The sequence below is a fragment of the Mesorhizobium sp. WSM3879 genome (assembly GCF_002294915.1).
Taxonomy (GTDB): Bacteria; Pseudomonadota; Alphaproteobacteria; order Rhizobiales; family Rhizobiaceae; genus Mesorhizobium.
The window spans coordinates 55,386-111,665 of sequence record NZ_NSFZ01000009.1 but is presented as its reverse complement, the minus strand read 5'-3'; the positions used below and the strand labels follow the sequence as shown (position 1 = coordinate 111,665).

At 63.4% G+C, this 56,280-nt stretch carries 56 protein-coding genes and 1 pseudogene (2 of these 57 running past the window's edge); 25 read left to right on the top strand and 32 right to left on the bottom strand.

Features of this window, described 5'->3' with window-relative positions; translation table 11 throughout:
- A protein-coding gene (locus tag CK218_RS20685) for a GGDEF domain-containing phosphodiesterase (protein WP_245435118.1) crosses the window boundary here: on the top strand, positions 1 to 1,226 show its 3' portion. It extends 724 nt beyond the left edge of the window; only the last 1,226 of its 1,950 coding nucleotides appear in the window; the start codon falls outside the window, past its left edge; the stop codon is at positions 1,224 to 1,226.
- 72 nt (positions 1,227 to 1,298) lie between these two features.
- Here the strand turns inward: CK218_RS20685 and CK218_RS20680 are convergent, their stop codons facing one another.
- The 3 genes from CK218_RS20680 to CK218_RS20670 form a co-directional block, all read right to left on the bottom strand.
- Positions 1,299 to 2,114, bottom strand: a complete 816-nt coding sequence (locus CK218_RS20680; RefSeq protein WP_095828719.1) for an oxidoreductase — start codon at positions 2,112 to 2,114, stop codon at positions 1,299 to 1,301.
- 78 nt (positions 2,115 to 2,192) lie between these two features.
- A complete protein-coding gene (gene fabF / locus CK218_RS20675; RefSeq protein WP_095828718.1) occupies positions 2,193 to 3,467 on the bottom strand; it encodes a beta-ketoacyl-ACP synthase II in 1,275 nt (424 codons plus the stop codon).
- A gap of 39 nt (positions 3,468 to 3,506) precedes the next feature.
- Complete coding sequence (locus CK218_RS20670) at positions 3,507 to 4,085, bottom strand: TetR/AcrR family transcriptional regulator (protein WP_095828717.1); 579 nt, start codon at positions 4,083 to 4,085, stop codon at positions 3,507 to 3,509.
- A gap of 194 nt (positions 4,086 to 4,279) precedes the next feature.
- Between CK218_RS20670 and CK218_RS30280 the strand changes: the two genes are divergently transcribed.
- Positions 4,280 to 4,528 carry a hypothetical protein gene (locus tag CK218_RS30280; protein WP_143749668.1) on the top strand — a complete coding sequence of 83 codons (249 nt, stop codon included), beginning with the start codon at positions 4,280 to 4,282 and terminating at the stop codon, positions 4,526 to 4,528.
- Here CK218_RS30280 and CK218_RS20665 read toward each other — a convergent pair.
- A complete protein-coding gene (locus tag CK218_RS20665; RefSeq protein ID WP_095828805.1) occupies positions 4,509 to 5,240 on the bottom strand; it encodes a GntR family transcriptional regulator in 732 nt (243 codons plus the stop codon). The genes CK218_RS30280 and CK218_RS20665 overlap by 20 nt on opposite strands.
- A 186-nt stretch (positions 5,241 to 5,426) precedes the next feature.
- Here CK218_RS20665 and CK218_RS20660 point away from each other — a divergent pair, with 186 nt between their 5' ends.
- Together CK218_RS20660 and CK218_RS20655 are read left to right on the top strand one after the other, a co-directional pair.
- A complete protein-coding gene (locus tag CK218_RS20660) occupies positions 5,427 to 6,440 on the top strand; it encodes an SIS domain-containing protein (protein WP_095828716.1) in 1,014 nt (337 codons plus the stop codon).
- 45 nt (positions 6,441 to 6,485) lie between these two features.
- Positions 6,486 to 7,301, top strand: coding sequence for a PfkB family carbohydrate kinase (locus tag CK218_RS20655; protein ID WP_095828715.1), 816 nt, complete (start codon positions 6,486 to 6,488; stop codon positions 7,299 to 7,301).
- Between the two features lie 3 nt (positions 7,302 to 7,304).
- Here CK218_RS20655 and CK218_RS20650 read toward each other — a convergent pair whose 3' ends face one another.
- The 4 genes from CK218_RS20650 to CK218_RS20635 all read right to left on the bottom strand — a co-directional run bounded on the left by CK218_RS20650 (position 7,305) and on the right by CK218_RS20635 (position 11,493).
- Positions 7,305 to 8,276 carry an amino acid ABC transporter permease gene (locus CK218_RS20650; protein ID WP_066993007.1) on the bottom strand — a complete coding sequence of 324 codons (972 nt, stop codon included), beginning with the start codon at positions 8,274 to 8,276 and terminating at the stop codon, positions 7,305 to 7,307.
- Positions 8,277 to 8,294: 18 nt separating this feature from the next.
- Positions 8,295 to 9,575, bottom strand: a complete 1,281-nt coding sequence (locus tag CK218_RS20645; protein WP_095828804.1) for an FAD-binding oxidoreductase — start codon at positions 9,573 to 9,575, stop codon at positions 8,295 to 8,297.
- 49 nt (positions 9,576 to 9,624) lie between these two features.
- Positions 9,625 to 10,452: a transporter substrate-binding domain-containing protein gene (locus CK218_RS20640; RefSeq protein WP_245435115.1), complete on the bottom strand. Its 828-nt coding sequence runs from the start codon at positions 10,450 to 10,452 to the stop codon at positions 9,625 to 9,627.
- 147 nt (positions 10,453 to 10,599) lie between these two features.
- Positions 10,600 to 11,493, bottom strand: coding sequence for a LysR family transcriptional regulator (locus tag CK218_RS20635; RefSeq protein ID WP_095828713.1), 894 nt, complete (start codon positions 11,491 to 11,493; stop codon positions 10,600 to 10,602).
- Positions 11,494 to 11,641: 148 nt separating this feature from the next.
- On the opposite strand from CK218_RS20635, the gene CK218_RS20630 reads away from it, so the two are divergent.
- Genes CK218_RS20630 through CK218_RS20610 form a run of 5 tightly spaced genes read left to right on the top strand, consistent with a single transcriptional unit; the run spans position 11,642 to position 15,965 of the window.
- On the top strand, positions 11,642 to 12,832 hold the full coding sequence (locus tag CK218_RS20630) for an MFS transporter (protein WP_179294555.1): 1,191 nt from the start codon (positions 11,642 to 11,644) through the stop codon (positions 12,830 to 12,832).
- Positions 12,829 to 13,299 (top strand): cyclophilin-like fold protein, encoded by a 471-nt coding sequence (locus CK218_RS20625; protein WP_095828712.1) that lies wholly within the window; start codon positions 12,829 to 12,831, stop codon positions 13,297 to 13,299. The genes CK218_RS20630 and CK218_RS20625 overlap by 4 nt, the downstream gene beginning before the upstream one ends.
- Positions 13,300 to 13,318: 19 nt before the next feature.
- Complete coding sequence (locus CK218_RS20620) at positions 13,319 to 13,714, top strand: cupin domain-containing protein (protein ID WP_095783361.1); 396 nt, start codon at positions 13,319 to 13,321, stop codon at positions 13,712 to 13,714.
- Positions 13,715 to 13,742: 28 nt separating this feature from the next.
- Positions 13,743 to 14,759, top strand: a complete 1,017-nt coding sequence (locus CK218_RS20615) for a zinc-dependent alcohol dehydrogenase family protein (RefSeq protein ID WP_095783362.1) — start codon at positions 13,743 to 13,745, stop codon at positions 14,757 to 14,759.
- A 9-nt stretch (positions 14,760 to 14,768) separates the two neighbouring features.
- Positions 14,769 to 15,965 carry an arabinose transporter gene (locus CK218_RS20610; RefSeq protein ID WP_095828711.1) on the top strand — a complete coding sequence of 399 codons (1,197 nt, stop codon included), beginning with the start codon at positions 14,769 to 14,771 and terminating at the stop codon, positions 15,963 to 15,965.
- Between the two features lie 61 nt (positions 15,966 to 16,026).
- Here CK218_RS20610 and CK218_RS20605 read toward each other — a convergent pair whose 3' ends face one another.
- Entirely contained in the window at positions 16,027 to 16,545 is a 519-nt protein-coding gene (locus CK218_RS20605) for a hypothetical protein (protein WP_143749667.1), read from the bottom strand.
- 219 nt (positions 16,546 to 16,764) lie between these two features.
- Here CK218_RS20605 and CK218_RS20600 point away from each other — a divergent pair, with 219 nt between their 5' ends.
- Positions 16,765 to 17,367 (top strand): cupin, encoded by a 603-nt coding sequence (locus tag CK218_RS20600; RefSeq protein WP_095783468.1) that lies wholly within the window; start codon positions 16,765 to 16,767, stop codon positions 17,365 to 17,367.
- 92 nt (positions 17,368 to 17,459) lie between these two features.
- Here CK218_RS20600 and CK218_RS20595 read toward each other — a convergent pair whose 3' ends face one another.
- Positions 17,460 to 17,819, bottom strand: a complete 360-nt coding sequence (locus tag CK218_RS20595; RefSeq protein WP_066993034.1) for a hypothetical protein — start codon at positions 17,817 to 17,819, stop codon at positions 17,460 to 17,462.
- Positions 17,820 to 17,968: 149 nt separating this feature from the next.
- On the opposite strand from CK218_RS20595, the gene CK218_RS20590 reads away from it, so the two are divergent.
- Positions 17,969 to 18,259, top strand: a complete 291-nt coding sequence (locus CK218_RS20590; RefSeq protein ID WP_095828709.1) for a DUF982 domain-containing protein — start codon at positions 17,969 to 17,971, stop codon at positions 18,257 to 18,259.
- A gap of 18 nt (positions 18,260 to 18,277) precedes the next feature.
- Here CK218_RS20590 and CK218_RS20585 read toward each other — a convergent pair whose 3' ends face one another.
- From CK218_RS20585 to CK218_RS20565, 6 genes are all read right to left on the bottom strand, one after another.
- Entirely contained in the window at positions 18,278 to 18,847 is a 570-nt protein-coding gene (locus CK218_RS20585; protein WP_066993040.1) for a DNA-3-methyladenine glycosylase, read from the bottom strand.
- The gene (locus CK218_RS20580) at positions 18,837 to 19,202 is read right to left on the bottom strand and encodes a hypothetical protein (RefSeq protein ID WP_095828708.1); all 366 of its coding nucleotides are present in this window, start codon (positions 19,200 to 19,202) and stop codon (positions 18,837 to 18,839) included. Before CK218_RS20580 ends, CK218_RS20585 begins: the two co-directional genes overlap by 11 nt.
- On the bottom strand, positions 19,153 to 19,515 hold the full coding sequence (locus tag CK218_RS20575; RefSeq protein ID WP_095778924.1) for a VanZ family protein: 363 nt from the start codon (positions 19,513 to 19,515) through the stop codon (positions 19,153 to 19,155). Before CK218_RS20575 ends, CK218_RS20580 begins: the two co-directional genes overlap by 50 nt.
- Positions 19,516 to 19,706: 191 nt before the next feature.
- Positions 19,707 to 20,855, bottom strand: coding sequence for an amidohydrolase (locus tag CK218_RS20570; protein WP_095828707.1), 1,149 nt, complete (start codon positions 20,853 to 20,855; stop codon positions 19,707 to 19,709).
- A 109-nt stretch (positions 20,856 to 20,964) separates the two neighbouring features.
- A complete protein-coding gene (locus CK218_RS30275) occupies positions 20,965 to 21,267 on the bottom strand; it encodes a hypothetical protein (protein WP_143749666.1) in 303 nt (100 codons plus the stop codon).
- A gap of 6 nt (positions 21,268 to 21,273) precedes the next feature.
- The gene (locus CK218_RS20565) at positions 21,274 to 22,155 is read right to left on the bottom strand and encodes a DDE-type integrase/transposase/recombinase (RefSeq protein WP_210201074.1); all 882 of its coding nucleotides are present in this window, start codon (positions 22,153 to 22,155) and stop codon (positions 21,274 to 21,276) included.
- Between the two features lie 121 nt (positions 22,156 to 22,276).
- Here CK218_RS20565 and CK218_RS20560 point away from each other — a divergent pair, with 121 nt between their 5' ends.
- Positions 22,277 to 23,320, top strand: a complete 1,044-nt coding sequence (locus tag CK218_RS20560; RefSeq protein ID WP_095828705.1) for a P63C domain-containing protein — start codon at positions 22,277 to 22,279, stop codon at positions 23,318 to 23,320.
- Here the strand turns inward: CK218_RS20560 and CK218_RS20555 are convergent.
- On the bottom strand, positions 23,298 to 23,543 hold the full coding sequence (locus CK218_RS20555; RefSeq protein WP_095828704.1) for an RNA-binding protein: 246 nt from the start codon (positions 23,541 to 23,543) through the stop codon (positions 23,298 to 23,300). The two genes, CK218_RS20560 and CK218_RS20555, sit on opposite strands and share 23 nt — an antisense overlap.
- Positions 23,544 to 23,954: 411 nt before the next feature.
- Here CK218_RS20555 and CK218_RS20545 point away from each other — a divergent pair.
- The 5 genes and pseudogenes from CK218_RS20545 to CK218_RS20525 all read left to right on the top strand — a co-directional run bounded on the left by CK218_RS20545 (position 23,955) and on the right by CK218_RS20525 (position 29,375).
- Positions 23,955 to 24,859: pseudogene (locus tag CK218_RS20545) on the top strand (alpha/beta hydrolase).
- 224 nt (positions 24,860 to 25,083) lie between these two features.
- Positions 25,084 to 26,403 carry an aspartate aminotransferase family protein gene (locus tag CK218_RS20540; protein ID WP_095828702.1) on the top strand — a complete coding sequence of 440 codons (1,320 nt, stop codon included), beginning with the start codon at positions 25,084 to 25,086 and terminating at the stop codon, positions 26,401 to 26,403.
- A gap of 24 nt (positions 26,404 to 26,427) precedes the next feature.
- A complete protein-coding gene (locus tag CK218_RS20535; RefSeq protein WP_095828701.1) occupies positions 26,428 to 27,579 on the top strand; it encodes an FAD-binding oxidoreductase in 1,152 nt (383 codons plus the stop codon).
- Between the two features lie 135 nt (positions 27,580 to 27,714).
- Positions 27,715 to 28,284 (top strand): EF-hand domain-containing protein, encoded by a 570-nt coding sequence (locus CK218_RS20530; RefSeq protein WP_245435131.1) that lies wholly within the window; start codon positions 27,715 to 27,717, stop codon positions 28,282 to 28,284.
- Positions 28,285 to 28,421: 137 nt separating this feature from the next.
- Positions 28,422 to 29,375: an EamA family transporter gene (locus tag CK218_RS20525; protein ID WP_095828699.1), complete on the top strand. Its 954-nt coding sequence runs from the start codon at positions 28,422 to 28,424 to the stop codon at positions 29,373 to 29,375.
- Between the two features lie 437 nt (positions 29,376 to 29,812).
- Here the strand turns inward: CK218_RS20525 and CK218_RS20520 are convergent, their stop codons facing one another.
- A complete protein-coding gene (locus tag CK218_RS20520; RefSeq protein WP_095828698.1) occupies positions 29,813 to 30,724 on the bottom strand; it encodes a LysR substrate-binding domain-containing protein in 912 nt (303 codons plus the stop codon).
- A 397-nt stretch (positions 30,725 to 31,121) separates the two neighbouring features.
- Between CK218_RS20520 and CK218_RS20515 the strand changes: the two genes are divergently transcribed.
- The 4 genes from CK218_RS20515 (at position 31,122) to CK218_RS20500 (ending at position 35,563) form a co-directional block, all read left to right on the top strand.
- A complete protein-coding gene (locus CK218_RS20515; protein ID WP_095828697.1) occupies positions 31,122 to 31,889 on the top strand; it encodes an SDR family NAD(P)-dependent oxidoreductase in 768 nt (255 codons plus the stop codon).
- Positions 31,890 to 31,897: 8 nt separating this feature from the next.
- Positions 31,898 to 32,662 (top strand): glucose 1-dehydrogenase, encoded by a 765-nt coding sequence (locus CK218_RS20510; protein WP_095828696.1) that lies wholly within the window; start codon positions 31,898 to 31,900, stop codon positions 32,660 to 32,662.
- 236 nt (positions 32,663 to 32,898) lie between these two features.
- Positions 32,899 to 34,452, top strand: a complete 1,554-nt coding sequence (locus tag CK218_RS20505; protein ID WP_095828695.1) for a trimethylamine methyltransferase family protein — start codon at positions 32,899 to 32,901, stop codon at positions 34,450 to 34,452.
- An 82-nt stretch (positions 34,453 to 34,534) separates the two neighbouring features.
- Entirely contained in the window at positions 34,535 to 35,563 is a 1,029-nt protein-coding gene (locus CK218_RS20500; protein WP_179294554.1) for a GlxA family transcriptional regulator, read from the top strand.
- A 43-nt stretch (positions 35,564 to 35,606) separates the two neighbouring features.
- Here the strand turns inward: CK218_RS20500 and CK218_RS20495 are convergent, their stop codons facing one another.
- The 7 genes from CK218_RS20495 to CK218_RS20465 all read right to left on the bottom strand — a co-directional run bounded on the left by CK218_RS20495 (position 35,607) and on the right by CK218_RS20465 (position 43,589).
- Positions 35,607 to 36,602 (bottom strand): 4-hydroxyproline epimerase, encoded by a 996-nt coding sequence (locus tag CK218_RS20495; protein WP_095828802.1) that lies wholly within the window; start codon positions 36,600 to 36,602, stop codon positions 35,607 to 35,609.
- Between the two features lie 68 nt (positions 36,603 to 36,670).
- Positions 36,671 to 38,002: an FAD-binding oxidoreductase gene (locus CK218_RS20490; RefSeq protein ID WP_095828693.1), complete on the bottom strand. Its 1,332-nt coding sequence runs from the start codon at positions 38,000 to 38,002 to the stop codon at positions 36,671 to 36,673.
- Positions 37,999 to 39,516 (bottom strand): aldehyde dehydrogenase, encoded by a 1,518-nt coding sequence (locus CK218_RS20485; protein ID WP_095778908.1) that lies wholly within the window; start codon positions 39,514 to 39,516, stop codon positions 37,999 to 38,001. Before CK218_RS20485 ends, CK218_RS20490 begins: the two co-directional genes overlap by 4 nt.
- Entirely contained in the window at positions 39,501 to 40,421 is a 921-nt protein-coding gene (locus CK218_RS20480; RefSeq protein WP_066993091.1) for a dihydrodipicolinate synthase family protein, read from the bottom strand. The genes CK218_RS20485 and CK218_RS20480 overlap by 16 nt, the downstream gene beginning before the upstream one ends.
- 109 nt (positions 40,422 to 40,530) lie before the next feature.
- On the bottom strand, positions 40,531 to 41,571 hold the full coding sequence (locus CK218_RS20475; RefSeq protein ID WP_095828801.1) for a betaine/proline/choline family ABC transporter ATP-binding protein: 1,041 nt from the start codon (positions 41,569 to 41,571) through the stop codon (positions 40,531 to 40,533).
- Positions 41,564 to 42,451: a proline/glycine betaine ABC transporter permease gene (locus CK218_RS20470; RefSeq protein ID WP_095783385.1), complete on the bottom strand. Its 888-nt coding sequence runs from the start codon at positions 42,449 to 42,451 to the stop codon at positions 41,564 to 41,566. Before CK218_RS20470 ends, CK218_RS20475 begins: the two co-directional genes overlap by 8 nt.
- A 145-nt stretch (positions 42,452 to 42,596) precedes the next feature.
- Positions 42,597 to 43,589, bottom strand: a complete 993-nt coding sequence (locus CK218_RS20465) for a glycine betaine ABC transporter substrate-binding protein (RefSeq protein WP_095828692.1) — start codon at positions 43,587 to 43,589, stop codon at positions 42,597 to 42,599.
- 598 nt (positions 43,590 to 44,187) lie between these two features.
- Here CK218_RS20465 and CK218_RS20460 point away from each other — a divergent pair.
- Complete coding sequence (locus CK218_RS20460) at positions 44,188 to 44,604, top strand: LysR substrate-binding domain-containing protein (RefSeq protein WP_095828691.1); 417 nt, start codon at positions 44,188 to 44,190, stop codon at positions 44,602 to 44,604.
- Positions 44,605 to 44,651: 47 nt separating this feature from the next.
- Here CK218_RS20460 and CK218_RS20455 read toward each other — a convergent pair whose 3' ends face one another.
- Positions 44,652 to 45,653, bottom strand: a complete 1,002-nt coding sequence (locus CK218_RS20455) for a helix-turn-helix domain-containing protein (RefSeq protein ID WP_143749663.1) — start codon at positions 45,651 to 45,653, stop codon at positions 44,652 to 44,654.
- Positions 45,654 to 45,788: 135 nt separating this feature from the next.
- Between CK218_RS20455 and CK218_RS20450 the strand changes: the two genes are divergently transcribed.
- Entirely contained in the window at positions 45,789 to 47,786 is a 1,998-nt protein-coding gene (locus CK218_RS20450; protein WP_095828800.1) for an FAD-dependent oxidoreductase, read from the top strand.
- Positions 47,787 to 47,900: 114 nt separating this feature from the next.
- A complete protein-coding gene (locus tag CK218_RS20445) occupies positions 47,901 to 49,553 on the top strand; it encodes an ABC transporter substrate-binding protein (RefSeq protein WP_095828689.1) in 1,653 nt (550 codons plus the stop codon).
- A 125-nt stretch (positions 49,554 to 49,678) separates the two neighbouring features.
- On the opposite strand, the gene CK218_RS20440 is transcribed toward CK218_RS20445, so the two are convergent.
- The gene (locus CK218_RS20440) at positions 49,679 to 50,365 is read right to left on the bottom strand and encodes a GntR family transcriptional regulator (RefSeq protein ID WP_066993109.1); all 687 of its coding nucleotides are present in this window, start codon (positions 50,363 to 50,365) and stop codon (positions 49,679 to 49,681) included.
- A 201-nt stretch (positions 50,366 to 50,566) separates the two neighbouring features.
- Here CK218_RS20440 and CK218_RS20435 point away from each other — a divergent pair, with 201 nt between their 5' ends.
- The gene (locus CK218_RS20435) at positions 50,567 to 51,547 is read left to right on the top strand and encodes a GlxA family transcriptional regulator (protein WP_095828688.1); all 981 of its coding nucleotides are present in this window, start codon (positions 50,567 to 50,569) and stop codon (positions 51,545 to 51,547) included.
- Between the two features lie 36 nt (positions 51,548 to 51,583).
- On the opposite strand, the gene CK218_RS20430 is transcribed toward CK218_RS20435, so the two are convergent.
- From CK218_RS20430 to CK218_RS20410, 5 genes are all read right to left on the bottom strand, one after another.
- Positions 51,584 to 52,738, bottom strand: coding sequence for an ABC transporter ATP-binding protein (locus tag CK218_RS20430; protein WP_095778901.1), 1,155 nt, complete (start codon positions 52,736 to 52,738; stop codon positions 51,584 to 51,586).
- On the bottom strand, positions 52,731 to 53,873 hold the full coding sequence (locus CK218_RS20425; protein ID WP_066993114.1) for an extracellular solute-binding protein: 1,143 nt from the start codon (positions 53,871 to 53,873) through the stop codon (positions 52,731 to 52,733). Before CK218_RS20425 ends, CK218_RS20430 begins: the two co-directional genes overlap by 8 nt.
- The gene (locus CK218_RS20420) at positions 53,870 to 54,712 is read right to left on the bottom strand and encodes an ABC transporter permease (RefSeq protein WP_095783389.1); all 843 of its coding nucleotides are present in this window, start codon (positions 54,710 to 54,712) and stop codon (positions 53,870 to 53,872) included. Before CK218_RS20420 ends, CK218_RS20425 begins: the two co-directional genes overlap by 4 nt.
- Positions 54,713 to 54,725: 13 nt before the next feature.
- Positions 54,726 to 55,604, bottom strand: a complete 879-nt coding sequence (locus tag CK218_RS20415; protein WP_095801460.1) for an ABC transporter permease — start codon at positions 55,602 to 55,604, stop codon at positions 54,726 to 54,728.
- A 264-nt stretch (positions 55,605 to 55,868) separates the two neighbouring features.
- A protein-coding gene (locus tag CK218_RS20410) for a hypothetical protein (RefSeq protein WP_066993122.1) crosses the window boundary here: on the bottom strand, positions 55,869 to 56,280 show its 3' portion. The gene runs 20 nt beyond the window's last position; only the last 412 of its 432 coding nucleotides appear in the window; the start codon falls outside the window, past its right edge — the gene reads right to left on this strand; its stop codon occupies positions 55,869 to 55,871.

Below are 56,280 nucleotides of genomic sequence, written 5' to 3'. Positions count from 1 at the left end.
TCGACGGCTTCAAATCCGTCAATGACACCTATGGTCACAATATCGGCGACGACCTGCTGGTCCGGGTCGCGCGCAGGATAGAGAACCACGCGCCGCCGGGGGCAACGATCGCGCGCATCGGCGGCGACGAGTTCGTGCTGCTCTTTCCCGCCGCAAGCTCGCAGCACTCGATAGACGAGCTTGCGTCCTTGATCATCGCGGCCATCGCCAATCCGGATCCGGCATTGAAATCGGTGCGTGTCGGCGCCTCGATCGGTATCTACGTATCGGAGACACCGCGACTGACGGAGATGCTGCTGCGCGCCGACTTCGCGCTTTACGCGGCCAAGCGCAGCGGCAGGAACGAATACTGCCTCTTCGATGCCGAGCTCGATCAAGGGCTCGAACGCAAGCACTGCATCGAGCGCGACCTGCGCGCAGCCATCGAGAGAGGCACGCTTTGCTCCTGGTTCCAGCCCATCGTTCGGCTGGACACGCAAGCGGTCGCCGGCTTCGAAGCGCTGCTGCGGTGGCAGCACCCGGTTCACGGCGCCATTCCCCCGCCGGAGATCGTGACAGCGGCACGCGAAACCGGTCTGCTTTCCTTGCTGACGGAGAAGGTCTTTCTCAATTGCTGCTCCATGATCGAGGAACTGGCGAGGAAAGGGCGCCAGGATGTGCGCGTTGCGATGAATCTGTCGCCGCGTGAACTCGAGGCAGGCAATGTCGACGATATGATGCTGGACATCCTGAAGACGAGGAATGTCCCCGCGGCCATGCTCGAGATAGAGATCACCGAAGAGGCGCCCGTGGATCGCGCCCGGGTCGACGAAAAGCTGGAACGCCTGGCGGACGCGGGCATATCGATCGTGCTGGACGATTTCGGCACCGGCTTTTCGACCCTGGTTTCGCTGAAGGACAGTCGGATCCGCAAGATCAAGATCGACAAGGACTTCGTTCGCGATCTGGCCAAGTCCGTGGAAGATCAGGCGCTGGTCAAGGCGGTCATTGATCTCGGACGAACGCTTGGCATAGAGGTCATGGCGGAGGGGGTCGAAACGGACGCCGATCGCCTGATCCTGCGCTCGCTCGATTGCATGATCGGGCAGGGCTTCCTCTTCTCGGCAGCGCTTCCCATGCACGATGCGCTGGCCTTCGAGCCGAGGCATTTCGACACCTCTGCCGCCGCAAGGGCCGCCTGTGATCCCGGGCAACTCCCGTCGCGCCGAACCGGCAGCGCCGCCTAAGGGGGTGGGCGGCTGCGGCTGCCCAACTCCTGTGTCAGAGAGCCTCGAAGGACCCTGTCGGCGACTTGGATATCAGGCCGGCAGGCCGTTTTGCTTTCGCAGGCTCTTGTCGAAGGCGGATTCGGGAACGAAACGGCGCAGCAAGCTGATCTGGCGAGCCATTTTTCCGGCAGCATAGCGCCTCCGTGGAATGGAGGCGGTCGCCGCTTGCAAGACCGTCTTGGCCACGATCTCGGGCGCATCGCCTGTCTCGATGGCTTTCCGCAGAACCACATCCATGCCGGCGCGCGCGGTGCCATAGATGTCCAGCAACTGATCGGGCCTGGCGAGATTTTCTTCAAACGACGTGCGGGTGTAGGCGGGCTCGACCAGCACCACGCGAATTCCGAACGACCGCAGTTCATGGTCTAGCGATTCTGAGTAGCCTTCGATCGCATGCTTGGTCGACGCATAGAGAGCGGAATAGGGAGCCGGAATCAGGCCCAGCACGGAACTCAAATTCACGATTCTGCCGCTCCGTTGGCGTCGCATTGTCGGCAGCACCGCGTTGGTCATCCGGATGACACCAAAGACATTGACATCAAACAGCGCCTGAGCCTGCGCAGTCGAGGATTCCTCCGCGCCGCCGAGCAGGCCGATGCCGGCATTGTTGACGAGCAGGTCTATGCGCCCTGTTTCGGCCAGCACCTCTTCGACCAGCTTCGATACGGACGCGTCGTCGGTCACGTCGCCGGTCAGCATGGTAACGCCATCGGACTGCTCGGAGATCGCGCGACGGCTGGTTCCGAACACGCGAAAGCCCGCGTTCCGGAGGGCTGCGGCTGTTGCGCGCCCGATGCCCGAGGATGCCCCTGTGACGAGGGCGACGCCAGGATTGGTCTTTTTCATGAGATCACTTTCTTGCGGCTGGAGTGGGGAAATCGGAAGGCCGAAACAAAAGCCTCAGCCAGGGAGCGGCTCGACCGTTCATGCCTGTCCGTCCCAGCGCCGGAACAGCGCGCTGGCGTTCACACCTCCGAAGCCAAAACCATTGGAGATCGCGTAGTCCATTCCCATTGGCCGGGCTTGGTTAGCGACGAAGTCTATCCCGTCGCCGGCCGGATCGGGCGCGCCCAGATTGAGGGTTGGCGGCGCCACCTGGTCCCTGAGCGCCAATATCGTGAAGATCGCGCCGAGCCCGCCGGCAGCGCCGAGCAGGTGTCCGGTCGCCGACTTGGTCCCGCTGACGGCGATCGAGAAATCCGCGCCGAAGACCCTTTTGATCGCTTCGATTTCTCCCAGGTCGCCCACCGGCGTGGAGGTCGCATGCGCATTGAGGTGGCGGATCTCGCGTGGCGAGATGCCGGCCTGGGCAATCGCGATCTCCATCGCACGTCGCGCGCCATCGCCGTCCTCGGGGCCGGAAGTGACATGATAGGCATCCGCCGTGGTGCCGTAGCCGACGACCTCGGCGAGCGGTTTCGCGCCGCGAGCCAGCGCATGGCTCAATTCCTCGATGACGAGGATACCGGCGCCTTCGCCCATGACGAACCCGTCCCGCGACATGTCGAACGGACGAGAAGCCTGATCGGGGCGGTGATTGCAGGAGGTCGAAAGCGAGCGTGCCGCTGCAAAGCCGCCCAAGCTGACGGTGTTCATGCATGCCTCGGTGCCGCCGCACAAAGCGATATCGGCCTCATTGGCGCGGATGATGCGAGCCGCATCGCCGATTGCCTGGATGCCGGCGGCGCATGCGGTTACCGGTGCGCCGATGTGGCCTTTGAAGCCGTAGCGGATCGAGACGTGGCCAGCCGCGAGGTTCACCAGGAAAGACGGCACCGTAAACGGTGAAAGGCGCCGAACGCCGCGCTGGTCGACGGTCCGTACCGCCTCGGTGATGGCGGGAAAACCTCCGACACCTGAAGCGATGATCGTCGCCGTGCGAACCCGATCCTTTTCTGAGGCCGGTTTCCATCTCGCCTGGGCAAGCGCCTCTTCTGCAGCGGCCAGCGCGAACAGGATGAAGCGGTCGACCTTGCGCTGATCCTTCGGCGCCAGGAAACCGTTCGGATCGAGGCCGGCTTGGGGATCATCCTCCAGGGAAGGAACCACGCCGCCGATCTTCGCCGGCAAATCTTCCACCACCTCGTCCGCAAGCCTGCGGATACCAGAGCGGCCGGCCAGGAGACGCGACCAGGACGTCTCGACATCCGCCGCAAGCGGCGTGACCGCGCCCATGCCCGTTACAACGATCCGTCGCATCTATTCTCCTATCAATCCCGGTCGTCAGTCCCGCGCCGTTCAAGCCGTGACTGCGTCGCGAACCTGTTCGGTGGCCGCATCCAGAAAGGCCTGAGCGAGGTCGGGGTCGTTGACGACGCGCGACAACGTCAGCGCGCCGACCATCGTCGAAAGAATGGCCATGGCCTTGCTGCTGGGCTCTTCGCCATCGGCCGCGGCGATCAACCGGCCGATGATTTCGAGATACTGCTTGATGCCGGCTTCGAATGACCCTTTCACCTCGGCCCCCTGTCTCGCGGCATCCGAGCCGAGCGCCGCGACCGGGCAGCCGTCCATCCTTTGCTCGCGATGGCCCATGCTGAGGTAGAATGCCATCACCGCCCCAAGCGGATCGCGGGGATTGGCTGCGGTCGCCGTCGCCCATCGGGCAGCCGTACTCTCCACCGCCCGTCTGGAAGCCTGTGCGACCAAGTCCTCCTTCGACGCGAACTGCTTGTAGAAGGCGCCTTGGGTCAGCCCCGCACCCTTCATCAGATCCTTGAGGCCGATGCCGTCGAACCCATGTTCCCGAAAAAGGCGGCTGGCCACGTCGATCACGGTCTGCCGGTTCTTCTCAGCCTGAATGCGGCTCACGCGCATGATCGGCCTCCATATTTAGATTGCGTACGAAATCTATATGCCATTTAGAGACTGAGCGCAATCTAATTAAGGATCCGGGATAGGCGGCTTGTCGGGGCGTAGGTTTGCGGCAGGCCAGATGCGCCCGCCGACCGGGATTCCGTGGGCCGGGCTACCCGGAACAGCTCTACGCGTTCTGGAGATCCGGCGGGGAGGTGACGGTCTCGACCGAGGGCGACAAGCAGATGAGCGCCAACACGCCGCCCGGACGCGCAGCGTGCGACTGCCGGACAGGGATGGATCTCAGAGCGTTCGTTGGCCAGGGCCTAAGAAAAAAACTTGAACCAGAGGACCTGTTCGAAGGCTTCTTCTCGAACTCAATTCCCATGCGGCAGCGTCCCGGCGAACACCGCCGTCGCCGGCCCGAATCGCCGGCGTTGGGCGTCACCGCCTTGCGAAGCTGAAGGCGAAATGGCTGCCGCGATGATAGACAGCGGCATAGACGACCGGTGTCCCGGTCGCATCGAAACAGGTTTCAGTAATGAGCAGCGCCGGCCCAAAATCGCGCAGGTCGTTGCGTTGCACGATTTCGTCCGGCAGCGTCACGGCTGAAACCGAGGCGGCCGACATACGCGGCTGATGGCGGTTTTTCTCCAACAGCGCGAGCAGCGAACCACTCCATTCGATGTCGAAAAGGCGGCCGGGCAAAAGGCCGCGCGGCACGTAATCCAGCGAGTAGATCAGGGGCACGTCGTTGTGCAGCCGCAGCCGTTCAAGCCTTATGACGCGCTCTCCGTCGGCCAGCCGCAATTGCTGCTGGATGACCGGATCGGGCGTTTCCTCGGCGATCGACAGAACCTTGTTGATGGTGTCGTAGCCATAATGGCGCGACATGTCGGTCACGCTTTCGAACATCGTGATCGGCCGGTCGACCTGCACGGCAGAGCTCGCCGTGACAAAGCGGCCGAGGCCGTGGGTGACGGAAATGACGCCGTCTTGTTCGAGAAGCTTCAGCGCTTCGCGCAGGGCAGGGCGCGAGATGCGGAAGCGCTGCGTCAACTGCGACTCGGTCGGCAGCCGGTCGCCGGGCTTGAGCCCCTCGCTTCTGATCAGGTCGGCAAGGCGGTCTCGGAGCTGGACCGCCAATGTGCGCGCATCGCGAAGCGGCTCGTCCAAGTCCGTTATCCCCATTGTGCCAACTCTCCTTTTGTTGTCGGACAATCGCGGCTAGGTCAAGCGGGGCATGTCGTGCCGCTTCACATGCTGCACACCCAAATGGACCGGAGCCGGTCCGCAAGATTTCTCTTGAAATGCCCTCATGGAGATGTCAGTTGTCTTACAACAGAAGCGATCGAGGGAACGATGCTCAATTTCGACGAAGCCCGGTTTGTACGCATTCAATCGGGGGCGGTGGCCTTGCGGGAGCGCATCGAAACCGCCGTTGCGCAATGTCTCGCCGGCGGGGCACAAAACATCTTCTTCCTCGGCACCGGGGGCGCGGCGATTCTGATGCAACCGGCCGCGCAATTGCTGCAGCGCCGGTCCGGCTTTCCCGCCTTCGTCGATATCACTGCCGAGCTGCAGCTTGCCCAATCCGTGCACCTGACCGAGAAATCGATCGTCGTGCTGCCTTCGCTCTCGGGCACCACCAAGGAAAGCGTGGCGCTGCTGGCCAGGATCAGGGAGATCGGAGCGACGGTGATCGCGCTGGTCGGGCATGAGGACACGCCGCTCGGCGCGGGCGGGGACCACGTCTTCGTCAACTTCGCTGAGGACGACACCTCCTGCGAGTCCTTCTACCTCCAGTCGCTGTTCATCGCGCTTTCGGTGCTGAAGCATCGGGGCGAGCTGGCCGAATCCGAACGAATTTTCGCCGAACTGGCGCAGTTGCCGCGATTGCTGCTGGAGGTGAAGCGGAGCTATGAAAAGCAAGCCGCCGACTTCGCCCGAAAACTGGCCGCCTCCGACTATCACATCATAACCGGCGCCGGGAACGTTTGGCCGCAGGCTTGGTATTACGGCATGTGCATCCTGGAAGAGATGCAATGGATCCGGACCCGTCCGGTGCATGCCTCCGATTTTTTCCACGGCACGCTGGAGCTGGTGGAAAAAGACGTGAGCGTGGTTCTCTTCAAGGGCGAGGACAGCGCCCGGCCGCTGGCCGAGCGGGTCGAGAATTTCGCAGCTAATTACACGGACAAGACGACGGTGCTCGACACGGCCGCCTTCGAACTGCCCGGGATTTCTGCGGACGTGCGCGCGCTGGTTTCGCCGGTCGTGCTGGCCACCGCCCTCGAACGCGTCAGTGCTCATCTCGAGGTGATCCGCAACCACCCGCTGACGACGCGCCGCTACTATAAACGCGTAGCCTATTGAGCGCTTGCCTTTAGCGGCAGCGCTTCATGGCGTAGCAGAGGGGATATGACGGCTCAATTTCGATTTGCCGCCGTCGGCGACAATTGCACTGACCGCCTCGGCTTGCCGATCGGGCGCTCGCTGGTCGGCGGCAACGCGCTCAACGTCGCCGTCCAACTCGCCCGGCTTGGCAATAGGAGCTTCTATTTCGGCGCCGTCGGCCGCGACGCCGAAGGCGAGCGCACCCGCGCCGAGCTCGAAGCCAATCGGGTCGTGGTCGACCACCTGCGAGTCGGCGACCGCAAAACCGCCTGGACCGACATCAAAGTGTTGCCGTCAGGTGAGCGGCTGATCGCTGCCGAGGATTTCGGCGCCTGCGCCGGATACGCGCCGCACGAGGCCGAACTTGCGATCCTGGAGGCGATGAATCACGTCCATATCGGCTGGCTGGATGACGGCGGCGCCTTGCGCAGGCGCCTGTCGCGGGCAGGCGTCAGCGTCTCGCAGGACATTTCGGTCAACGCCGATCCGGCCAATCTCGGCGTCGAGGGCCTGAGCATAGCCTTCTGCTCGACCGGCGAACCCTATGGTGCCGCGGCGGCGATGGCGGCGGATCTTCTGTCGCGCGGCGCAGGCTGCGCCGTCGTCATGCGCGGTGCCGAGGGGTCGATGGCGTTCACGGCCCGCGAGCGCGCCGAGACCGGCATCCGTCCGGTCGAGGTCGTCGACACGACCGGCGCCGGCGACAGTTTCATTGCCGGCTTTCTCCACGCCTGGCTGGCCAAAAAGCCGCTGTTGCAATGTCTCGAAAGCGGCCGCGATCGCGCCGCGCTGACCTGCTGCCATCTCGGCGGCTTCCCCCAGGAGGGAATGCCGCACTGAAGTTCAGCGCTTCAGCGAGCGCCCGAACCGTTCCTCGATGCGGGACTGCAGGAATTCGAGCCCGATCGACAGCAGCCAGTAGATCATCGAGGCGGTGATCAGCATCTCGATGTGCCGGAACTCGGTCTGGCCCTGCGTGCGCGCCAGATACATGATCTCCCATACGCCGACCACCGAAATCAGCGAGGAATCCTTCAGCATCGCGATGAACTGGTTGCCGGTCGGGGGAACGATGACGCGCATCGCTTGCGGCAGGATCACCAGGAACATCGTCTGGTTGGGGCTGAGGCCAAGCGCGGTGGCGCCCTCGGTCTGGCCGCGCGGAATGCTTTCGATGCCGGCGCGGAAAATCTCGGTCATGTAGGCGCCGTAGCAAAGCGACAGCGCCATGATGCCGGCGGGCACGGCCCCGATCACGTAGCCGACCTGCGGCAGGCCGAGATAGATGATGTAGATCTGCATCAGCAACGGCAGCCCGCGGAACAGCGAGGTGTAGAACGTTGCCAGGCCATAGACGACGCCGTTCTTGGAGAGCTTGGCTATGGCGCCGATGAAGGCGATGACCGTGGCGATGGCGATCGAAATGGCGGAGATGTAGAGCGTCGTCACCACGCCCTGCGAGACGAGGAAGCCGATCTTCCTGGCAATGAAAGAGAACGACAGGTCGAAGGAATAGAAGAACAGCATCAGCAGCACGAACAGCTCGATCCACACCGCCACGATCTGCTGTTTGCGCCCGAGTTGCTGCAGGGCTTTCCAGTTGGCCGCCGCGATCAGCGCGATCAGCACCGCCGAAACGCCTCGCGCTGCCGCGGGATTGGCGGCAAGCCATTCGAGGGAGCTCGGAACCAGCTTGCCGATCCAGTCGGCTTTGATGCCAAGGCCATAAAGGCCTGCAGCGAACGCGGCGAGCGCCAGGCACATGCCGATGCGACGCGCGGCGTCCGGATAATTGAGCAGCAGTCTGCCGATCACCTGTCGATCTCCCTGTGGTCAGCGGGGGCGTTCGCGCCACCAATCTTGCGCCTGTAGCTTCCAATAGGTGAGTTGCGCCGCGGCAAGCCCGGCCGGCCCGCCCGCCCAGGTCAGTCCGAACCGTTCGAACAGCCGGTAACGGTCCGACTGGCCGAGTATCGCCTCGGCCACTACCTTGCCGGCCATGGCGGTGGTGTTGATGCCATGGCCGCCAAACGCCGTGAGATACCAGACGCCTGGCTGCAGCTGTCCGATCTGGGGCATCAGGTGCCGGGCGTAGGCCATCAGCCCCGACCAGGCGAGTTCGGTCTTGAGCGCAGCGAGCTGAGGATAGGTTCCGACCATCTCCCGGCGCAATTCCCTGGCCAGCGCCGCCGGCGAAGCGGCCCGCGTGGTGATGCGCCCACCCCAGAGCAGCCGCCGCCCGTCTTCCACGACGCGGTAGTAGTCGCCGGCGCGGCGGCTATCGCCTATGCCGTCGGTCGTCGCGATGGCGCTGGCGATGAGCTCCGGGGCCTCCTCGCTCAGCATCACATAGGTCGCAATCGGCAACATGGCCCGCCTCAACTGGCCGAGCAGCCGTCCTGTGTAGCCGCCGGTGGCGAACACCGCCTGCCGCGCGCGTACTTCGCCGTTTGCTGTGCGCATGGTCTTTTGCGGGCCGTCGAGTCTCGCCTCGACGGCGCTCGACGCCTCGTGGATCCTGCCGCCCAGCCGCTCGATCTCCTCGGCGACGGAGCGCAGATAGTTGAGCGGATGAATGTGGAAGGCGTTGGCGTCGCGCAGGCCCTGATAGTAGCGCTCGGACTGCAGCACCGCGCGCACCTGGTCACGCTCGAGATATTCGAGCGGATAGTCGAAATCCCGCGCCAGCCGTTCGGCGTGGGCCTTCAGTTCGGCGCCGCCGTCATGGCGAAGCACGCCGATAATTCCGGGGCGAGGCTTTGCCGTCTTGATGTCGAGATCCTTGATCGTCTGGCGCACGAATTCAACGCCTTCGATCGACAATCGGTGCAGCTTCTGTGCCGCCGCGGTGCCGGCCATCGCGGCGATATTGTCGCTGCCGGTGGCGAAGCCGGGGCTGACGAAGCCGCCGTTGCGGCCCGAGGCGCCGAAGCCGACGCGCTCGGCTTCGAGCAGGACGACTTCGCGCCCGGCGCGGGCCAGCTGCAGCGCCGTCGTCAGACCGGCCAGTCCGCCGCCGACAATGACCGTGTCGCATTCGGCCAGACCCGCCAATGGTGGTCTGACCTTCTCGTCGGCAAGCGTGCGGCGATAGTAAGTATCGGGATAGGTCATGATGAATCGCATGAGAGCGGGCGGCCTTGAAAGCCGCCCGCGAAGAACGTCAGTCGGTGCTGTAGTTCTTGCCGTACCATTTGGTGGTCAGCGTGGCGAGCGTGCCGTCCTTTTTCATCTCGTCGATGATGCCGCCGACCTTGGTGGTCCACTCGGCGTCACCCTTGTCCGCGATCACCACCAGCGGCTCGCGGAAGGCGTAGTCGCCCTCGAGGATGCGCAGCGGATACCCGTTCTTGATGGCGTTCTGGGCGGTCTGCTCGGGCGCGATGACTGCGTCGAGCCGCACGCCGTCCCCAAGTCTCAAATCGTCGAATGGCAGCATGGAATCGGCAAAGGTCCGTATCTCGCCGGGTTGCAGCTTGTATTCGACTGGCGGAAGGCCGGGAGCGTCGATCTCCAGCTGACGGCGGATGAAATCTTCCGAAGTCGTGGCGGTTTCGACACCGATCACCTTGCCGTTCAGGTCGTTCACGGACTTCGCCTTGCTGTCCTTGTGGACCACATAAACATAAGGGCTGTAATAATAGATGCCGGCGAAATCGATCACCTTGGCCCGGGCCTTGGTCGGCGTCACCGAGCCGACGCCGAGGTCGTAGCGGCCCTGCCAGTGGCCGCCGGTCATTGTGGCCCAGTCGGGCGTCTCGAAGCTGACCTCCACGCCCAGACGCTTGGCGATCTCTTTCGAGACGTCGATATCAAACCCCACCAGCTGGTTGCTTTCGTCGAGAAAGCTCTGCGGCGGCCAGCCGCTGTTGGTCGCGACCACCATGGCCTTCTTGGATGTGACGCGATCCAGGGTTTCTCCCGCTCGCGCTGCCGACACGAATGCGAGCGCGCCGGCAGCCAGCGCGAAACAAGCGATCAATCTCCTCACGAAACCTCCCTCTCGTATGTAAGATGTCTGACAACGCAATTGTCCGGAAGGGGCAGGGCGAGTCAAGCATCTTTTGTCGGGCATTGCCGAGTTCAGCCTGCAATGAGCGTCCACTGCTCGGCGCTCGTGCTGCCCCCGGCCCCAGGCTCAACTCCGATGCCGAAGCGCCTCGACGACGACTGCCATCGCCGGAGAAAGCTGCCGCCGGCTCGGATAATAGAGGTGATAGCCCGGAAAGGGCAGGCTCCAATCGTCGAGCACGAGCGTCAGCCGCCCCTCCGCGATGTGGCGGCTGACGAGGTTTTCCGGGACATAAGCGATGCCGTAGCCGCTTACCGCCGCATCGATCATCGGCAGGGTCGAGTTGAAGGTCAGCTGGCCATCGACCCGGACCCGAAGCTCGCGGCCCTTCTTCTCGAACTCCCAGGCATAGAGCCCGCCAAACGTCGCCTGCCGCAGGCCGATGCAGTCATGCCCGACCAGATCCTGCGGTGTCCTCGGGACTGGGCGGCGGGAGAAATACTCCGGCGAGGCGATGGCCACCAGCCGCCAGTCGGGGCCGATCCGCACCGCGATCATGTCCCGGTCGACGCTCTCGCCAAGCCGCACGCCGGCGTCGAAGCGCTCCTCCACGATGTTGCGCATGCCATTGTCGCTGTAGAGCTCGACGCGCAAGTCGGGATAGTCGCAGAGCATCGGTTCGAGCTTCGGCCAGACCGTCGTCTGCAGCGCATGGTCGGACAGCGTGATGCGTACCGTGCCAGCGGGCTTGTCTCGGAAGGCGACCAGACCCGCGAGATCCGCCTCGATTTCCTCGAAGCGTGGGGCGAGCGACTGGTAGAGCCGCTCGCCGGCTTCCGTCGGCGCCACGCTTCGCGTCGTGCGCGTAAGCAGGCGAACGCCGAGGCGAGCTTCCAACTGCTTGATGGTGTGGCTGAGCGTCGACTGTGACGTGCCGAGTTCCGCCGCCGCCCTGGTGAAGCTGCGCTCCCGGGCGACAGCCAGGAACCACAGCAAATCTTTCATGTCGCCGCGCTGCATGGAGAACCTCCTGGTCGATTTATATCACAGGTCGATAAGTCCATCCGGATTATCTGCTCTAATCGAATTGGTTGCACTGCAATATCTTCCGGGCAGGTCGCGGCGGCCGTGGCCGATTCCGGCGCCCCGCTTGCAAGGATGCCCCCGAATGGAAACCACTTACGACATAAGGCTTGTCGAAGACCGCGCCATGCGGGGGGCGGTGCTCTCGATGGCGCTTTGCGTTTCGGTGCTCATCGCCTCGGAGTTCATGCCGGTCAGCCTGCTGTCGCCGATCGCGACCGATCTCGGTATCACCGAGGGTCGGGCGGGCCAGGCGATCTCGATTTCGGGCATTTTCGCTGTCGTGACCAGCCTGCTGGTCGCCGGCCTGACGCGCCGCATCGATCGCAGGCTGGTAGTCACCGGCTTCACTGTGCTTCTCATCGCGTCCGGGCTTGCCGTCACCTTCGCCCCCAACTACGCGTTCCTGATGGCCGGCCGCGCGCTGCTCGGCATGGCGATCGGCGGCTTCTGGTCGATGTCGACCGCGATCGTCATGCGCCTCGTCCCCGAGGAGCAGGTCCCTAAGGGCCTCGCCATGCTGAACGCCGGCAACGCCGTCGCGGCCACCATTGCCGCGCCGCTGGGCAGCCTGCTTGGGGCCTATGTCGGTTGGCGCGGCGCGTTCTTCCTGGTCGTGCCGCTCGGGTTCCTGGCGCTCGTCTGGCAGTGGCTCAGCCTGCCGCCGCTCCCGCCGCGTCGGCGGAAGGGGCCGGGCAACAGCCTGGCTCTTCTCGGCCGTCCTCCGGTCGCCGTCGGCATGGCATCGGTCATGATGCTGTTCATGGGTCAGTTCGCGCTCTTCACCTATCTGCGTCCCTTCCTCGAAAGGGTCACCCAGGTCGACGTCGCGACGCTTTCGGCGATCCTGCTGGTCATGGGGCTCGCGGGCGTCGGCGGCACCTGGTGCATCGGCCGGCTGCTGCGCGCGCGTCTGTTCAGCATCCTGATCGTCATTCCGCTGGTCATGGCCGTGCTTGCGCTCGCGCTCATCGCCCTCGGCGCAATACCCCTTCCTACAGCCCTGCTGCTTATCGCCTGGGGTTTCTTCGGCACGGCCGCGCCCGTCGTCTGGGGCACCTGGCTCAGCCGCACGCTGCCTGAAGACGGGGAGGCCGGCGGCGGGTTGCAGGTGGCCGTCATCCAGCTTGCCATTACCGGCGGCGCCGCGATCGGCGGCACGCTTTTCGACAGGGTCGGCTGGTGGGGAGCCTTCGCCTTCGGCGCGGCGCTGCTTTGCGGATCGGCGCTCGCCGCGTTGGCCGCATCGCGCATGGCCGGGAGGTCTCTGCCATGACGACCGACCGTCCCACGCTCAGCCGCCGCATTTTGCTCGGCGCCGCGCTCGCATCAACGCTCCTGCCGCGGCGCGCCCGCAGCCAGCAGGGCAGGGGCCCGGCCAGCCAGGAACCCGCCGACATGAAGATCAGAATGACATTCGATGGCCGAACCATGACGGCCACGCTCTACGACAATCCTTCGGCACGCGATTTCTTTTCCATGCTGCCGCTCGATCTCACGATCGACGACTACGCGCACAACGAAAAGATCGCCTATCTGCCGCGCAAGGTGACCGAAGAGGGCAGCGGCCCGTTCGGCAACGAGCAGCCCTATGACCTCTGCTACTTCGTGCCCTGGGGCAATCTGGCGATGTTCTACGCCGACTACCGCCATCCCGGGCTGATCAGGCTCGGCCGCTTCGACGGGGGCGAAGAGGCCCTGCACATACGCGGCGAGTTCCCGCTGCGCATCGAACGCATGTGAGAACGCAAAGGAGATCACCATGGACATTCTTCGCGCTGGCACGAGGCCGTCCGGCAAGGGGCCTTCCGACTGGTTCACCGGCACGGTCCGGATCGATCCGCTCTTCAATCCCTTCGATGCCGCGCGGGTGCAGGGCGCGCAGGTCACCTTCGAGCCCGGCGCCCGCACCGCCTGGCATACGCATCCGCTGGGGCAGACGCTGATCGTCGTCTCCGGCCGTGGCCGCGTGCAGCGCGAGGGCGGGCCGCTCGAGGAGATCCGCCCCGGCGACGTCGTCTGGTTCGCGCCCGGCGAGAAGCATTGGCACGGCGCGTCGCCCGAGACGGCCATGACTCACATTGCCCTCCAGGAGGTCAAGGACGGCAAGGTCGTGGACTGGCTGGAACATGTCAGCGACGCCGACTACCGCGCCTGATCACCGATCGAACGAAAAGGAAAGCAAAATGCTCGCAACTGTTCTTCATAAGCCCGGCGATATCCGCTGCGAGGAAATCGAGGACCCGAAGATCCTTCGCCCGACGGACGCCATCATCAAGCTCTCGGCGAGTTGCATCTGCGGCTCGGACCTGTGGCCGTATCGCGGGCTGCAGCCGATCGATCGCCCGATGCATATGGGCCACGAATATTGCGGCATCGTCGTCGAGGTCGGCGCGGAGGTGCGCAACGTGCGCCCCGGCCAGTTCGTCGTCGGCTCCTTCTGCCTCTCCGACAACACCTGCCCGCATTGCCGCTTCGGCTTCCAGTCCTCCTGCGTGCAACGCGAGTTCATGTCGGGCGCGCAGGCGCCTTATGCCCGCGTGCCGCTGGCCGACGGCACCCTGGTGGCGACTTCCGAGGTTCCGGCGGCCGACCTTGTGCCTGACCTGTTGGCCGTCTCGGATGTGCTCGGCACCGGCTGGTATGCGGCGGATGCGGCCGAGGTGCGCCAAGGATCGACGGTTGTCGTCGTCGGCGACGGCGCCGTCGGCCTGATGGGCGTGCTCGCGGCGAGCGAGATGGGCGCGCAGCGCATCATCGCCATGAGCCGGCACGAGAGCCGCCAGAAACTCGCGCGCGAGTTCGGCGCGACCGACATCGTGGCCGAGCGCGGCGAGGAAGGCATCGCCCGCATCAAGGAACTGACCGCGGGCGTCGGCGCGGACTCGGTGCTGGAATGCGTCGGTACGGCCGAATCCTTCGACCAGGCGCTGGCCTGCTCGCGCCCCGGGGGCACCATCGGCTATGTCGGCGTGCCGCATGGCGTGAGCTTCGACGGCCAGAAACTGTTCTTCGGCCAGAAGCGCATGCTCGGCGGCCCGGCGCCGGTGCGCCGCTTCCTGCCCGACCTGATGGAGCGCGTGCTCAAGGGCAGGATCAAGCCCGGCAAGGTCTTCGACCTCAAGCTGCCGCTGACTGAGGTCGCCGAGGGCTACCGCGCCATGGACGAGCGGCGCGCCATCAAGGTCATGCTCGAGGTCTAGGCACCGGCGATGGTCGCGACGGACACAGCAGCCGACGAAAGCCGGACGATGGCGAGATTGCTGCCCATCATGGCGGCGGTCTTTGCCGGCTTCCTGCTCATCGGCCTGGCGCTGCCCGTCCTGCCGCTGCATCTGCATGACAGGCTCGGCTTCGGCCCGTTCGCCGTCGGGCGAGTGACGGGCAGCCAGTTCGTCGCCTCGCTGCTCTCGCGCATTGGTGCCGGAAACTATGCTGATCTGCGTGGCGGCAAGCGGGCCGTCGTGGTCGGCCTTGTCGCCGCCGCGCTGGCCGGGCTTGTCTATCTCGGCTCGCTGGCTTTGCTCGCTCAGCCGGCCGCGTCCGCTACGGTGCTCTTCGTGGGCAGGGCGGTGCTGGGCGCGGCCGAGAGCTTTATCATCACCGGCGGCGTCGCCTGGGGCCTGGCGCTTGCCGGCGGACAGAACTCCGGCAAGGTCATCGCCTGGATCGGCATGGCAATGTTCGCGGCGCTGGCGCTCGGCGCGCCGATCGGGTCCGCGCTCTATGAAGCCGGGGGCTTCGCCGCGATCGCTCTCGCCACAATGGTCCTGCCCCTTGCAACACTGCTCGCCACTCTGCCGATGCGCGGCGTCAAGGCCGCCGGCAGCGCCGCGCGGCAGTCCTGGACGAGCGTCGCGCAAGCGGTTTGGCTTCCGGGCGTCGGAGCGGCCCTCAGCAGCCTCGGCTATGGCGCGATCCTGTCCTTCGCAGCGCTGCTCTTTGCCGAGCGCGGCTGGCATCCGGTGTGGCTTCCCTTCACCGCCTATGCGGCATCGCTGATCGCGGCAAGGCTGTGCTTCGGCCACCTGCCGGACAGACTCGGCGGCGCCCGCGTCGCCGCCATCTTCGTGGTGGTCGAGGCGGCGGGCCTTCTATCGATCTGGCTGGCACCGGGGCCGCTCGTCGCGGCCATCGGAGCAGGCCTGACCGGGCTCGGCTACTCGCTGGTCTATCCGGGCCTCGGCGCCGAGGCGGTCGCCCATCTCCCCGCAAGCAGCCGCGGCCTTGCCGTGGGGCTCTACACCGTCTTTCTCGACGTGGCGCTCGGCTTCGGCAGCCCGGCGCTCGGCCTGATCGCCGCGTCCGCCGGGCTGCGGTTCGTCTTCCTCGCCGCCGCCGCGGCGGCCCTTCCGGCTTTGGCCATCGCGCTCTTGCTTCGCCGCAGGTCAGCCTGGGCAACGATGTAACGGAAAGCGCGCCGCCGCTGCGCCGTTTCTGCAGGTCGTCGGATCGGCTCTTCGGTCAGCTTCAGGGCACTTCGGCCCACAACCGGGCGGCAAAGCCGCGCTTGTCGAGCACCCAGGTCTCGTCGGCCACCACCGCTTTACCATCCAGGCATTTGTACGAATAGACCGCGTCGTGGCCGGTCGCGAAGGCTGGCACGACGTCGTCATTCGGGTTGGCCCTGCAGAATTCGTCCGCGCCGGGATTGTCGCGCGCGGCGTTCATTTTGGCGCAGGGCAGGTTTGCCCCGACGAAGCAGGCCAGCACCTTGCCGTCCATGCAGCGGTAGTTGGTCTGCGCCTGCAGTTCCGATTCCGCCGGCGCGCCCTTGGCGTCCGGAAAGAGCTTCCTGAACGCCTTGACCGTGCCGCCGTAGAGCTCGTGCGAGTAGACGCGGATCGTATCGTCGTTCTTCACTTGGCGGCACAGTTGATGGAGATTTTGGGCTTTTGCCACGCTGCCTGAAGCGAGGACCGGGAAGGCGGATGCCGCAAGCAGCACCGAAACGGAAACGCCGATGGTCGAAAGGCAAAATGCACTCATTTTGAACTCCTCGGGAAGGGCGCGCGGCCATTGCCGGCGTCGCGCATGGTACGCTGGCGCCTCCCGCAGCTTGACCGCTGCGATGCCGGGAAGCAATCCGGGTCGCTCGTGCCGCGAGCGGGCGTCGGCAACCTCTGGAACCAAGGCTGTCCCCACGGGTTGAGTTCGGTCGGCCGAGGTCGCAAGGCGTTGCAAGCGGCACTTATGGAGGACCCGGCTTTGAGCATTGTCGAGAGCATCAAGAAAGCAGCCGAGAAGCTGACCGGGATCGCAAGACCGGGCACGTCCAGGCTCGCGGATCTGGTCAGGCAGAGGAAGGCCAATGCCTTCCGCTTCAAGGACGACGGCCTTGTTCCGAACCATCCGTCCTGGCCGCTGATCGTTTACCGCGGCGCCGTGACGTTGCCGGACGATCTCGATCCGGCAGCCGTCTTCGAGGAGCTATTCAAGGCGAATGGCTGGGGCGGCAGTTGGCGCAACGGCATCTACGACTATGTCCACTACCACTCGCGCATCCATGAGGTGCTGGGCATTGCGCGCGGCACGGCCAAGGTGCGCTTCGGCGGCGACAAGGGCCGCGCGCTCACGGTCAAGGCCGGCGACGTCGCGGTCCTGCCGGCCGGCACCGGTCACCAGCGGCTCTCGGCTTCCGACGATTTCCTCGTCGTCGGCGCCTACCCGCCCTCCGGCACCTATGACGAATGCACCAAGCCCGAGCAGCACGCGGAAGCGCTACGCATGATCCCGAAGGTGAGCCGGCCGCGCAAGGACCCGGTCTATGGCCGCGACGGACCATTGCTGAAGGCGTGGGGCGAACGCTGAATGTCAAGCGTCCTCGCCTTCAAGTGAGGCCATCCCCACCTAAGCCTTCAGCAAGGCGGCCGCCGATTGAAGTCGCAGCGGCGCGCTTTCGCCTACGGATACTGCGTCTTCTTCGGCGCGTAGGTTGCCGGATCGAAATCCAGCTCCTTGGGCAACGGCTGGCTGGAGCATTGCAGGTGCACCTGGCGGGCAAGAAGCCGTCGCTGTTGCTGCTCATGCTCCTTCACCGCCGCCACCATCCCCATGCTGTACGGGCCGAGCAGCACGCCAAAACCCCAGCCGGGATGCTCCTTTTCGCGCACGTCGTAGTCCGAGGCCGCAATGCGGGCCTGCTGGCATTCCGGCGAGGCCCATTTCGGGTCCTGCTGCGACAGCTTCGCTCCGTAGTCGACCGGAGAGGTCACGCATCCAGTCAGCGCCGCGCTCAGCGCAAGGATCATTGCGATTCGCATCCGCAAGCCTTTCCTAATGTGCGGGCGAGAAAACACACACGGAGGCTTCGGGCAAGTATCCGTCGACGGGAACCAAAATCGCTTTCGAGCTGCAACCGGCCTGCGGGACGCGCGTTGTCGAAGCAGCTTACCTCATGGAGCCCACAGCAATGCCCGCCAAGCGTTTCTCTCAGCCCGTCGCAATCTTCGTCGGGCTCGGCTTTCCGCGCGAGATAAACACCGTCTTCGAGGCCTATCAGTTTCTCGACGAATGGACGGGCAGCCGCAGCCCGACCTACGCAACGACCCTCGCGCTGTGCCGGGCGGCGGTCTCGGGTGAACAGGATGCCGAAGCCGCACGCGTCGCCTTCGAAGCGTTCGCGAGGTCGCGCGGCATTCTCGCTGCCGAAGCGATGGAACTGGCCGCGGCGCGTGCCGCGCACGAATGGATGGCGGCGTGATCGATCGCTATCGATCTGTCAAAACTTCCGGCTGACATAAGGCGATCCGCCGAGGCCGAACCGCCACTGCGCCTCCACGCCCTTCGTGATGCCGATCCTGCGTCCGCTCAAAATAGCGGCCGCGTTGGTTTCCGAGGCGGAAAACTCGAAGGGCGGCGCGATGAGCGACAGGCCGTTATGCGAGCCGTCGACGCCCAGCGCCTGGCAGAGCTTGCCCGGGCCGGAGCATAGCAGCCTGTCATCGTCGGTTCCCCGCCTGTCGCGCATGGCGGCGATGCCGGACTGCGGCTGGATCGCGCGGATCAGCACGGCGCTGCCCGGCAGGCACACCGCATTCAGGCACCAATGCAAGCCGTAGGAGCGATAGACATAGGCCGTGCCGGGGGCGCCATACATCGGCGCGTTGCGCGGCGTGCGGCCGCGATAGCTGTGCGAGGCCGGATCGTCGGGGCGATAGGCCTCGGTCTCGACAATGATGCCGCCGACGCCGGCGAGGCCGAGCCGCGCGCCGATCAAGGCGCGCGCCACCGTGACGGCTTCGCGCGCGAAGAAATTGTGGTGCTGGTCGGCGTGAGCGCTAGGCGGCATGGCGGTCAACGCTCGTCAGGTAAGCCATGATCATCCTGCGGCACTGATCCATCGCGCGTTCGCCGGCGACGCTGACGGGGTGCCGTTCGACGGCGCGGTGGACCACGTTCTCCAGGAGCGTCTCGATGAGGGCCGCCGCATCGCCCAGATCGAGGTCGGGCGCGATCTCGCGCCGGTGCCGCGCCAGCTGGTTTTTGATGATCCGGTCGCCGACCTCGCGGACCTTTTCCGCGTGATAGCGCCGCGCCAGCGAAGAACCCCAAGCGGGTTCCGCGCGGCTATTGCCTGCGCTGCCGTGCCGGGATTCAAATCCTCGGACCTGCCGAACGATCGACGGCCCTGCTCGCGACGGCAAAGACAATCCGCGCCAAGGCAATCCCGATGAGCCCGGCCGCCGCTTTCACGAGCGCATCCTGGAGCCGGGCATGCCGGCCGGGATCGACCGCCTGCAGCAATTCCAATAGGCCGGCCGCGGCGCAGACAAACAGCATTGCGTGCATCAGGCGGGCGCGGAATCCGAAGGCCAAGGCAAGGCCGAACAGGGCATAGGCGAGAGCGCGTTCCATGTTCGCTTCACCCAGGTGCGGGCGCATTTGGACGGGTGAGAGGGTGGCAAACGTGATGGCCGCCAGCAGCACGAGGGCGGTAAAACGGGAGATCGAGGTCATTCCCCGCTCATACAAGTGGCAAGCCGGCATAACAATACAGGGCGCTACGCGGCACACGCAAACCGCCGGCGAAAGCTGTCCGGCCGTCCCTGCGCACCGTCTCAGTTCAGCGTTTCATGGAAAAGGTGAACTGCCCTGTCTCTCTGTGCCGACGCAATTCCGGCCGGAGAATGCGCCTCCTTTCCAGCCGCTCACCCCAGCAGATTGCGCGCCGCGCGCATGAAGATCTTCGAGCCGATCGGGATCAGGTCGTCCGGGAAATCGTAGTCGGGATTGTGCAGCGCCGGGTAGTGCTCGCCGGCGCCGAGGAAGAACATCGCCGACTTCGCGCTGTGGCCGAAGATGCCGAAATCCTCCGAGGCGCGCATCGGCAAGGCTTCCTCGCCGCGCGACACGCCTTCCTCGTCCAGCGCGCGCTCGAGATGCTCCACCGCGTCCGGCGCGTTGACGCTGGCCACGAAAATCTCGTGATAGTCGTGGCGGACGGAAAGGCCGTGTTGGGCGGCGATTCTTGCCGCCAGCGCTTCCGCCGCTGCAACCAACTCCGCCATGCGCTCGTCGCGGCGGGTGCGCAGCGTCGCCCACACCTCGGCATAGCCGGGCGCGATGCCGAACACCGCTTCGCCCATCGAGCAATGGGTGACGGTGACCATGGCGAAATCGTCGTCGGCGAAGGTGCCGCGCCCGAGCGTCGGCAGCTGCGGCATCAGCTCACTCACCGCCAGCATCGGCGAGCTGCCGGTTTCGGGCATGGAGGAATGCGCGGTCTTGCCTTCGAGCACGATCCGCATGCCGCGCGAGGCGCAGTTCACCACGCCGGGTTTGAGCCTCACTTCGCCGAACGGCACGCCCGGCAGATTGTGCAGCGAGAAGGCGAAGTCAGGCTGGATCTCGGAAAAGCGCGGATCGGCAACGACGCCGGCCGCGCCATTGCCGGTCTCTTCCGCCGGCTGGAACATCAGCACCACGCGGCCGCGCGCCGGCCGCTGACGCCCGAACTGGCGGCCGAGCGCAGCCAGGATCGCTGTGTGCCCGTCATGGCCGCACATATGCGACTTGCCCGGCACCTGTGAGGCATGCGCGACGCCCGAAAGCTCATGGATCGGCAGCGCGTCGAGCTCGGAGCGAAACAGCACCGTCGGCCCGGCTTGCCCGCTGTCATAGACCGCCGCCACGCCATGGCCGCCGAGCCCGGTCAGCACCTTGTCCGGCCCGGTATCGGCGAGGAAGTCGACGACCTCCTTCGCCGTCTTCTCCTCTTCGTTGGAGATTTCCGGCTGCCGATGCAGCTTGCGCCGCCATTCCGTCAGCTCGACCAGGTCTCGGTTGGTCAGGGTCACGTCCGTCTCCGCGTGGTTTGCAGCTCACACAAACACAATAGGGTTCTGCTCGCGCCGTGCCATGCCGATCAATTCAAATAGTCCATGGGCGAATTCGCTGGGTAGTGTCTCAGTTTGAATTTTCGGGGCGTTTCAAGATAACGTATAGCTCTTCGCGAATGCCATCCTCGGAGGATGGATCAGGAAATGCGACAACAAAGGCTTTGAGAAGAATGTCACCATCCGGCTTGTCGAGCCATTCAGCCGTGTCTCCCACGTCGAAGTAAACACCGTCTTCGGAGAAGCCGTATGTATCGCCTGCCGGCCGGGGCGCTCGCCGCCTAATTGCCGCCGCATGAACGTCCCAGGAAAGGGACGTAATGCGTTCCAAGCACTTGCGCGTCTCTTCAGTAAGCCTTGCCGCGATATCCATCACACATCATCCACGCTTCTTGTAAGGCCCGCGCTTGCCCGGCTTCGGCGCGACGGCATCCATCCTCTCGCAAAGGTCTTCCATCGACCAGAGCGTCTTGGACACGCCAGCGGCCATTGCAGGGGTCATTTTCAGCGTCTTGTGCATTTTGATGAAGTTGTACCAGACGGTGTAGATCGCGACCATGTGGACGTGATTGTCGAACTTGTTTGAGAAGGCATTGGTAAGGCGCGTGAAGCGACGGTTTGCCATGCGCATGGTGAGATTGGCGCGCTCGATATGCGATGTGCTGACATGCTCTGGATCGGGATTGCCTTCGACGCGCGTTTTGACAGCGCCAGTGCAGACAGCCGGGCTATAGCGGCGCTCTGGCGATGTGTTGCTTTCTGGCTCACCGTACTGCTTCACGAGCATGGCGTAGTCGATGTCGGCACCAAAGGCTTCCTCGACTGCATTGAGATAGGCACGGTGACCATCGGTCGTAAGCTGGACGCGGTTCGCAAGACGGTCCTTCACGTCATCCATGAAGGCCAGCGCATATTCGCCGTCACGACCGCCGACCAACCACGAGACGATAAGCTTGGTGTCGCTGTCCAGAGCGGTCCAGGTCCACACATCGCCAGCGCCTTCAACCGGCTGCTTCATGGTCGAAACGTTCTTGGCCTTCGCGCCGACAAACGACCAGATTTCGTCACACTGGATGCGCTTGGAAGTGACGTTGCGAACTTCGCGGTCGTGCAGATCGGCGCAGAACTTACCGGCACCGACCAGCAGCTTGGAAACCGTGTTGATCGACACATCGGCAACGCGGGAGATCGATCGCATCGAGCTACCCTCGCAAAGCATCGAGAGGATTTGGACGCGGGTTTGAAGGGGCAGCTTGTTCATGCCCCTAATATCTGAACTTTTATGCTTAGTGTCAAGCATAGACGTGTCATCGGCCACCTGCTTGCATAAAATTGCGTGCATGCATATGCTTGCGCATTGATTCGTGCAAGCAGGTGACAGAATGGACAGCAAAGACCCAAAGAAAGTCGCGGCGGCTCAGGCCCGGACCAACAGCCTTACCGCCGAAGAACGGAGTGCAATCGCGCGACGGGCAGCTCTCGCCCGCCACGACAAGGACCTGCCGAAGGCTATTGCCGAAGGCGTGATTATTATCGGCGAACTGAAAATCGCGTGCGCGGTCTTGGATGACAAGGCGAACACGCGAGTTCTTACCCAAGAAGGCTTTCTTAACGCGGTTGGCCGCGCCGGAAAGGCAAAAGGTGGCGAAGGAGCTAGCGTCGACGGGTTGCCGGCTTTTCTTAGGGCCGCGAACCTAAAAGAGTTTATTTCCAGCGACTTAATAGCGTCGACAACTCCGATCGAATTCGTCCCCTTGCGAGGCCCAGGTTATCAAGGTCGCGCCTTTGGCTATCGGGCAAAAGTCCTGCCGAATGTCTGCTGGGTCTACCAAGACGCATTGGTTGCCGGAAAGCTTCTGCCTAGTCAGAAGCATATCGGTGAAGCATGCCGGTTCTTCCTAAAGGCTCTCACCAACCACGCAATTGATGATCTGGTCGACATCGCCACCGGCTTTGAAGACATGCGCAAAAGGCGCGCAATCGACAAGATCATCGACAAGTACGTTGAGAAGGATGCGCAGCAATGGGTGCGCATTTTTGAACTCGACTTCTACCGCCACATTTTCAGGCTCAACGGTTGGGAGTTCAATCCAGAGACGACCGCCAAGCCAAGCGTGATTGGCAGGTGGACGAATGACATTTACGACCGGCTCGCACCGGGAGTGCGTCAAGCACTTCATGAGCGGGTAAGGCGAAATGCCAAGGGAAGGCCGACGCAACAGTTGAACCGATATCTAACGCCTGAGAACGGTCGGCCAGAAATGAAGAGGCTGTTGGAGGGCGTGATCCTGCTTATGCGCATGAGCGCGACTTGGGATGATTTCAAGGTCAAGCTCGACGAGTACTACCCCCGCTTCAACGACACGATGCAGTTGCCGTTCAACACTGGGGTCTATCGCCTGCCTACTCCTCCCGGCGCGAAGTAGACCACCGCTTCTCGGCAGCCTTCTTAGCGATCTCTGCGCGCCGCTCCGGTGACATATTGGCGGCGCGCTTCTTCCCGCCCTTTGAGCCAAGCTCCTTGGCGGCTGCGCTCTTGCCGTCATCCGGCACGTCGTCGGCTTCCTCGCCAGTGGCAATGCGCATGACGCGGACGGCGTTGCCGATCACGTCGGCTGGTCGCTTCTGTCCCTTAGGGCCGGTTGGCATGGATGGCCCCTCTGAGGACGATTGCGTCGGCGGCGTCGGTAATCGTGAAAGCTGTCGCCGTCCCCCACGGAAAGGTGTGGTTCTCCATCTGGTCCTCCGCGTAGTCAATCGCCTCGCTCAGGTTGGCGAACGATTGTGGAATTCGCTCCACACCACGGCCTCCGTCTACCCGCGTTCCGCTGAGTTGAACCCAAAACATCCACGTCTCCTCTGCTTTCCGCTTAAAGCCTATAGGAGTTCGGCGCGCGGTGCGACACTCGGACGGGCGCGATCCGTAGCCGCTCAAATTTCAAACTGAGACACTACAATTCGCTGACGCAGCTTGACACATCCAGCGACTATCCCAACGATTTCCGTTGCCAAAGCTCAAAGCGCTACTAGTCGCGGCGCGCTTGGTCGTGGGGCGTAGAAATGAGCGGTGCGGGCGAAAACCTCGATCTAAAGGAAATCAACGCCATTCGTGCCTTGCTGGCGTGGAGGCCGCGGCCGGTGGGCTGGGATGAACGCCGGGCGCGGCTCGACGAGGTCGGCTCGTCCTGGCCGGTTGCGGGCGATATACGATGCGCGGCGGTGGTCTTCGACGGCCTCGCCTCGGAGTGGTCCCTGGCGCCCGGGTCCGGCACGGACAAGGTGCTGCTCTTCTTCCACGGTGGCGGTTACTGCTCCGGCTCGATCAAAAGCCATCGTCGAATGGTGACCGAGGCCGGCCGGGCAATGAGAATGCGCACGCTTGCGGTGGGGTATCGGCGCGCCCCGGAACATCCCTTTCCCGCGCAGCACGAAGACGCGCTCGCGGCGTGGCGCTTCCTCGCCGATCAAGGGTCGCGCCGGATCGCATCGTTGTCGGCGGAGACAGTGCCGGCGGCAATCTCAGCCTGTCACTGGTCGGCCGGTTGCGCGCGGCGGGCGAGCGGTTGCCGGGCTGCCTTTGGCTGGTCTCGCCCTGGACGGATCTTTCGATGTCCGGCACGACATTGTCAGCCAAGGATGCGATCGACCCCATCATCCACCGGGCCTATCTGGAGGAACTGGCGGGCGCCTATGTTCCGCATGATGTGGACCGGCGCGATCCGCTGATCTCGCCCTTGTTTGCCGATCTGACCGGATTTCCTCCAATGCTGATCCAGGTCGGTTCCGCCGAAACGCTGCTGTCGGACGCGACGCGGCTCGCCGAGGCCGCCGGCATAGCGGACGTCGAGGCACGCCTCGAAATCTGGCCGCATATGATCCATGCCTGGCCGGTCTGGAATGTGGAATTGAGCGCCGGGCGGCGCGCGCTTCTGAGCGCGGGCAGCTTTGCCCGCCAATTTGTGTAGCCACCGGCGGCCAGGCAGAATGGGCATGTTCCCGACCTGACCGCCTTGATGCTGGGGCCGCGCCTGGCAGCTCGATGTCGCGAAAACGATATCTGTGGCCCGCGTTGCTTGGCCGGGCTGGCCGCTTGCGGACATTCGGGGGCGAGCCATACGATCGTCACCGGGTGAACGACTCCAGCTTCCGCTGCAGCTCCGCTTCGCTCCCCAATTCGCCTCGGAGAACCATGCCGCACTATCCAGACGCAATGCCCCTGTCGAAGACCCTGTTCGAGCGAGCCAAGAAGGTGATGCCGGGCGGGAACACGCGCACCACGGTCTTTGTCGATCCGTTTCCGATCTATGCCTCGCGAGGCGAGGGGTGCAGGGTGTGGGATGTGGACGGCAACGTCTATTACGACTGCATCAACAATTTCACCTCGATGATCCATGGCTACACGCAACCGGATGTGGCCGCCGCGGTGATCGACCAGCTGCCGTTCGGCACGGCCTTCGGTGCGCCGACGGTCAGCGAGATCGAGCTTGCCGAGCTGCTGGTCGAGCGGTTGCCCTCGGTCGACCGGATCCGCTTCGCCAACTCCGGCACCGAGGGTGTGATGATGGCCATCAAGGCCGCGCGCGCCTTCACCGGGCGGCCGAAAATCGTCAAGATCGAGGGCGCCTATCACGGCTCATACGACTTCGCCGAAGTCAGCCTCGACAGTACTCCCGCCAATTGGGGAGACATGCCGAATTCCACGCCCTATGCGAGGGGCACGCCGCGCGGGGTGCTGGACGATGTGATCGCCGTGCCCTTCAACGACAGCGAAGCGCTGCGCGCGGTCTTCGCCGCTGAGCGCAATACCATTGCCGGCGTGCTGATCGATCCCATGCCGAACCGCGCCGGTCTCATTCCTGCGCGGCAGGATTACCTGCACGCCATGGTCGAGATCGCCCATGCGGCGGGTGCCCTGGTCATCTTCGACGAGGTGATTTCCTTCCGCCTCGGATATTCGGGCGCGCAGGGGCTGTGGGGCATCCAGCCCGACCTGACGGCGCTGGGCAAGATCATCGGCGGAGGCTTTCCCGTGGGTGCCGTCGGCGGCCGGGCCGACATCATGGCGGTGTTCGATCCGACCCAGGGCAAGCCCGCTTTGCCGCATGGCGGCACCTTCACCGCCAATCCGGTGACGATGCGCGCCGGGCTTGCCGCGATGCGGGCGCTGACCAGGGAAATCTTTGCCCACCTCGATCGCCTCGGCGCGTTGTTGCGCGACGGGATCGCGGCCTCATTGGGCAAGCATGGTCTTGCCGGCCAATGCGTCGGCCTGGGCTCGCTCTTCAAGGTCCATTTCACGTCGCATCCGGTCACGGATTACCGGTCCGTCTATCCGGGCCAGGCCGAACGCAGGAAGCTCGATGCCTTCCACAAGGGCTTGCTTGGCCGCGGCGTCTTGTCGGCCAGCTATGGCCTGTTCGCGCTGTCGACACCGATGACCGAGGCGGACGCCCGCGCCATTCTGCAGGCGATCGACGAGACCCTGGGCGAGATCGCTCGCCAGTCCTGAGACAGGCCGACAGGAGGATCACGGATGACAGCTTCTCCTCATGTGGTGATGATCGGCGCCGGCACGTTGGGTTTGTGCTCGGCCCTCCACCTTGTCGAACAGGGCGCGCGCGTGACCGTGCTCGAAGGCCAGTCGATCGCCTCCGGATCGAGCGGCAGGTCGGTCGGCGTGGTCGGATCGCAATTCACCGATCCGTTCGAGATCATGCTTCGCGTTCATGCGTTGCGCCGCTTCCGCCAATGGGAGAGCCAGGGGCTTGGCTTCAACCATATCGGCTACCTGCGGCTGGCGCGCACGAAGAAGCAGATGGAACTGTTTGCAAAGTCGGTAGAAATTCAGGAAGCGGCCGGCCTGCGCTCGCGACTCTATCGTGCGAACGAACTCACGGAACTCGTGCCGCATATCGACCCGGATGGCCTGGAGGGTGGGCTGTTCGGGCCCGACAATGGCTTCCTCGACCCTCACGAGATGTGCACTTTCCTGGCGCAGGCGGTCCGCGCAGAGGGCGGCGAAATCCGCCAGTATCGCAAGCTGCTCGGGGTAAGGCGGCGAGCGCGCGGCTACACGCTGGAGACCAGCGGCGATCCGATCGATTGCGATGTCGTGGTCAATGCGGCAGGAGCCTGGGCGCCTCAGGTCGCCGAGCTCTTCGGCCAGCGCCTGCACATTTGGCCCGAGCGTCACGAGGCGGTCGTCATCCATCTCGACGAGCCGCTCGGCTACACGATGCCGATGGTCATGGATCTGGTGAACGGCGAGGGAAGCGGCCTCAATTTCCGCCATGAGAAAAGCACCGAACTGATCGCCGAGATCCACAAGGTGGACTCGCTCGCGCCGGAGGATCCCGACAATTACAACGACCAGTGCGAGGAACGATCGAAGGTCAGACTGGCGGAGCTTCTCCTCGAGCGGCTGCCGGACCTGCCGGGCGCGCGGCTTGGCCGGGGCTGGGCCGGCCTTTACCCCGTGACCGCCGACCATCGCCCCTTCGTCGGCCCGATCGATGCTTCCGAGCCGACATTGGTGACCGCCGCCGGCGCCGGCGGCTACGGCATCCAGCTGGCCCCGGTGATCGGGCAGATCGCGGCCGACTGGGTTCTTCACGGCGCCCCGGTTTCCGCGCCCGGCACCGAGAGCCTGCTGCCGTCGGCAGCGCGAAACATTGCTCCTAGGTGATTGAGCGATGGAGCTTGGCGGGATGTCGAAGTCGGTGTCACGCGCCTAGGAGCGCGCCGGCATTCTGCAGGCTCGAAACACTTCTTGGGCCATCGGCGCTTCGCGCGGAACCATCGGATCGAGAGCAGGTTGGTTGTGCATCTCAGTTTGAGAGACAGTCACAGCTCAAGGGAGAACCCGATGAAACTTCCGTACAGAACTACAGCCGCCGCTGCTGCCTTGCTATTCATGAGCTTCCCGGTCCTTGCCCAGACAAGTGCCGCGCCGGAGCCCACGCCGATTCCGCAGAAGCCCGGACCGACCGCGACACCGGAAACCAATGCTCAACCCGCAGGTCCGACGCGCGAGATGATCCGCCGGATGATCGACGACGCGCTCCAGGAAAAGCTGCAGGAAGATCGTTCGGCTGAACAGGGACCCCGGCATGGCGGACGTTGGCACCGCGAAGACAGACAAGCGCGGCGCGACGACGACAGAATGGCTGGCAGGCCTGATCGGATGGGACCGCGCATGATGCACCGCGCCCGTATGCAGGTCATGTTCGCGATAGTGGATGCCGACGGCGACGGCGCACTGTCGCAGGGCGAAGTTCAGGATATCGTCGGCAGGATCTTCAACGCCGCCGACGAGGATGGCGACGGCAGCCTCGACCTGGACGAGCTGCAGTCGTTCATGCATGGCTCCGGTGGCGGGCGCATGCGGTAGCGGCGCCGAAGCACATCCAGCCGGAGCGAAGCATCTTAGCCGCCGCTGTCCATGGAAGCGCATATATGTGACGGCCAGGGATTGAGATATATTGCCGCCATCCTTGGGCGCTGACGTTCTTTGAACGGGGGCATGACATGCAGGCGGTGCCGATAGCTCATCCGGCGGAACAGTCCGCCGCCGCCTCGGTACCTTCGCTCTCCGGCTATCCGGCCGCGGTGCTGTGCTGGCTGCTGTCGGCCGGCGTCTATATCGCGGCCAAATGGGTGGCGCCGGAAATGCCGCCCTGGGGACTCTGCTTCTGGCGGCTTGCGCTCGCCTGCGCCATCCTGCTGCCGATCGTGCATCGCCATCACGGCGCGATGATTGCGCTTGTCAAATCCCGGCCGCTGGAGATTGTCGCCGTCGGAGCGATCGGCCTGACGCTCTGCCAGGGCATGATCTACCGCGGCCTCGCCGACACCGACGCGACCACGGCCGGCATCATCATGGCGCTGTCTCCGGTCATGACGATGGTGCTCGCGCGTTTCGTGCTCGGCGAGCCGCTCGGGCTTTGGCAGGCGCTCGGCGCGGTGGTTGCGCTCGCCGGCATGCTGGTCATCGTCGCGCATGGCGACCTGACCGCGCTGCTTCAGCTACAGTTCAACCTGGGCGAATTGTGGATCGTCGGCAGCGCGTTCTGCTGGGCGCTCTACACCGTGCTGGTGCGCCGGTCCAAATTCGGCATCGAGCTGTTGCCGCTGGTGGTGCTCCTGCTCGGCGCCGGCGCGCTCGTCGCCCTGCCTTTCCATCTGTGGGAACTGGCCAACGACGAGCGCTCCGCCTTGAACGTCCATGGCTGGCTCGCGCTCGCCTATCTGGCGGGCCCGGGCGGCGCCCTGATGTACTATCTCTACAATCGCAGCGTGGCGACGCTCGGCGCCAGCCGGGCGAGCATGCTGCTCTATCTGCAGACGATGTTCGTCGCCATCCTCGCCTATCTGCTGCTCGGCGAGAGCCTGCATGACTACGATCTCATCGGCGCCGCCTTCATCGTCGCCGGCATCGTGCTCGCCACGATGCTGAAGCCGCATGCGGCTCGCGTCGCGTAGCCCGGTGATGGCAAGTGCAAGGAAAGCGTGTACCGCATCGGCGCGGTCGGTCTGTCGACACCCTGACACGGGAGCGGCCCGGAGCCCTTGTGGGTTTGGTGGCGAAAGGCAAGGGCCACCGGGCCTAACCGGCGGGGACCTAGTACGGGGACTTCGCTAAGAGGGCACCGGCTGATAGAAATATGCGCTAATGCTAATACAATTGAAACGCATCCCTAAGGACGATAGCCAGACTGGCCAGCTTAGGTAAATATCGGCCGTGCGCTTCGCATGCTCGGCCATTCGGACGACCGAGGCCACGACAAGGCAGCGAAGCAAGCGCCTGCCTGATCTGGAATCCGTGGGCCAACGGATCGCGGTCGTCGACGAATATGGTGTTGTGGCCGACACTTTGCGCCCAGCCCGCCGACGCTTGGCCGAGGCTGCGCCAGCGAGCTCTAGCTCGCTCGTTCCTCTGCCGCCACTTCCCGGATCCAGCTGCGCAGGCTCTCTGCAGCGGGGGAAAGCTTACGATTGTCATTCCAGGTGAGATAGTAGCCGCCGGGCGCCGGCAGTTCGAGATCGATCAATCTGACCAGCTTGCCTTCGTCGACCTGCGCGTTGACCAGGCGGTGCCAGCCAACCGCAACGCCCTGGTCGGCCTGGGCGGCCTGCAGCGCCACGAAAAACTTGCCGAAGCGCCGACCTCTGGTCGAACCGTGGGGCACGCCGGCGCGTCGCAAAACTTCGTCCCAGCCGGCCCAATCAGGATCAACCCAATCAACATGCAGCAGTGGCAAGTCAGCCAGCGAGTCCGCCGTTGCATCGCGATGGCTGCTCGCAAAGCCCGGCCCGCAAACCGGATAGATGGTCTCGTCGAAAAGCAACTCGGCGGTTTCGTCCGGCCACGACCCAAATCCGTAGCGGATGCGCAATTCGACCTCGGCGCGGCGATAGTCGCGAGGATTGTCCGAGATCAGGTGATCAACGGAAATGTCAGGGTGCCGCGTCCAGAAGACCGGCATGCGCGGGATCAGCCACATCGATGCCAGCGCATCCGAGCAAGCCAGGGTAACGTTCTTCGAACGATCGCCGCGCTTCACATTTCGGACAATGTCGGCGGCTCGCGAAAAGCCGCTGGCCAGCACGCCATAAAGATCTTCGCCTGCGCTTGTCAGCGCCACGCCGGTGCCGAGGCGGGTAAAGAGCGGCACTCCGAGCTCGTCCTCGATCGCTTTGATCTGTCGGCTCACGGCGCCGGGAGTGACGTTCAGTTCCGCAGCCGCCAGCCTGAACGACAGGTGCCGGGCGGACGCCTCGAAAACCGCCAACGCGGTCAATGACGGCAGGTCGTAATAGCGGCGAACCATGTCCAAACTCTCAACACTTCGATGATCGCGCAGCGCGACAGCCTGAGCAAGAGAGGCCCGACTTGTCCGAAACTGCCTGCAGCCGATGCGATAGCGGTGTTTCCACAGCTATGGCGGCGATCCCCAACCCTTTGCGGCGGACCATAGGAGAATCCAATCCGCCCAGCCCCGCCTACCGCGACGCCTTCCAATCAGCGTCCGACACCGCTGCCATGAGGCACCTGCCGTCAATACCGTCAAAGCGTGCGAATGATTTTTCTGCGCGCTGCCTCTCTACGAGTTCTGGCGCCGCGCAACTCAACAAGGAGGTGAGTCTTTTGCAGGCCCGCGCCGCTGGCCTTCGGCGGCGGTTTCGAGAATATGCACTGAACTCTCCCCTACGAAGATGGCTCGAGCAATGACGGATACTGCGAAGAAGACGGTCGTGATAACGGGCGCGGCCGGAGGCATTGGGCAAGCGATAAGCAGACAGTTCATTGCCAACGGCTATCGTGTGATTGCCGGTGATGCCGACCAGGCCGGGCTGGACAGGCTCGGGGTCGAGTTCAACGGAGGCGAAAAGAATGTCTGGAGCAAGGCCGGCGATCTCCGCAACAAGGCCTATTGCGAGGATTTGATCGACCATTCCATCCAGGCCACAGGGCGTCTGGACGTGCTTGTCAACAACGCCGGCATCATCACCCGCGGAAACATCCTCGAGACGACCGACGACGACTGGGAGCGGACATTCGACATCAACCTGAAGTCGATCTTCTATACGTGCAGGCAAGCCATCGGTCACATGAAGGGCCGCGGCGGCGGCGCGATCGTGAACATCGCATCCTGCTGGGGACTTTACCCCGGGCCTGGCCACGCGGCCTACTGCACCAGCAAGGCGGCCGTGGCGGCATTCTCGAAGTGTCTCGGCCGCGATCATGCCGGCGATGGGATAAGGGTCAACCCGGTGTGCCCGAACGAGGTCAACACGCCGATGCTGCGCACCGGCTTCGCCAAGCGCGGTTTCAATCCCGACACCGCCATTGCAGAGCTCAACAGGTCCGTGCCGCTCGGCCGTATCGCCGAGCCGGAAGATATCGCCGAGGTGGTCTATTTTCTGAGTTCCGACGCCGCTCGCTACGTCGCGGGCACGACCGTCGAAGTCAACGGCGCAAAGCCTGTCTATTGAGGATACACATGGCCGACAGATTGGCAGGCAAGATTGCAATCATCACCGGCGGCGGACGCGGCATCGGTGCCGGCATTACCCAGCGCTTTGTCGAGGAGGGGGCAAAAGTCGCCATTGTCCAGCGAAATGCCCCGCCCGACGAAATCCTCAACGAGCGCACCATTTATGTGAAAGCCGATCTTTCGAATTCCCAGGACATTGCCTCGGCCGTCGAGACCGTCGTTGAGCGGCTTGGCGGGCTGGATATCCTGGTCAACAACGCCGGCATCATGTTCGAGAAGACGGTCGACGAGATGATCGAGGCAGATTGGGACCAGATGATGGACATCAATCTGAAGGCTCCGTTCCTCCTGACGAAAGCGGCAATGCCGCATCTTCGCAAGCGCGGCGCTGCAAGCATCGTCAACATCGGCTCGATCGAAGGGCTGGCGTCCAATCCGGGGCATCCCGCGTATTCGGCCTCGAAAGCGGGCATCCACGGCTTCACGGCAGCGGTCGCCGTGGACCATGGGCATGAGGGTATCCGCTGCAATGCCATCGCGCCGGGCTGGATCAATTCAGACCTCAGCGAGGTCTACATCGACAGCATGACCGACAGCGACCGCGTCCGCAGGGAACTGCTTGTCATGCATCCAGTCGGGCGTCTCGGCCAGCCAACGGACGTCGGAAACCTCGCGGTCTGGCTAGCTTCGGAAGAAAGCGCCTTCGTCACCGGTCAGGTCTACGTCATCGACGGCGGCCGCACAAAGAAACTTCCGCTGCCGGTCTCGTAAAGCCGGAAGTTCGGCAATCCGTTACAGGCTCACCACGCGACTAGGGACAAGCTCGACCAGGCCCGAAGCCTGCGTCGTGACCGTCGGACGGCGACGGCTGTTCAGCACTGGAGCTTCGGCCTTTACGCGCTTTTGCTCAACAGGCGCGTGAGACTTTTGCAGTAGGTGAAATCTCCCCGTTTCGGCAATAGTTCCGCCAGCTCACAAGGGTTGCAAATTTTTTCTCGGAGACCGCCATGACTGCTCAATTGCAAGTTTCTCGTAGAGGTGGGCGGGAGGCGCGACGGACCATCCGCACGGCACCGAAGATCGACATGCTGCCGACGCTGAAGCGCGGCCTGCCGGTTGTGGAGCCGATGGATGCCGAGCAGGTCGAGCGTATTCATGAGGCTTCCCTCGCGATCCTCGAAGACGTGGGCGTCGTGTTTCGCGACCCGATCGCGATCGAGGATTGGAAGAGGGCCGGCGCCGAGGTCAGAGCCGACGACCGTGTTCATCTCGACCGCGGCCTGGTTATGGAACTCATCAAGACCATTCCCTCCAGGATCGAGTACTTCGCCCGCGACCCGGCGAAAAATGTCGAGCTCGGCGGGCCGAAGTCGATCTTCGTGCCGATGACCGGTGCGCCCTACATGCGCGACCTCGACGATGTCAGACGCGGCCCGACGATCGCGGATCTCGGGACCTTTCACAAGCTGGCCCACATGATGCCGGCGCTGCACTCATCGGCGCACCACATCGTCGAGCCGATGGACATCGTGGTCGCGCATCGGCACCTGCACATCACCTACTCGTCGATGAAGCATTCCGACAAGATGTTCATGGGCATGACGACTTCGCCCAAGAATGCCGACGACGTGCTCGACATGTGCGAGATCCTGTTCGGCGAAGGCTTCCTGGAGACACACTCGGTCGCGACGGGCAATTGCAACGGAAATTCGCCGCTGGTCTGGGACCAGGTGATGCTCGGCGCCATGCGTGCCTTCTGCAGGCGCAACCAGCCGGTGCTGTGCTCGCCCTTTGTTCTGGGCGGCGCCAATACACCGGCCTCCACAGCCGCCGCTGTCGCGCAGCTCAATGCCGAGGCGCTCTCCGCGCTCGCCTATACCCAAGTGATCCGCAAAGGCTGCCCGGCGATCTACGGGCACTATCTGTCGACGGTCTCGATGCAATCCGGCGCGCCGATGGCTGGGACGCCGGAGATATCGCTGATGAACTTCATGATTGGCCAGATGGCGCGCCGCTACAACGTGCCTTGGCGCACGTCCAACCTGCTCGGCGGTGCCAAGGTCTTCGATGCTCAATCCGGCTATGAGAGCGCGATGACCATGATGGCGGTGCTGATGTCGGGCGCGAACTACATCTGGCATTCGGCGGGATGGAACGAAGCCGGCATGCACTGCTCGATCGCGAAGTTCGTCGTCGATGCCGAGGTCTGCTCGATGGGTTATCGGATGACGCAGGGAATCCAGTGGGACGACTTCGATGAGGCCTTGGCTGCCGTGCGTGACGTCGGGCCGGGCGGCCATTATCTTGGCCATCCGCACACGCAGGCGAATTTCGAGCGGGCCTTCTTCATCCCGAAGCTGTTCGACAACAACTCGATCGAGCAGTGGTACGCGGACGGCGCCAAGGACATCAAACAGCGGGCACTCGAGCATGCCCGCAGGCTTCTGGCCGAATACGAAGAGCCCACGCTCGATATAGCGACAGACGAGGAGCTGCGCGCCTACATCGACCGGCGCTCGCGCGAGATCCCCGCGGTCGATGCGCTGAACGAGGAATACTGAGCGTGACCCCCGAGCCCGGAACGTCCGGTAAGCCAATCGGCGTCTACGCCGCCTGATGAACGCGTCCGCGAACATAAGGGCCATGAAGTCTTGCGCCACGCCGGAGATTTCGGCGATCGCCGACAGGCCCTTCGACTTGGTGGTTCTGGTGTTGCCCGGCTTCTCGCATCTGGCGCTCCACGCCTATATCGAACCGTTTCGCATCGCCAATACGATATCGCGCTTGCCACTGTTCCGCTGGCGGATCGCGGGATTGGACGCTCGGCCCGTGGAGGGTGCGAACGCCCTCTCCATTGCGGTCGATGCAACAATCGATGAACTGGGTTGCAAATCGGACGATCGCAAGCCGGACCAGCTCGCGATATTGGCGGGCGAACCGGTCGAACGGCAACTGACCCCACAACTTAATGGATTTCTGCGCACGATTGCACGTCGCGGCGTTTCGATATCGGCGGTTGGAACGGCGACATGGCTGCTGGCGCAGACCGGTCTGCTTGCGGGAACGCGTTGTACGATCCACTGGTCTCGGCTCGCCGCATTTTCCGAAGTTTTCAATCAGCCGCGAATACGAGACTCCCTGTTCGTCAAAGACGGACAATATTCAACTTGCGCCGGCGAGCTGGCGGCCTTCGACCTCGCGATCGATCTGATCGGCAGTCATGCCGGCGGGTACATCGCGCAAGAGGTGTGCCGGCATGCGACCGTAGAGGGCCAGCGCTCAGGCTCAAACCGGCAGACCGGCCCGACCGGTCTTGCCTTCGCCGGGGTGAGCGACAAGCTCGTGATGGCGATGCGGATCATGGAAGAGAATGTGGAATTTCCGCTCTCCATGGATGAGGTTGCACATCGGGCCGGAGTGTCACGGCGCCAACTCGAACGCTTGTTTGCTGCTCATATCGAGGTGCCGCCAGTGCGGCACTATCTGCGGATACGCACAGACCATGCCAAGCGCCTGATCGAAGGGACGCGCTTGCCCATCGTCGATATCGCCATGGCGTGCGGCTTCATATCCGCCTCGCACTTTGCAAAGTGCTTCCGGGCGTTCAACGGCATCTCGCCGCAACAATGTCGCGCGATGGTGCCGGCCTGGGTCGGGCCTGGCCTGGGGTAGGGGCCAGGCGGTTCGCCATGCCGGCGCTTGTGTCCGCTTGCCGTCAGCGGATCTGGAACCCATGCGCGAGCGGATCGCGATCGTCGACGAAGATCGTATTGTGGCCGATGATCTGCGCCCAGGCGTCGATGCTCGGCTTGATGCCCTTGAACGGACCGATGTTAGTTTCCACCTCGACGCGGCCCTTGAACACCGTGCCGATCAGGCTCTCCTGACGGAACGTCTCGCCGACCTTCAGGCGGCCCTTGCCATGCAGTTGCGCCATGCGCGCCGACGTTCCGGTGCCGCCCGGCGATCGGTCGATCGCCTTGTCGCCGTAAAACACCGCGCCGCGGCCGTCGCCATCGCCTGAAGGCCCGTCGCACCAGATGGCATGATGCACGCCGCGTATCCTGTCATCCTCCGGATGGATTGGATCGCAGTTAGGCGCCAGCGCGTCGCGCAGCCGCCGGCTGAGCTCGACGATGTCGCTGGCCGACATGCCGTCCAGACCGTGCCAGTTCTGTTGCGGCTCGACCACCGCGTAGAAGTTGCCGCCATAGGCGATGTCGACGACGAGCCGGCCGAGACCAGGTAGATCGACGCCGACATCGGCGGCATGCAGGTAGCTCGCGACGTTGAACATGCGCACGCTTTCGACGAAGGCGCCCGGCTTGTCATACTCGATGTCGACCCTTCCTGCCGGCGTCTCGATCGAGAGCTTGCCCGGGACGCGCGGCGTGACGAGCCCTTCTTCGAGCGCCGCCGTCACCAGTCCGATCGTGCCGGCGCCGCACATGGGCAGGCAGCCGCTGACCTCGATGAAGATGACGGCGAAATCGCAGTCCTCGCGGTAGGCCGGATAGATGATGGCGCCCGACATGATGTCGTGTCCGCGCGGCTCGAACATCAGCGCTCGCCTGATCCAGTCATGCTCGCGCATGAACAACTCGCGCCGCTCGGCGATCGGAGCGTGCGGCAGCAAGGGGCCGCCGCCGGCGACGAGCCGGACCGGATTGCCGCAGGTGTGGGCGTCGATGCAAAAGAAGCTGCGGCGCATGATCTTTCTCATTTCCCATCAAGTGGACGTCGCCATCCGGGCCACGTCCTCACATTGCCCCGCCAGGCTCATCCCTCGCGGCCAGCACGCAATTCCTGCAAACGGATCACCGTGTTGATGCCCATCCACGCGAACGGCTCGGGAGGAAGCCGCGCGGGCTGCGGTTGATCCGCATATTTGTCGAGCGTGTTCGACCGGGTGCCGGTCGCGAGATCCGCGGCCATGACGCCCGCGAGCGTGCTTTTGACGGTTCCAAGGCCGTTCTCGCAGCACGCCGAATAAAGGCCGTCATCGATCTCGCCGAAGGCCGGCACGTGGTTGCGGCTGAGGCAAAGCCGTCCGGCCCAGACATATTCGAACGGCACATCCTTGAGGTCCGGAAACCTGGCATCCAGAGAAGCACGCTGCTCGGCGGCGATGCCGGCCAGGCGCTTCTCGCTGACCCGAACGGGCCAGTCATAGGTGAACCGGGTCCGGATCACGATCCGCGAGAGCCCCTCGCTGGTTATCTTCCGGACCGTGGCGCCCATCGGATCGGCCGGCAGCAAGGCCCACCGGTCCTTGCCGGTCGACTTCGCGGTGAATGGGGCGGTCATCGATGCATAGGTGAAGATGTGCATCAGGCGGCCGCGGAAGTAACCGAAATCGTCGATATGGCCGTTGACGCCGAGGATGACTTTCGGCGCGGTGACGCTTCCGGTGCGCGACACCGCCTTCCAGGCTCCTCCCGCCCGGGTGAGCTTGAGCACCGGCGAGTGCTCGAAGATGTCGACTTTCGGTGCGAGCCCCGCCGCGAGCCCGCGGATATAGTCGGCGGGCTGGATCATCACGGCACCGGGCGTGTGGATGCCGCCGAGATAGTAGGACGACCCGGTGATTTCCCGCATGTCGCTCGCGTCGAGGAAGCGATGCTCTTCGCCGATCGTCTTGAGCGAGCGGCCGTAATTGGCATTGAGTGTCATGCCCCGCTCGGTCGCCGCAGCATTGATCTTGCCCGAGGGATCGAAGGTGCGCGCGGACATCCCGTATTCCGAGGCCGCCTCGGCGGCGAAAGCGATCGCGAAGCGGTTCTCGGCGATCTCCGCCTTTGTTTCGGCCTCACCGGCGACGGAATATTCGCCCGACGACAAATTGTGCGGGGTGTCGATCATATAGCCGGAATTCCGGCCGGCGGGGCCTTTGGCGACCTCTCCGGCTTCCAGCAGGACGATCCTGTCGCCGGGCCGAAGCTGGGCGAGGCGCCGGGCGGCGGAGAGGCCGGCGAAGCCGCCGCCGATGATCAGCCAGTCGGCCTTGATGTCGCCGTCGAGCGTGCGGACCGGGAAGCAGCGTCTGCTGATCGCCTCCCAGCCAGAGATTCCGGATTCAGCCGGAAGCCGCTTGACGACGAGATCGCTCACCGGACGGTCTCGTCGACCGAACGGTCCGAAACGTCGATCCAGACCGTCTTCAGTTCGCAGTAATTGTCATGCGCGAAGACCGACTTGTCGCGCCCGCCGAAGCCGGATTCCTTGTAGCCGCCGAACGGTGTCGTGGCGTCGCCTTCGCCGAAGCAGTTGACGGTGACGACACCCGCCCGGATCTCGCGGGAGAGCTTGATCGCCTTGCGCAGGCTCCCCGTGTAGACGGACGCGGTCAGGCCGTAATTCGTGTCGTTGGCGAGCGCGATCGCCTCGCCCAGCGAGTTGAACGTCGTCACCGACAGGATCGGCCCGAAAATTTCCTCCTGGAAGAGGCGGCTCGCAGGCGTGACGCCGTCGACGACGGTCGGCTCGATATAGGCGCCCTTATGCGTGGCGCCGCCATGGGCGACCAAGAGCTTTTCGGTCTTCACGTCGCCGAGGAAGGATTTCACCTTCTCGAAATGGGTCTTGCTGACCAGCGCGCCGATGCGGTTTTCAGGGTCGAGCGGATCGCCGGTCTTCCATTCGCGCATGTAGGCGCCGATCCGCTCAAGCAACTCGTCCTTGATCTTGGCGTCGACGATGAGCCGCGAGGTGGCCGAGCAGTTCTCGCCCATGTTCCAGAACGCGCCGTTGACCACCTGTTCGGCGACGAGGTCGAGGTCTTCGGCGTCGTCGAGAACCACGGCCGGGTTCTTGCCGCCGCATTCCAGCACGACGCGCTTGAGGTTGGAGTCGGCCGCGTAGCGCAGGAAACGGCGGCCGGTCGGCGTCGATCCGGTGAAGGCCACCATGTCGACGCCCATATGCATGCCGATCGGTTCGCCGACCTCCTTGCCGCCGCCCGGCACGACATTGAAGATGCCGGCCGGGATGCCGGCCTCATGGGCGAGCTCCGCGACACGCAGCGTGGTCAGCGTCGTCTCCTGGGCAGGCTTGACGATGACCGAGCACCCGGCCGCAAGCGCCGGGCCGATCTTCCAGGCCAGCATCAGCAGCGGAAAGTTCCACGGCAGGACGCAGCCGACGACGCCGACCGGCTCGCGCACGACCATGGTCAGCGCCTTCGAGCCAACGGGCGCGGTGTTGTCGTAGAGCTTGTCGATCAGCTCGGCATGCCAGCGGATGGTATGGATCGTGTCCGGCACATCGACGGTCTGGCATTCGCGGATCGGCTTGCCACTGTCGAGGCTTTCCATGACCGCGAGCTCGTGGCGGTTGCGCTCCAGGAGCTTGGCGAATTTGAGCAGGACGGCCTTGCGCTCGCCAGGCGCGAGATGCTGCCAGCGGCCGTCGTCGAAGGCCTCCCTGGCCTTGGCCACGGCGAAGTCGACATCGCTGGCGTCGCAAGCCGCGATGTCGGCAAGCACCTCGCCGGTCGCCGGATTGGTCGTCCTGAAGGTCTTGCCGGAATTCGCCGGGCGGAAGCCTCCGTCGATGAAGGCATTGGTCGGGAATTGAATCTCGGCGGCGAGCGCCTTGTATTCGGCGGCGGTCAAAGGCTCATGCATTGGTTTGCTCCCGACGTGATCTGGGCGACCGTCCGCTTCAGCGTGGCGACGACAGTCTGGAGGGATCGCTTTTCTTCCGAATTGAGGGGCCGCAGCGGCGCGCGCACGCCGCCTGCCTTCAGGCCGATCAGCTCGCATCCATGCTTGATCGACTGGACGAACTTGCCGCATTCGAGAAAGTCCATCAGCGGCAGCATCGCGCTCATGATGGCGCGGCCCTTGTCGAAGTTCTTTTCGAGCACGCAGGCCTCGTAGAGCGCGACGTGCTCGCGCGGCAGGAAGTTCGAGCCGGCGCAGACCCAGCTCCTGGCGCCCCAGGCGAAGAATTCCAGCGCCTGGTCGTCCCAGCCGCAGGAAAGCGAGATGTGCGGGAACTTGCGGGCAAGCCGGTGCAAATTGCCCATTTCGCCGGAGCTTTCCTTGATGGCGACGACGTTGCGGGATTTGCCGACGCGGGAGAAATACTCCTCGCCCATCATCACGCCCATGCGGGCCGGATAGTTGTAGAGCATGATCGGAAGGTTGGCCGCGCGGTCGACGGTGAGCGCATGAACCGCGTTCTCGCGCTCCGTCGGCAGGGCATATGGCGGCGACGAGACGAGGATCGCGTCGGCGCCGATCTCCTTCGCCGCCTTGGCGTATTCGACCGAATCTTCGGTCCTGGTAGCGCCTGTGCCGATGACCAGCGGAAGGCGGGTGCCGATCACCTGCTTGGCATAAGCACCGAGCTCGAAGCGCTCCTGGGCGCTTTGGGCATAATATTCACCGGTCGATCCACCAACGATGATGCCGTGCACCTTGGCTTCGATGAGCGACTCCAGAACATCCGCGAAAGCGGCGTCGTCGATCCGCCCGTCGGGGCCGAGCGGCGTGATCGCCGGTGTATAGATGCCTTCGAATTTCAAGATAATTCTCCATCAATGGAGTGGCGATTTCGATCAATGGGCTGTTCGGCAAAACAGGGGCGTTTGCGAACTCTCGCGTCATCGCTTTCCGAGAACGCAATTGCGTACCTCACGCGACCGCCCCGGATGAAAGAGCCGCCGTGATCTGCCTCAGCGAAATCAGTCCGAGCGGCCGGCCGCCGTCGCCTGTGACGAAGGCTGAATCATAGGAGGAGTTCGTCAGTTCCTTGGCAGCGGTCTCGAGCGTCAAGCCGGACTTCAGCTTCGGCAGCGATCTGCTCTCGGATTGCAGCAGGGATTCCATGATGGCATCGACCTTGATGAAGCGGCCGCGATTGACGTCCTTGACAAACCGCTCGATGTAATCGTCGGCAGGACGCAAAAGGATGTCCTGGCTGTCCCCCTGCTGGATGATCGAGCCATCGCGCAAGATGACGATCTGGTCGCCGAGCCTGAGCGCCTCATCGAGATCGTGGGTGATGAAGACGATGGTCTTTTTCAATTCGGTCTGCAGTTCGAGAAGCATGGTCTGCATGTCGGTCCGGATCAGCGGATCGAGAGCCGAGTAGGCTTCGTCCATCAGCAGGATCGAGGCATTGTTGCTCAGCGCGCGCGCAAGTCCGACGCGCTGTTGCATGCCGCCAGACAGTTCGTTCGGATAGCGCGTCTCGAAGCCGGAAAGCCCCACGCGATCGATCCAGCCCATGGCCGTATCGCGGCTCTTGGCCGCTTCGACACCGCGCACCTCCAGGCCGAACGTCACGTTGTCGATGACGGTCCTGTGCGGCAGGAGTCCAAACCTCTGGAACACCATCGCTGTGTGATTGCGTCGGAAATCCCGCAGCTCCAGCTCGGACATGTCGAGAACGTTACGCCCATCGATCATGATCGAGCCGGACGTCGGCTCGATAAGGCGGTTGATGTGCCGGATCAGCGTCGACTTGCCCGAGCCCGACAGCCCCATGACGACCTGGATCTTTCCGGCCGGCATGGAGATGTTGATATTATTCAAACCCAGGATTTGCCCGTGCACCTTTGCCAATTCGGCCTTGGTCATGCCGCTGCGGACCGCGTCGACATGTTGCGCCGGCGACTTTCCGAATATCTTGTAGAGGTCACGGATTTCGATTGACGCGTTGTTGCTAGTCATGTGCTGCACCCCGGTGCTTCTGCAGGCGATGCCCATAGGCCTGGCTGATGCGGTCGAAAATGATCGCGATGCCGACGATGGCAAAGCCGTTGAAGATGCCTTGCGTGAAGTACTGGTTGGCGATGGCTTGCAGAACGTTGAGCCCGAGCCCCTGCACGCCGATCATCGAGGCGATGACCACCATGCCGAGCGCCATCATGATCGTCTGGTTTATGCCGGCCATGATTGTCGGCATGGCGAGCGGGATCTGCACTTTCCAGAGCTTTTGCGAGCGCGAGCAGCCATAGGCGTCAGCGGCCTCCAGGACCTCCTTGTCGACCAGGCGGATGCCAAGGTCGGTGAGGCGGATGATCGGCGGGATGGCGTAGATCACCACCGCGATGAACCCCGGCACACGGCCTATGCCGAGCAGCATGACGACCGGAATGAGATAGACGAAAGGCGGCATCGTCTGCATGACGTCGAGCACCGTCTGCATGACCCCGCCAACGCGCTTGTAGCGGTTCATCAGGATGCCGAGCGGGATGCCGATGGCAATGGCGAAGATGGTCGAGGTGAAGACAAGCGAAATCGTCTTCATCGCATCTTGCCACAGGCCAAGAAGGCCGATGGCGATGAGCGTACCGACGACGGCGGCGACCACGGCCCAGCGCCGTGCCGCAAACCAAGCGATGACGGCCAGGGCGATCACGACCAGGGGCCAAGGCGCGTTCGAGATGGTGCTTTCGAAGAAGATGAGGACGCGCTGCAGCGGATAGAAGAAATCCTCGATCGATTGACCGTAGCCACGCGTCAGCGCTTTCAAAGCGCCGTCGATGGCCCGCTTGACCGCAAGCAGGAATTCGGGGTCGAGTTGAGGGAATCTGAAAAGCCAATCCATGTCGCGATGCCCTATTGTGAGTGCGCCACAGGCGACACATTGCCGGCCACAGGCCGAGAGCAGGGAACGAAGGCTACGCCGACAGACCGAGCCGCATCGGAGGCCTTGAGAATCCTCAAAGCCTCCACTTGCTCGGTTGCCAGATTTAGAGCGCGGCCTTGACCTTTTCGGCGACGTCAGCCGGGACCCACTTGGTCCAGACTTCCGGCATGTTCTTGATGAACCACTTGGCGCCGTCCTCGCGGTTGGCCTGGTTGTCGGTCATCCACAGCATCACCTTGCCGACTTCGGCCTGGGTCCAGCTGCGCTTGGCGAAATAGTCCTTGACCGGACCGACGTCGTCACGCGAGGTGAACTTGCTGCTGGCCAGCGTCACCATCTCTGCCTGTTTCCAGTAGTTCGGCTTCGGATCGGGGCAGTCCTGCTTGGAGGTGCAACGCGCCCACTCGGCATCGTCGTGAGCCATTTCGAGGCGCACCATCGGATACTTCACCAGCAGCGATGTCGGCGCCCAATATTGCGCGAGAAATCCCTGCTTCTGTTCATAGGCCTTGGAGATGACGCCATCGAGCGCTGCAGCCGAGCCCGTTGGGACCAGCTCGAAGCCCTTCTTGTCACCCTCGATGGCCTTATAGAGCTGCGCCGTCACGACCGTGTCGCCCCAGCCCTGTGGGCCCTGGATAACGCCACCCTTGGAAGGGTCTTCCGGAGCCGGGAACAGCTCAGGATGCTTCATGGCGTCGTCGACGGTCTTGATGTCGGGATGCGCGTCAGCGACATATTTGGGAATGTACCAGCCGGAAACCTGTCCGTCGCTGATCGCGGTGCCGATCTGGCTGATCCGCCCCTCGGCGGCGCCCTTGGTATAGACGTCACCAAGCAGGCTTGGCGTCGATTCCGAAGAGATATCCGGCTGGCCCTTCTCGATCATCGCGGTGATCGTCGGCACGGTGTCGCCAGCAACCGTCGTGGCGTTGCAGCCATAGCCGTTCTTCAGGATGAACTGGTCGACATTGGACATGGCCTCGGCCGACTGCCAGCTGAAGACCGCCAAAGTAATGTCGCCGCAGGCTGCGTGTGCGGCTCCGGCGCTCAGCAGAGCCCCAAGGGCAACGGCGGGAAAGAGCAATCGTCTCATTGTGTTCTCCTCACTTTTTCGCGTGGCTTATTGATGAAGTGACACCGAACCCACGCCGCCCGGCGAAACTGAGCCTGCGACTAGCAGGTGATGCAAAACGGCGGTCTCATCGTCTTCCCATTGCTCGGTAGATCGCGATGTCCCCGCCTGCTTCCGGCTGCGGAGGCGCCACTGAGGCCTTCGGCCGACACTTCGTGCGGCAGATCGGTAATGAAACCGGAGTTGCGGCCTGCAGGTCCGGCGCTTCGATGGGGCGCAAAATTGCACACCGCCGCGCCGGAGTCAACGAATTGTATTATCTGCGTACACAGATTTTATAATCAGATAACACATAGCCTGCCGAAGACCGTTCACCGGGCGTGTCGTCGGAGGCCGCACGCCTCTTCCAGGGACTTGTCGTGCCGTCCTTGCGCTCGTCGCTCGCAGCTCACACTGGCTGGCGCCGCAGCTCTATCATTTTCAGGGGGATCATCCGGATATCAGGATCAGGGTCGTAGCCACCGACAGGGGCATCGAACCCGATCAGGACATAAAGGTCACCGTCTGAGTCCGGCCTCGAGACTTTCAGGACCCCAACAGCTGGTTCGTCTGCGACGAAGTGATCTCCCCGGTCTGCTCGCCAAGCTACCTTTCGGTTCATGCCGAGCTGCGCACGGTCGACGATCTCGGCCGTCACCGGTTGCTCCATTCGTCCGACGCCTACCGCAAGCGCATGGGCAGGCCCGAATGGGTGGAATTGGCGGGAGGCGATGGCGCCGGGATCAAACCCCACATCGTCTTCTACGACCATCAGCTAACGCTGCAGGCGGCGCTTGCCGGCGAGGGGATCGCGCTGGGTTGGTCGCTGACGGCCCAGTATCTTCTCAGCAACAAGCTTCTCGTGCGTCCGCTGCGGTCGGAAATAAGAACCGACAGGGCCTTCTTCCTGCTGACGAATGATCGTACGGGCCAAGGCCGAAAATCGCGCGAGCTTGTGGACTGGTTCATGGCTCAATCGAAAGAGCTTCGCTCGTAGCGCGATTGGCTGTCCGGCGGCGGCCTTCATTCGCTCTCGGAGCCGCATCAAATCTTTCCAATGCGCCTGAACTGCTCAGGCGTCATCGAAAAGTGCTTTTTGAAGGTGCTGCAGAAATGCGCGGTGTCGCTGAAGCCGGTTTCATAAGCGATCTCAGTCACGCTGCGTCGCCGGCTGGCAAGCAGTTCACGCGCAGCGATTAGACGAATGCGGCGCCAGAATGCCGCGGGCGCGGTTCGGAGGTCTGCCAGGAAGGCTCGATTCAAGCGCGCTTTGGAGGTGTTCAGAGAACGCGCGAGCTCCTCAATCGAGCATGGCGTATCAATACGGGTCTCCATCACTTTCACAGCCTCCACGGTCAGCCGCGACGCTGCCCCAAGAGCCTCCTCATACGGTTTCGTCCTGAGGACAATCCGGGGCTCTTCGGGTTTGAACAGAAGGTAGTTAAGGGCCTTCTGAGCCCTGCCGGCATTGCTGTAATGCGCAATAAGGAAAGCCGCGACCTCGATAGCCACGATGCTTCCCGGACATGTTACGATGTTGCCGTCGATGACATAATTTTGGCTGGTGACCGGGCTGACATCCTGAAACCTGGCGGCGAACTCGCCCAAGGTGTCGAAATGCAGAGCGCATTCACGATGCCTGAGAAGTCCAGCCTGAGCCAGCACAAAGCTGCCAGTGCACAAGCCGATGATGGGAATGCCACGTTTGTCCGCGGCCTGCAGATAGTCAAACGTCGCCGCCTGGATATGATCCATGTCCCGCACCAGTCCGCCGCAAACGGCTATGCAGTCATAGGCGCTCGGATTTTCCAGGTTTCCTGTCGCAACCATCTCAAGACCGCAACTGGCACGCACCGGTAGCGGCCCTGCCGAGATGAAATCCCACGCGAAATAGACCTGCCGGCTCTGATCCTGCTTGTCGGCGGCCAAACGCAGGGCATCCACAAAGCTCGCCATCGGCGTCAGGGTGAAGCTTGGGCAAAGGATGATGCCGATCTTGAGGTAGGGGAGCCCCACGCGCTCGGGGGTTTTCAGCGCAGGTGTCAATTTAGCCTACTCCACGACGTCTGGCGTGCCGGTCCATTTCTTATGAAAAATGCACCGAAATCACAATTCTGGAATTTCGCGAACCGCTAATGTTCGGTCGGTTCCAATCCGATGGGCGTTCGCGGCGAAACTGAAATGACGCTAAAGCCGGCTTTCCCGAAAATCCTCGAGCCGCTCCAACTGCGCCACAAGACGCTGCGCAACCGGATCAATTTCGGGGCTCACACGGCCAACATGGCCGAGGACGGTCTGCCTGGAGCGCGGCACCTGGGCTACTACCTGGAGCGGGCCAGGGGAGGCGCGGCCATGATCGTGGTCGAGCCGATGCCGGTCCATCGCACGGCTCGGTTGACGCGCGGCAATTTCCGTCACGACGATGATGCGGTGATCCCCGGTTTCAGGGCGATCACCGATGCATGCAAGGCCGAAGGCGCGGTGATGGTTCACCAGCTTTATCATGTCGGCCAGCACGGGGATTACGACAATTCCTACTCGGCGAACTGGTCGCCATCCGGCCTGCCGTCCTACCACGATGGAGACGGCAGCCACCGGATGCGTGAAGCCGAGATCGAGGAGATCATCGAGAGCTTCGTTCGCGCCGCTGTCCGAGCGAAGAAATGCGGTTTCGATGGCGTGGAATTATTCGGCCCCTACAACTCGCTCATCGAGCAGTTCTGGCTTCCCTGGTCGAACCGGCGCGACGACCGCTGGGGTGGCTCGTTCGAAAACAGGATGCGATTCTCGACCGAGATCACCTCGCGCATTCGTGCGGCCGTCGGTGAAGAGTTCATTATCGGCCTCGCGTCGAGCATCGACACCTCTGTCGACGTGGGGATGAACACGGAACTGCTCCAGGAGATTGCCGCGTATCACGATACGCGGGCGCTGATCGATTACATCAGTTGCGGCACGGGCAGCTATTTCGACCACTCTTCCGTGATGCCGACCTTCCTGTTTGCCGACAAGCTTGGCGCTCCCAACGCCGAGGCGCTGAAACAAGTTTGCAAACACACCCGCGTCCAGGCGGAAAGCCATATCCGGACACCGGAGAATGCCAACGAGGTTATCTCGTCGCGGCAGGCGGACATGATCAGCATCGTTCGCGGACAGATCGCCGATCCCTATTGGGTCAGGAAGGTGGAGAGCGGGAGGGACGCCGACATTCGCGGCTGCATCTCGTGCAACCAGATGTGCTGGGGAAGGCGGTCGAGAGACTATTGGATCTCGTGCCTCGTCAATCCTTCGGCCGGCCGGGAATTCGAGTGGGGCGGTGATCGCTTCGGGCCGGCCGAGACGCCGAAGCGTGTGCTGGTGGTGGGAGGCGGACCCGCCGGTCTTGAAGCGGCTCGCGTCGCCGCCGAGCGTGGTCACAGCGTGACGCTCGCGGAGGCCGGCACACAACTCGGCGGGCAGTTCAGGCTTGCGGGCTTGCAGCCTCGCCGGTCTCAAATCCTGGAGCTGATCGACTGGTACGAACGACAGTTGACCGGACTGGGCGTGACCGTCTCGTTCAATACCCCGCTTGACGCTGGGGAGATTGCCGGCCGCGACTTCGAGGAAATCGTCATTGCGACGGGCTCGCAGCCAGCGGGAACCGGTTTCCAGCGTGGACTGCCTGGGCAGGACCGCCTTCCGGGTGTGGACTTGCCCAATGTCTGGTCCGTCGAGGACGTGATGACCCGGACGGCACGGCTGGGCGACCATGTGCTCCTCATCGATGACACCGGTGATTGGCGGGGTCTCGGCACCGCTCTCGAAATTGCCGCGTCTGGCCATCGCGTCACGGTCGTCACCTCCTGGCCGGTGCTCGGACGTTACCTGCAGCGGACGGAAAGCGACGGCGTGGCGCGGGCCAAGCTCAAGAGCGCCGGCGGCGAATGGATAACCGACTCGGTGGTCAAGGAATGGCATGGCGACCGTGCGACGGTCAGGTGCCACCTCGATGGCGCCGAGACCGTCATCAACGCCGACACACTGATCCTTGCGACCACCAACGTCTCGGACACCTGGGTGCTGGATGATCTCGAAGACCTGGCACCGGCGCTGAAGCCGAAAGTCATCGGCGACGCCTTGGCGCCGCGGCTCGCAGTGGCTGCAATCTACGAGGGGAGGGTGCTTGGCCAATCCATCTAGGCCGCAGCCAACGGCCGGACAACGCCAGCAGTCGCCCCTTCTTCGGCCAGCGGCGCATCGCATTGGCTGGGGCAATACGTGAGAGACAAAAATCGTCAACAGGGAGCATTCGAAATGAAGTTCTTCAAAAGCGGAGGAACCCGCGTACCAAAAGCGATAACGCGCATGGCCAAGGACGCTCGTGAGGGCCGCATGGACCGGCGCGAATTCCTCGCGATTGCGAGCGCGTTCGGCGCATCGACCGCGGCCGCTTACGGCATGGTCGGCTTGGCCGCGCCGACGCCGGCGCTCGCCGAGGAAGGCAAGAAGGGCGGAACGCTTCGCGTCGCCATGGTGGTGAAGCAGCAGAAGGATCCGCGGACCTATGATTGGGTCGAGATGGCCAATATCAGCCGCACCTGGCTGGAGCCGCTGGTCAGGTATACCCGCGAATTCACTTTCGAGCCGGTTCTCCTGGAGAGCTGGGAGGTCAATGGCGACGCCACCGAATATCTGCTCCATGTCCGCAAAGGCGTAACCTGGAACAACGGCGACACGTTCAACGCCGACGATGTCGTCTACAACTTCAGCCGCTGGTGCGACAAGAACGCGCCGGGCAATTCCATGGCGGCACGCGTCAACAGCCTGGTCGACCCGAAGACCGGCAAGGTGCGTGAGGGCGCCGTTACCAAGGTTGATGACTACACCGTCAAGCTCACGCCGAGCGACCCGGACATCGCCATCATCGCCAATATCACCGACTATCCGGGCCTGATCGTGCACCGGAATTTTGACGCCGACGGCGCCAATCCGGTCACAAAGCCGATCGGGACCGGTGCGTTCGAGCTCGTCTCCTACGACGTCGGCCAAAAGGCCGTCGTTAAGCGGCGCGAGAGCGGCAAGTGGTGGGGTGGCGAGGCGCTGCTGGATGGGATCGAGTTCATCGACTACGGAACCGATCCAGCCGCGATGGTAAGCGCCTTCGAGTCCGGCGAGGTCGATCTCAACAATGAGACCGGAGCGGACTACGTCGAGATCCTGGACAAGCTTGGACTTCACCAGACCGAGATCCAGACCGCGACCACGCTGGTTGCCCGTACCAATGTCACGCACAAGCCCTATGACGACCAGCGTGTGCGCAACGCTCTCCAGATGGCCGTCGACAACAACGTCGTGCTACAACTCGGCTATGCGGGCCGTGGCACGGTGGGCGAGAATCATTTTGTCAGCCCGATTCACCCCGAATACTACCCCTTGGCCAAGAAAGCGCGCGATCCGGCAGGAGCGAAGAAACTCATGGCGGAGGCGGGCCAGGCGGATTTCGAGCACGAATTGATCACCGTTGACGATGACTGGAACAAGAGCACGGGGGATGCGATCGCGGCTCAGCTTCGCGACGCGGGCATCAAGGTCAAGCGCACGGTGATGCCCGGCTCGACGTTCTGGAACGACTGGACGAAGTATCCTTACTCTCTGACCGTTTGGTACATGCGTCCCCTGGGCGTCCAGGTTCTGGCGCTGGCGTTTCGCACCGGTGAGGCCTGGAACGAGACGGGCTACTCCAATCCGGAGTTCGACAAGAAGCTCAAGGAGGCCTTGTCGGTGAGCGCCCCCGAAAAGCGGCGTGAGGTGATGAAGGATATCGAGACCATCATTCAGGACTCGGGGATCATCATCCAACCTTATTGGCAGAAGCTCTACAATCACATGAGCATGAAGGTGAAGAACTACTCCATTCACCCAACCTTCCAGATGGATCTGCAAAAGGTCTGGCTGGAACAGGCCTGACGGATCGGTGCCCCGAGGTGGCGGCCGCGGAATCTGCTTCTTAAGCGGGAGATTTCGCTGCCGACACCGGGCCCGGCAGCAGGCGTTCTTCCTATCCCGGCCGCAGTCGCTTTCCTGAGCGGCCGTCAGTTATCGCCGACTAGCGCGTCCGCCTTCATGCCCTGGGGCGCGATGAACATTTCCATGTTCTCGCGCGACAGTTCCCAGTGCTCGAACACCAGGTCGACGACGGCGTCCTCCTCATGCGCGCCGATGGCCGAGATGAAGCCGTCATGATGTTCGACCGCCGTCTGCAGCCGCTTGCGCATGTCGTCATTGCGTGGGCGGAAGAAGGTATGGCCGATGCGGGCGTGGTCGATCAGCAACCTGCCGAGGCTGGGCTGAAGATAGGCGTTCGCAGACATCTCACCGATGATCTCGTGAAACCTGTTGTTCTCGACCACCATGGAAAGCGCGTCGCCTGACTTGCTGGCGGCACGAAAACGCTCCTGCGTGTCCTTCAGGTCTACCATTTGCGAAGGCTTGAAATTCTGCACGGCCAGCCGGCCGATGGCGGCGTAGACCATCGGGGCGACCAGGAAGAATTGCCGAAGGGTCGAATGGTTCATCGGAACGACCCTGGCGCCCCGGTTCGCGCGGATTTCGATATAACCTTCGCCCTCCAGCCGGCGGAAGATTTCCCTGACCGGGGTCCGCGACAGGCCATAGCGCTCGCTCAGCGCCACCTCGTCCAGATCCTCGTCAGGATCGAGCTCCATTGTCAGGATGCGACGCTTCAGATCGTCATAGAGACTGCCCTTGCTTCCCTTCATGGCGCACCTTCGGAATCATCCCTGCCAATCGACATATCTGGCACGGTTGGAAGAGTCGCATGCACTTGCAAGTGAGTCAACGGATTGTATTTTCTTGGTACACAATATATGACCGGATGGATCGGTGGCCCAAATGACAGCCCGGACGGCGATCTTGTCTGAATGAGCTTCGGATAACGCAAGGGAGAGGTCCGCAAAAGCATGGCCAAGAAGTTTGCGTTTCTCCTGGTGCGCGATTTCACTTTGTCGCCGCTGTCGCTTTTCATCGACACGCTGCGTTTGGCCGGCGATGAGGGCGACCGCAGCCGCAGGGTGGAGTTCGACTGGCAGATCGTCGGCGAGCGCGGCCTGCCGATCCGGGCGAGCTGCGGCGTCGAATTGCTGCCGACCAAGGCGATCGGCAATCCGGAGGATTTCGACAACGTCGTCGTGGTCGGCGGCCTGCTCGACACCAACCGCAATCTCAGCGCTGAAAAGGAGGCCTTCCTTCTGCGGGCCGCCGACAAGGGCGTGCCGATAACAGCGCTGTGCACGGGAAGCTTCGTGCTGGCGCGCTACGGCTTGCTGGACGGCTACAGTGCCGCCGTCAGCTGGTTCCACATCAAGGATTTTCGCGCCGAATTCCCCGATGTGAATGCGCATGCCGACAGCCTCTATTCGGTCGACCGCGGCCGCGCGACATGTGCCGGCGGCACCGGCGCGGCAGACCTCGCCGGTTATTTCGTGTCGCAATTCATCGGTCAGAAGGCGGCGGAAAAGGCCGCCAAGATCCTCGTGCTCGATCGCATCCGCAACATCCGGGACGTGCAGCCCGTCGGCGACCTGTTTCCCGAAGCGTCGAGCCGTGCGGTGAAACGGGCCTTGCTGCTGATGGAAAGCAGCCTGCAGGAAAAGATATCGGTCACCGAGATCGCAAGCCGGTTGAATTGCTCCCGGCGCCAGCTCGAGCGTCTTTTCGCGACCGAGCTGGGCACGAGCCCGATGGCCGCGTATCTGGCGCTCAGGGTTCATTACGCCAAGTCGCTGCTGGAAGGCAGCGACCTGCAGATAGGCGACATCGCCTACAGATGCGGCTTCGAAAATGCCGGGCACTTCAGCCGGGTATTCCGCCAGCACACCGGCATCACGCCGACCAATCTCAGGCATCCCGGCCGCTTGCCTGCTCAAGCCGCTAAGCAGTGAATTCCTGAAGGCCGATGCGAACAGGGGCTTGGTAGGCTACGAAATTCGCTGCCCGTTCTCGTCCAGCAAAACACAGCCGCTCGGATCGAACCCGACCTCGATGATCTCGCCCTCCCGGACGATGCGGCCGTTGATCGGCGCGTTGGCGCGGATGCTCGTCTTGCCGCCGAAGTCGATCTCGTAAATGGCGCTGCCGCCGAGATAGGAGGTCGAGACGACCCGGCCGGAGAGCCGGTTGCCGCCTGCTGCAGGACCGACCGACAGTTTCTGCGACCGCACCACCACGGTGACCTTGCTGCCCGGCGCCAGCGGCCGCGGCGACGTTACATGGACGGTCTGGCCGGCGGCAAGCGTCACCGCTATCTGCCCGTCGGATCTGCTGACAGTGCCGGCAAGCATGTTGGCCTTGCCGAGGAAATCGGCGACGAAGGCGGTGGCGGGCCGCTCATAGACTTCCTCCGGCGTGCCGATCTGCTCGACCGAGCCGGCGTTCATCACCACGATGCGGTCCGACATGGAGAGCGCTTCTTCCTGGTCGTGGGTGACGAAGATGGCGGTGATGCCGGTTGCCTTCTGGATCTTCTTGATCTCGACGCGCATCTCCTCGCGCATGTTGGCGTCGAGCGCCGACAGCGGCTCGTCGAGCAGCAGCACCTGCGGTTCGAAGACGATGGCCCGCGCCAGCGCGATGCGCTGCTGCTGCCCGCCCGACAATTGCGAGGGCAGCTTCTTCTCGCTGCCCGGCAGCCGCACCATGTCGAGCGCCTGGCCGACCCTGCGCGCGATCTCGGGCTTCGGCACGTTGCGATACTTCAGGCCGAAGGCGACATTGTCGAACACGCTCTTGTGCGGGAACAGCGCGTAGCTCTGGAATACCAGGCCGATGTTGCGCTTGTAGATCGGCACGTCGTCGACCCGTCGCCCGTCGATCATGATCTGGCCGCCAGAAATATCGACCAGCCCGGCGATGGAGCGCAGGATCGTCGTCTTGCCGCAGCCCGACGGCCCGAGCAGCGTGACGAAGCTGCCCTTGCGGATCGACAGCGAGAAGTCGCGAACCGCGACGAACTTGCCATAGGCGATGTCGATGTCGCGGAACTCGACCGCCGGCTGCTCCGCACCCATGTTGGGAGCGGGTGCCCCGGCCGAGACCGGCCGGGGGCTGAGTGACGCTTCGCTTCTGTCAGGCACCTTTCGCGATCCTGTCCCACTGCTTGGTCCAGGCGTCCTCGTTGGTCGCCCAGTAGACCGGATCGGCGAAGGTCAGCGCCTTCATCGAGCCGGTCTTGTCGAAAGCCGGCAGCTTCTCGATCTTCTCGGTTAGCTTCACCTTGGTCGGGTCGAGCGACGGCGGGTAGCTCTGGCCCTCGGCCACCGCGATCGAGGTGGCCGGATCGAGCATGAAGTTGATCAGCTCTTCGCATTCGGTCATCGGCGAGCCTTTCAGGATCAGCATGTCCTCCATCCAGGCATAGGAGCCAGCAGGATCGAGATAGCCGATCGGATGGCCCTGATCCTGCAGGGCGGCGACGCGGCCCGACCAGGCGTCGGTCACCACGATCTCGCCCTTGGACAACAGGTCCATCAGTTCCGCGCCGGAGCTCCAGAATTTTTTGGCGAGGTCGCGCGTCTCGCGCACCTTGGCCCAGATCGTGTCCATGTCCTTGATGTTGTTGGGATCCTGTCCGGTGGCCAAAGCCGCGTACCAGACGCGCGTGGTCATGTCGGCATAGCCGCCGACCTTGCCGGCGTATTTCTTGTCGAGCAGCAGGCCGGCACCCTTTTCCTTCGCCTCCTCGGGCGAGATCACCTTGGTGTTGTAGGCGATGCCGGTGGTGCCGTAGTCGTAGGGCACCGCCGAGAGCTTTGGCGTCAGCTTGCGGAACGGCTCGATCATCGGCTGCAGCACATTCGCCATGTTGGGAATGTTGGCCTCGTTGATCTCCGAGTTCATGCCGGCATTGACGTATTTGATGTAGTAGTTGACGCCGGACGAATGCACGATCTGGAAGTCGCCTGGCTTCGCCGTTTTGATCTTGGTGATGATCTCGTTCTCGTCGCCGAACGTGCCCTGGACCACCTTGATCTTGGTCTTGGCCGTGTAGGGCTGGAAGGCGTATTTGTCGATCGCCTCCTGCACGGTTCCGCCCCAGCCGTCGAAGCGCACCTGCTCGACCGCGGCGAGCGCGCGGCTCATCCACGGCATGGAGAGGCCGGCCGAGGCCGCGGCGGCGGCGGTCAGGCTCAGAAAGGTGCGGCGGCTCAAATCGCCGTTCACGTAGCGGTCATGCAGCCGTTCCAGCCGCTTGGTGGTGGATAGTTTCATTTTGCTTCCTCCTTTGGTTCGCCTCGTCTTCTCAATTTTGTCAGGCTTTGCATGAGAACGCCGCCGATCAGCGGGATGCCGACGGTCACCAGGATCATGACCGTGCCCAGCGCATTGATCTCCGGGCTTATCGAAATCTTCAGCATCGAAAGGATTTGGGTAGGCATGGTCTCGACGCCGGCCGGCCGCCAGAACAGGCTGGCCGAGGTGTTGTCGAACGAGATGGTGAAGGCGAGCAGCGCGCCCGCCACCACCGCCGGGATGAGCAGCGGCAGCGTGATCTCGCGGAAGGACGAGAAGCGCGAGGCGCCGAGCGAAAGCGCGGCCTCCTCATAGACGCGCCGGATGCCCACCATGCGTGCCTGGGTGATCAGCACCACATAGGGCACGGCGAGCAGAATATGGCCGAGCACCAGGAGGAGCAACGTCCGCGGCTGGTCGACCGCCTTGATCAGCACCAGGAGGCCGACGCCCAGAATGGTTTCGGGCACCAGCGCCGGCAGGATCACCAGCGTGCTCAGCGCCTGCTTGCCGGGGAAGTCGAAACGCACCAGCGCGAACGAGGTGACGACGCCGATCGCCGTGGTGGCGGCCGCGGTGACCAGAGCGATCCACAGCGACGTCCGGAACGCGGCCAGCACCGCCTCATTGGCCATCAGCTTGCCGTACCATTGCAGCGAAAAGCCGGTCATCGGGAAGCCGCCGAACATCGAGGCGTTGAACGACAGGATGACGGTCGCCGCAATCGGCGCGAACATGAAGATGTAGACGCAGAGCGTGACGAAGCCGGTCAGCCGCCAGGCCCATCTGCCTTCCTGTTTCCGGCGTGCAGGCTTCATCCGCCCAATCCCCTCATCCTCCAAGGCCTTTGACGATCTGCGACATGCCCATGTAGCGGGTGTAGATGGCGGCGAAGAAACCGAGCACGACGAACAGCACGATCGAAAGCGTGGCGCCCATCGGCCAGTTCAGCTCGCTCATGATGGTGTCGTAGATCAGATTGCCGAACAGCGCGTCGCGGCCCGAGCCCAGAAGCTGCGGCGTCACATAGCTGCCGGCGGCAAGCACGAAGCAGAGCAGCAGGCCGGCCGCGAGGCCGGGCAACGAAAGCGGCAGCGTCACCTCGCGAAACGCTTGCGCGCTGGTGCAGCCCATCGAGCGGGCTGCCGCAATCAGCGTGCGGTCGATGCTTTCCAGGCTGACATAGACGTTGAGGATCATGTAGGGCAGCAGGAAATGCAGCAGCCCCATGATCACCGCGCCCTCGGTGTAGAGCATCGGCAGCGGCTCGCTGACAATGCCCAACTTTATGAGCGCCACGTTGATGACGCCCTGTTCGCCGAGAATGTTGATCCAGGAAAAGGTGCGAATGGTGAAGCTGATCCAGAACGGCACGATGAGCAGGAGAAGCAGCAGCCACTTGTGCCTGAAGCTCGTCGCCCAGATGAAATAGGCCGGAAAATAGCCGAGCACGCCGCAGAGCAGGGCGGTGATGGCGCCGACCCGCAGCGTCTTCAACAGGAAGCCGTGATAGTAGCTGTCGGTGAGGAATTCGTGCCAGTTCGCGGTTGTCAGCGCGCTGGTTTCCACGCCGGCGGTGACGAAGGTGAAGAAGGTGTAGACCGACATCACGGCGATCGGCAGCACCAGGAAGAAGATCAAGAGCAGCAGCACCGGCGCGATCAGCATCCAGGCCAGCCGTGGATCATACAAGGTCCATCGATTTTTCATGCGCACCCGAAGGTCCGCGCTTTCTTTGAAGCGCTTCTTGTTCCCGCGGGTCAGATTGGGTGATTGGGCGCGCGATGTCTACAGGCGGCGATTGAGCCAGAGAGCCTCCGACTGTTGGCGATGGCGTCGTGCCTCCACGCAAACAGTCCAGGCAAGCAAGGAAAAGGGCCCGACATCGGGCCCTTCCCATTCTACCGGACACTCGGTGCGGCTGGATCAGGTGGCGCCAATTGGCGGAGGGAATGACCCGCTTGGCCCGCCCCCTTATTTCAGCCCGATGGTCATGCCGCTGAGATCGGCATTGATCTGCAGGCCTACCTGCCGGCCTGTGAGCTGGAGTTCGGCGCCCTTGTCGTTGGTCATGACGATCACCTGAGCGCCTCTGCCGAGCGCCCCGCCGCCGCCCGCCGCGCCGTACACTCCCGCCACGTCGCGGGCGCGGCGAATGTGGCGCACTGTGCCTTTGAAATAGGTCTTGGAAGCCCCGAAGGCGAGGCCGCCCGAGATGCCGCCGATCGAGATGGGATAGTTGCGACCACGGAAGGTCAGCGTGCCTTCGCCGCCGGCGCCGCCGATGAAGAAGGCCGCCTTATAGATGGAGAAGCGGATCGTGCCGCTGTCGGCGTGAGCTGCGCTGGCAAAGCTCACGCCGACAGCGGCGATGACCGCAATCGCG

Coding starts and splice junctions, on each gene's coding strand:
- CK218_RS20560 (WP_095828705.1), top strand. CDS start 22,277: ATGGACAGCAAAGACCCAAAGAAAGTCGCGGCGGCTCAGGCCCGGACC.
- fabF (WP_095828718.1), bottom strand. CDS start 3,467: ATGCGACGGATCGTTGTAACGGGCATGGGCGCGGTCACGCCGCTTGCG.
- CK218_RS20540 (WP_095828702.1), top strand. CDS start 25,084: ATGCCGCACTATCCAGACGCAATGCCCCTGTCGAAGACCCTGTTCGAG.
- CK218_RS20515 (WP_095828697.1), top strand. CDS start 31,122: ATGACGGATACTGCGAAGAAGACGGTCGTGATAACGGGCGCGGCCGGA.
- CK218_RS20630 (WP_179294555.1), top strand. CDS start 11,642: ATGGAAACCACTTACGACATAAGGCTTGTCGAAGACCGCGCCATGCGG.
- CK218_RS20500 (WP_179294554.1), top strand. CDS start 34,535: ATGAAGTCTTGCGCCACGCCGGAGATTTCGGCGATCGCCGACAGGCCC.
- CK218_RS20465 (WP_095828692.1), bottom strand. CDS start 43,589: ATGAGACGATTGCTCTTTCCCGCCGTTGCCCTTGGGGCTCTGCTGAGC.
- CK218_RS20520 (WP_095828698.1), bottom strand. CDS start 30,724: ATGGTTCGCCGCTATTACGACCTGCCGTCATTGACCGCGTTGGCGGTT.
- CK218_RS20610 (WP_095828711.1), top strand. CDS start 14,769: ATGGTCGCGACGGACACAGCAGCCGACGAAAGCCGGACGATGGCGAGA.
- CK218_RS20485 (WP_095778908.1), bottom strand. CDS start 39,516: ATGCATGAGCCTTTGACCGCCGCCGAATACAAGGCGCTCGCCGCCGAG.
- CK218_RS20510 (WP_095828696.1), top strand. CDS start 31,898: ATGGCCGACAGATTGGCAGGCAAGATTGCAATCATCACCGGCGGCGGA.
- CK218_RS20575 (WP_095778924.1), bottom strand. CDS start 19,515: ATGACCTCGATCTCCCGTTTTACCGCCCTCGTGCTGCTGGCGGCCATC.
- CK218_RS20660 (WP_095828716.1), top strand. CDS start 5,427: ATGCTCAATTTCGACGAAGCCCGGTTTGTACGCATTCAATCGGGGGCG.
- CK218_RS20635 (WP_095828713.1), bottom strand. CDS start 11,493: ATGCAGCGCGGCGACATGAAAGATTTGCTGTGGTTCCTGGCTGTCGCC.
- CK218_RS20525 (WP_095828699.1), top strand. CDS start 28,422: ATGCAGGCGGTGCCGATAGCTCATCCGGCGGAACAGTCCGCCGCCGCC.
- CK218_RS20655 (WP_095828715.1), top strand. CDS start 6,486: ATGACGGCTCAATTTCGATTTGCCGCCGTCGGCGACAATTGCACTGAC.
- CK218_RS20680 (WP_095828719.1), bottom strand. CDS start 2,114: ATGAAAAAGACCAATCCTGGCGTCGCCCTCGTCACAGGGGCATCCTCG.
- CK218_RS20625 (WP_095828712.1), top strand. CDS start 12,829: ATGACGACCGACCGTCCCACGCTCAGCCGCCGCATTTTGCTCGGCGCC.
- CK218_RS20495 (WP_095828802.1), bottom strand. CDS start 36,602: ATGCGCCGCAGCTTCTTTTGCATCGACGCCCACACCTGCGGCAATCCG.
- CK218_RS20590 (WP_095828709.1), top strand. CDS start 17,969: ATGCCCGCCAAGCGTTTCTCTCAGCCCGTCGCAATCTTCGTCGGGCTC.
- CK218_RS20555 (WP_095828704.1), bottom strand. CDS start 23,543: ATGCCAACCGGCCCTAAGGGACAGAAGCGACCAGCCGACGTGATCGGC.
- CK218_RS20645 (WP_095828804.1), bottom strand. CDS start 9,575: ATGACCTATCCCGATACTTACTATCGCCGCACGCTTGCCGACGAGAAG.
- CK218_RS20605 (WP_143749667.1), bottom strand. CDS start 16,545: ATGAGTGCATTTTGCCTTTCGACCATCGGCGTTTCCGTTTCGGTGCTG.
- CK218_RS20670 (WP_095828717.1), bottom strand. CDS start 4,085: ATGCGCGTGAGCCGCATTCAGGCTGAGAAGAACCGGCAGACCGTGATC.
- CK218_RS20620 (WP_095783361.1), top strand. CDS start 13,319: ATGGACATTCTTCGCGCTGGCACGAGGCCGTCCGGCAAGGGGCCTTCC.
- CK218_RS20435 (WP_095828688.1), top strand. CDS start 50,567: ATGGCCAAGAAGTTTGCGTTTCTCCTGGTGCGCGATTTCACTTTGTCG.
- CK218_RS20415 (WP_095801460.1), bottom strand. CDS start 55,604: ATGAAAAATCGATGGACCTTGTATGATCCACGGCTGGCCTGGATGCTG.
- CK218_RS20470 (WP_095783385.1), bottom strand. CDS start 42,451: ATGGATTGGCTTTTCAGATTCCCTCAACTCGACCCCGAATTCCTGCTT.
- CK218_RS20440 (WP_066993109.1), bottom strand. CDS start 50,365: ATGAAGGGAAGCAAGGGCAGTCTCTATGACGATCTGAAGCGTCGCATC.
- CK218_RS20445 (WP_095828689.1), top strand. CDS start 47,901: ATGAAGTTCTTCAAAAGCGGAGGAACCCGCGTACCAAAAGCGATAACG.
- CK218_RS20475 (WP_095828801.1), bottom strand. CDS start 41,571: ATGACTAGCAACAACGCGTCAATCGAAATCCGTGACCTCTACAAGATA.
- CK218_RS20450 (WP_095828800.1), top strand. CDS start 45,789: ATGACGCTAAAGCCGGCTTTCCCGAAAATCCTCGAGCCGCTCCAACTG.
- CK218_RS20585 (WP_066993040.1), bottom strand. CDS start 18,847: ATGCCGCCTAGCGCTCACGCCGACCAGCACCACAATTTCTTCGCGCGC.
- CK218_RS30275 (WP_143749666.1), bottom strand. CDS start 21,267: ATGGATATCGCGGCAAGGCTTACTGAAGAGACGCGCAAGTGCTTGGAA.
- CK218_RS20595 (WP_066993034.1), bottom strand. CDS start 17,819: ATGCGAATCGCAATGATCCTTGCGCTGAGCGCGGCGCTGACTGGATGC.
- CK218_RS20565 (WP_210201074.1), bottom strand. CDS start 22,155: ATGAACAAGCTGCCCCTTCAAACCCGCGTCCAAATCCTCTCGATGCTT.
- CK218_RS20420 (WP_095783389.1), bottom strand. CDS start 54,712: ATGAAGCCTGCACGCCGGAAACAGGAAGGCAGATGGGCCTGGCGGCTG.
- CK218_RS20505 (WP_095828695.1), top strand. CDS start 32,899: ATGACTGCTCAATTGCAAGTTTCTCGTAGAGGTGGGCGGGAGGCGCGA.
- CK218_RS20615 (WP_095783362.1), top strand. CDS start 13,743: ATGCTCGCAACTGTTCTTCATAAGCCCGGCGATATCCGCTGCGAGGAA.
- CK218_RS20425 (WP_066993114.1), bottom strand. CDS start 53,873: ATGAAACTATCCACCACCAAGCGGCTGGAACGGCTGCATGACCGCTAC.
- CK218_RS20535 (WP_095828701.1), top strand. CDS start 26,428: ATGACAGCTTCTCCTCATGTGGTGATGATCGGCGCCGGCACGTTGGGT.